Raw genomic sequence first — 44,653 nt, forward strand, 5'->3', positions numbered from 1 at the left:
TTCGACGGCGTCGAGGTGTTGAAGCTCGAATCCGTTCACGAAGCGGAGTTGGAGCTCGACACGGAGAAGCTGCCGCTCAAACAATTCATTCAGCTCATGAACGAACGGTATACGATCCACGATATGTCTATTAACGCGCTTCCGATTGAAAGAGTTATTAAAGAGTTATATGCGAAGTCGTACGCTTGATTAAAAATAAGACGATGAAGTCTCCTCATCCCGGAGACTTTTTTCTTTTCGTTCATTTCGTTTGAATAACGATGAAGCTCACCGGGAAGAGTATTTCCATTACTGGAAACAAATTGAATGGAGCGCAGTCAAATGAAGGCTGTTACATTTCAAGGCATCAAGGATGTAAAGGTAAAGGAGGTGAACGATCCGAAAATCGAGAAAGGGGACGATATCATTGTCCGTATTACCAGCACCGCCATTTGCGGATCGGATTTGCATCTCATTCACGGAATGGTTCCCAATTTGCCGGAAGATTACATTATCGGCCATGAACCGATGGGTATTGTGGAAGAAGTCGGCCCGGAAGTAACCAAGGTGAAGAAAGGAGATCGTGTCATTATTCCTTTCACGGTGGCTTGCGGACAATGCTTCTACTGTCAAAATCAACTGGAAAGCCAATGCGACCAATCCAACCCGCATGGGGAATCCGGCGGTTTTTTCGGCTATTCCGATACTTACGGCGGTTATGCCGGAGGCCAAGCGGAGATGCTGAGGGTTCCGTTCGCCAATTTTACCCCCTTCCGAATTCCCGACGATTGTGAATTAGAGGACGAAAAATTGCTGTTCCTTTCCGATATTCTCCCTACGGCTTACTGGGGTGTCGATGATGCCGGCGTCAAAAAGGGCGACACGGTTATTGTTCTGGGCTGCGGCCCGGTCGGTTTATTGGCGCAAAAGTTTGCTTGGATGAAGGGGGCGGAAAGAGTCATAGCCGTCGATTATATCGACTACCGGTTGGAGCATGCGAAACGAACGAATCGTGTAGAAGTTATTAATTTTGAGGCCGAAAAGAATATCGGGAACCATTTGAAAGAGATTACTCGCGGCGGGGCGGACGTCGTAATCGATTGTGTCGGCATGGATGGAAAGATGACGTTCGTCGAGCTTGTGGAGACTGCATTGAAGCTGCAAGGAGGGGCGATGGGAGCGATCCAAATTGCGAGCCAAGCCGTAAGGAAAGGCGGGACCATCCAATTGGTCGGCGTTTACGGCATGCGGTACAATGCTTTTCCTCTTGGAGATTTGTTCAGCCGGAATATCACATTAAAGATGGGGCAAGCGCCGGTTATTCATTATATGCCCGAACTGTATCGGATGATTGCGGACGGCCGGATCGATCCCGCAGATATGATTACCCATCGTTTGAGCTTGGAGGAAGCTGAGCGCGGTTACGAGATTTTCGACACAAAAACGGATAACTGCATCAAAGTAGTGCTGAAACCATAATGCCGGTTCCGCATGGGCGTATAAAATATAATTGATGTTGATTTATTTTCCCAATCTTTATATTATATAATTGACAATTTCATAAACACGGGAGCTTGGTTTAGCCAGGCTGAGAGGATGGCCGATATGCCGTCGACCGTATAACCTGATCTGGGTAATGCCAGCGGAGGAAACGTGCTGACCTTTGTATATACACAAAGACCACTACTTTCGTTGTGGTCTTTTTTTTGCGAATATATAAGGTCGTCTCCGCTTGATCACATTCAATCTGAGGAGGAATTGAAATGGCAAGCGTGTACAAGGCAGAAGTTGTTCCAAATGTATCATCCTTTCCGGGGAGCAAGAAGGTTTATATTCAAGGTTCCCGCGAGGACTTAAAAGTTCCTATGCGTGAAATCACACTAACACCGACTATTAGAAATGATCATGAGCAAGAAAATCCGCCAGTTCGCGTCTACGACAGCAGCGGACCATATACGGACTCCACAATACATACGGATATCCGCAAAGGTCTTCCTCTCAATCGACGAAATTGGATACTGGAACGCAACGATGTCGAAGAGTATGAAGGCAGGACCGTCAAGCCGGAAGATAACGGATACAAAAATCAGGATCAAATAAGTAACGAAGAATTGTTTCCGGGGTTACGCCGACGGCCGCTGCGGGCAAAAGCGGGAGCCACTGTAACACAAATGCACTATGCAAGGAAAGGCATCATTACCCCTGAGATGGAATACATAGCTATTCGGGAGAATGTAGATCCGGATTTTGTTCGGAGTGAGGTTGCACACGGCCGCGCGATCATTCCTTCAAACATCAATCATCCTGAAAGCGAACCTATGATCATTGGCCGCAACTTTTTGGTAAAAATCAACGCAAACATCGGAAACTCCGCAGTTGCTTCATCCATCGACGAAGAAGTGGAAAAGATGAGATGGGCGACCCGTTGGGGCGCGGATACGATCATGGATCTGTCCACGGGCAAAAATATTCATACGACCCGGGAATGGATTATTCGCAACTCTCCTGTGCCCATCGGCACGGTGCCTCTTTATCAGGCATTGGAAAAGGTCGGCGGAAAAGCGGAAGAATTAAGCTGGGAGATTTATCGGGATACTCTCATTGAGCAAGCCGAACAGGGCGTCGATTACTTTACCATTCATGCCGGTGTTCTGTTGCGTTATATTCCGCTTACCGCTAAACGTGTAACCGGCATTGTGTCTCGCGGCGGTTCCATCATGGCTGCGTGGTGTCTTGCCCACCACCAAGAAAATTTTCTTTATACCCATTTCGAAGAGATTTGTGAAATTATGAAAACTTATGATGTGGCTTTTTCACTTGGAGACGGATTACGTCCCGGATCCATAGCGGATGCTAATGATGAAGCTCAGTTTGCGGAATTGGAGACACTCGGCGAACTAACCCAAATAGCCTGGAAACACGATGTGCAGGTTATGGTTGAAGGACCCGGACATGTTCCCATGCACATGATTAAAGAGAATGTAGATCGTCAGATGGAAGTTTGCCAAGAAGCTCCGTTTTACACATTAGGTCCTTTAACGACGGATATCGCTCCCGGTTATGATCATATTACCTCGGCAATCGGTGCGGCGATGATCGGATGGTTCGGTACGGCTATGCTTTGTTACGTCACGCCCAAGGAACATCTCGGTTTGCCGAATAAAGATGATGTCCGTGAAGGAGTTATAGCATACAAAATCGCCGCTCATGCGGCTGATTTGGCCAAAGGACATCCCGGGGCTAAAGAAAGAGACAATGCTTTGTCGAAAGCCCGTTTTGAATTCCGTTGGCGAGATCAATTTAATCTGTCTTTAGATCCTGAAAGAGCAATGGAATATCATGACGAGACCCTTCCGGCGGAAGGTGCCAAATCTGCACATTTTTGCTCCATGTGCGGGCCTAAATTTTGCAGTATGAAAATTACGCAGGACATTCGGGATTATGCGAAACAGCATGGACTCGAAGATCATCAAGCAATAGAGCAGGGACTAAAGGAAAAATCCAAAGAATTCAATAAAGCCGGCAACGCAATTTATAGATAGTAGTAGACCGTTCGTAATGACGGTCGTTTAAACCGTAAATCGAACTCAGCTCACATCATGTCGATGTGCTGCATACAATGAAGCGACAGCCTATAACAAATCGCCGCACTAGCGAACCAGAAGCCGATACCGATCGATGGTATTGGCTTTTCTTTTTCCCGGAGGAGATGGTGGGAGTGGAAAAAGAAGAAATCGTCATTGACGGATCGCCGCTCACGATAGAAGACGTCATTTTGGCGGCGCGCTATCGCTCACCGGTCAGGATCGGGAAAGCGAGCGAAATGAAAATGAAGCGAAGCAGAGAGTACGTGGATCGATTGCTGCGGGACAAAAAGGCCGTGTACGGCTTGACGACCGGCTTCGGCAAGTTCAGCGACACCTACATCTCCGTCGAAGACGCCAAATCGCTCCAGTTGAACTTGATTCGCAGCCATGCATGCGGTGTCGGCAACCCGTTCCCGGAAGAAGTGGCGAGAGCCGTAATGCTGCTTCGCATCAACGCGCTGGCGCTAGGATATTCCGGCATCCGGTTCGAAGCGGTACAGACGATGGCCGAAATGCTGAACAAAGGCGTTATTCCAGTTATTCCGGAGAAAGGATCTCTTGGAGCAAGCGGCGATCTCGCCCCGTTGTCCCACCTGGCGCTCGTACTCATCGGCGAAGGGGAAGCGATGTTCCGGGGACAACGGATGCCGGGCGGCAAAGCGATGTCTCTCGCCGGCATTCCCCCCGTCGTGTTGGAAGCGAAAGAAGGCTTGGCGTTAATTAACGGAACCCAAGTGATGACGGCGATAGGCGCCATTGCTTGTTGGGACGCCATCCATGCGGCGCGTTGGGCCGATTGCGCCGCGGCGTTAAGCTGTGAAGCGTTATTAGGCGTACGGGACGCGTTTGATCCGGCCACCCATGAAATCAGGCCGCACGGCGGCCAACGTCAGTCTGCTTCCAATATCAGGAGGCTGACGGAAAGAAGCCGGCTGATGACGAATCAGGGGGAACTGAGGGTGCAGGACGCTTATTCTCTCCGCTGCGCGCCGCAGGTGCATGGAGCAAGCAGAGACGCGCTCGCTTACATCGCGGAAAAGATCGCCCTCGAAATGAATTCCGCAACTGACAATCCGTTGATCTTCGCGGATGAAGACCGTGTAATTTCCGGCGGCAATTTCCACGGTCAGCCGGTTGCGCTATCCATGGATTTTCTTTCGATTTGCGCGGCGGAGCTAGCCAATATTTCCGAGCGCCGCATCGAACGGTTGGTGAACCCTCAACTGAACGAGCAGCTCCCTCCGTTTCTGACGAGGCAGGGCGGGCTGCATTCCGGTTTTATGGTCGCCCAATATACTGCGGCTGCGCTCGTTTCGGAAAACAAAGCGTTGTCGCATCCGGCGAGCGTAGATTCCATACCGTCTTCGGGCAACCAGGAAGACCATGTCAGCATGGGGACGATCGCCGCCCGCAAGGCGATGCAAATCATTGAGAATGTGTGCAGCGTGCTGGCCATAGAGCTGCTGTGCGCCGCTCAAGCGGTCGATTTCAGAGACCCGCAACGGTTGGGGAAAGGAACGGGTTGGTTATATGCGAAGCTCCGTGAGCGGGTTTCTTTTGCCGATGAAGACCGCGCGCTATCGTCCGAGATTGTGAAGATCGCAGGCTGGATGAAGGAGCAAGGAGTTTTGGAAGAGCTGAAAACGATTGCGCCCATCGAGTAACCTTGTTGGAGGTCGATGCTCATGAGCAACAAACAGCGCTGTTCGTTTAAACTGTCGGTTAAAAAATAACTGGACACTCGAAAACGGCGGTAATATAATTAGTGAAAACGATAACATACGCTTCCTAGACAAACTCCCCACAATATCCAACGCCCGTAGTTTTAATTTGCTTTGTTGTGTAAACGTTAACCTATGTCATTATGTGTAATCGTTAACCTAAGTAAATTACGATTGCGAGAGGATTGATGTCAATGATTAAGGAATACGTAAGAGAATCGTTGAGAAACGAAGCGCAAGCGTTAATGAGCATCAGCGAAGAAGTCGGGAGCGAGTACGAGAAAGCGGTTGAATTGTTGTCAACTTGCAAAGGCAAAGTGGTTGTCACGGGCATTGGCAAGTCCGGACACATAGGAAAGAAAATCGCGGCTTCGCTGTCGAGCACGGGCACTCCTTCGTTCTTCGTCCATTCGGCGGAGGCGGTGCACGGGGACAGCGGCACGATCGAGAAGCGGGACGTCGTGATCTTGTTGTCCAACAGCGGCGAGACTCAGGAAGTGTTGAATATATTGGCGATTGTCGAGAAGATCGGCGCGCCCAGAATCGCGATTACTAAAAATCCGCAATCCACGCTCGCTGTCAAAAGCGATGTCGCCCTAACTTACAGCTATGAGAAGGAAGCCGACCACTTAGGATTGGCGCCTACGACAAGCGCGCTGCTGCAATTGGCGATCGGCGACGCTTTGGCGGTTGCTTTGTGCCGCTTGAAGGGCTTTACGGAAGACGACTTTCATCTGTACCATCCCGGCGGAAGCTTGGGGCGGCAATTATCGGAAAAAGCGTAATCATTCGTCATTATATAAGATACATTGGGGAGGAACTCATAATGAGCATATTAGTGATCGGCAGCTTTATGATGGATTTGGTCGTGCGAACGGAACGGGCGCCGGAAGCGGGCGAAACGATCATCGGTACGAGCTTCGGAAGATTTCCGGGAGGAAAGGGCGCCAACCAAGCGGTTGCGGCGGCGCGTCTCGGCGGAAGCGTATGTATGGCGGGCATGCTCGGAAAAGACATGTTCGGGGAAGAAATGCGGGCGGTAATGGAAAAAGAATCGATCGATACGCGGCACATTTTGAACGATGAACATTCCTCAACCGGGGTAGGCTCCATCGTGCTGGACAAGAACGGTCAGAACCGGATCATCGTCGTTCCTGGCGCAAACTTGAAATATACCGCTGGGGATGTGGATAACATAGAGTCTGTGATTCAACAAGCCGACATGTTGATCATGCAGCTGGAGATGGATATTTCCGTAATGGAAAGAGCGGCGGAAATTGCGGCGGGACACGGTGTCCCGGTCATTCTTAACCCCGCTCCCGCGCAGCGGCTGAGCGACGAATTGCTGAGAAACGTCACGTATTTGACTCCGAACGAAACGGAGCTGGAGCTGTTGACGGGCATCAAGCCCGCGAGCATGGACGAAGTCAAATATGCCGCTCAACTGCTTCTCGACAAAGGCGTGAAGCATATTGTCGTAACGTTGGCCGAGAAGGGAGCGCTCGTTTCGGCCGACGGAGGCTTTCAACATGTCGAAGGTTTCCCGGTGGAGCCTGTCGATACGGTGGCGGCGGGAGATTCGTTCAACGGTGCTTTGGCGGTACGGCTTGTTCAAGGAAAATCGCTGGTCGAAGCGGCGCGCTACGCGAATGCGGTCGGCGCTCTGACGGTGACGAAGCTGGGCGCCATTCCATCTTTGCCTTACGCTTCGGAAGTGGAACGATTTATCGAAGGCAGAATAAAGGTAGGTGGCTGATCCGATGTTGAAAACAGTCTGTATACATCCGGAGTTAATGAAATTGTTGGCGGCTTGCGGGCATGGTGACAAAATATTGATCGCCGACGGGAATTACCCGATCGATTCGAACACCGGCGGCGGGTGTGCCAAAATATATTTGAATTTGACGCACGGGATTCCGCTTGTAACGGATGTTTTGAGCGTTCTTGAGAAGACGATACCGGTGGAGAAGGCGGAGACGATGATTCCGGATTCCGGCGAAGAACCGGCTATTTTTTCCGAGTTCCGGTCGATATTGAACGGGCTTCAACCGGATTATTTAGGCCGGTTCGAATTTTATGAAGCGTGCAAGAAGGAAAATGTAAAAGTGGCCATAGCTACCGGGGAGCAGAGAATTTATGCGAATATTTTGCTGACGGTAGGCGTAGTGTAGATTCCGCCTTTCTAGATTTCTTCATTGGAAACACATATAATGATGAGAAATATGAAGCTTTCCTATCAGAGAGGTCAGGTCGAATTGAAGAAGTTGACGGTGAAGGATGTAGCGAAAGAAGCCGGAGTATCGACCGCAACCATATCCCGTGTGCTTAACAATACCGGTTATGTCAGCGAGCACGCCCGGGAGCAAGTCCTGCGTACGATCAAGATGCTCAATTATCAGCCGAACTCTATCGCCCGAAGTCTGAAACAAAAGAAATCGAGCAGTATCGGTATCGTGTTGCCGGATATGACCAATCCTTATTTCATGTCCATCTCGAGGCAAATACAGCGAAAATGCATGAGCGAGGGTTATCATTTGCTGTATATGGATACGGAGGAAGATCCGGAAAAAGAAAGACAAGCGTTGGATTTCCTGTTGGAGAAACGGGTCGAAGCTCTCATCATTGCAGGAACGGGTCAAAACAAGGACAAAATCGAATCCGCCGGCCAGTTGGGTGTTCATGTTATTCTTATCGACCGGAAAATAGAAAATCTAAGATTGGACGTCATCGCCGAAGATAACCGGTCCGTGTCGGAGGAAGCCGTGTCCTATCTCCTGAATAAAGGGCATCGGCATATCGGCATAATTAACGGACCGATGGCGGTAATCACGGCAAAAGAACGTTATGAGGGCGCCGAAGCCGCATTCGCCAAGTTCGGCGCGCGGCCGGATGCCCGTTATGTATATGAAGGGGATTTTACAAGGCAATCCGGCGCCGAAGGGGTTAAGCATCTCATGCGGTTGCCGGCTCCGCCGACGGCCATATTTTCCGCCAACAACGAAATGTCGTACGGGTTGTATCTAGGTCTTCATGAGCTTGGGATCCGTACGAATGAAATCGAAGTCGTCTCTTTCGGTGATTTGGAATTTTCCCCCTTATTTTCTCAAAAACTGTCCGTCATTATGCAAAATCCGCAGGAAATAGGCGACGCCGCGGCGGATCTTGTGCTCAAGCGGCTGGAGCTCGGGGGGAAAGGTTTTGAGAACCGGTTGTTTTATCCGCGGATGATCCAAAAACATTAAATTTATATTTGAAACGGGGCCTTGCGGATTTGGGGGCTCCGTTTGCGTTTCATCGCGCCGGAAACGGCGAGCGCCATGCAGTATACAAGCAAAGCCGCGCTTATAGACGCTATAACAGCCCACAACAAGTCAAATCCGGAGCGCTGCGAGAACGAAAATGCAAATTGCCCGCAAATTGCCATCAACAGCGCGCTGAATATCACTTTCATCGTTTGCCGGGCGTCCAAATAAAATCCGATGATGCGCGCGGTGGAGAAGAAATTGAGCAAGGCGAGCAGACAAATGCCCAAGCCGATTCCCAAGGCAACTCCGTTGATGCCGAACTCGGTGCCGAAAATCATAATCGCCATCGCTTTGAAGGCGGTGGCAACGATAAAGTTCCACATGGTCGCGTTCGCCCTGCCCATCCCTAATAACACGGCGTGCAGCGGAGCTTCGAAGTAATGCAAGAAGAAAAAGGGAGCCAGAATCTTCAACAGTACTCCGGCTTCGGGAGCATGGTACACAAGGGTCGTCAACGGAGTCGCCCATATGTATAAAATAACGGTGGCCGGCGCTCCGACGATGAGTCCGATGCGCAGCGCCTGATCCATTCTGCGGTGCATCAATATTTCGTTGCGGCTGGCGTTCGCTTCGCTGACGGCGGGTATGAGCGCGGTCGACAACGAATGCGTAATGAAGCTCGGCAGAAACAGCAACGGGAACGCATAACCGGCCATCAACCCGAATTGTTTGGTGGCCAGCGCCGTGCCGATTCCGGCGACGGCTAAGCTTTTCGTAATGAGCATCGGCTGAAACGCGCTGTATACGGAGCTGATCAATCCGTGGCCTGTCGTCGGCAAGCCAATGTGCAGCAGTTCCGACAATGTTTGTTTGCCTTGTTGGAGATGGCGGGACAGCTTTTCCCTGACGCCGCTGTTTTGTCTGTACATTCTAAATCTTGTGATCAAGAACAACAGTCCGGCAGCCTCACCGAGCACGGCGGCGGTCATCGCGCCCGCGGCGGCATATTGGATTCCGTATGGAATGAGAAACTGCACCAAAGCGACAATGCAGACGATCTGTATCGTATTTTCGATCACGTCGGAGAAGGCGATCGATTTCATATTTTGCTTTCCTCGAAAATAACCCTTCAGCACCGCCGATACCGCGACGACAGGAGCGATCGGAATGAGCGCAAGCATGGCGTAATATGCCCGTTGGTCGGTCAATAGGAAGGACGCGATGGGCTTTGCGCCCAGAAGGGCGGTTGCGGTCAACGCAATGCTTAACGTGCAGGTAACGGCGAGCGAAACGGCGAGTATTTTCTTCACTTTCGCTTGATTGCCCTGAGCGTCCGCTTCGGCGACAAGCTTCGAGATGGCCACGGGCAAACCAAGTTCCGTTAAAGTGATAATCAGCGGGATCAGCGGGTACGCCATCATGAGCAAACCGATGCCCTCCGCGCCTAACAGCCTGGCCAAGACGATTCCGTTGATAAACCCTATAATTCTTGTTACCAAGGCGGCAGCCGTCAAAATGAAGGCTCCCCGAGCGAACGATTGTTTCTGCATACATATCCATCTCCGGCGATAAAGATTCCAATTGTTACAAATATGATAGAATAAAGAAATTAGAACTGATTTTCATAGAATTGAATTCATACTTTTGAAGGCGGTGTTCCATGGAACTGCAACAGATTGTCAAATGGATTGACGGAATACGGGGCACGATCGGCCAGGTTGTCGTCGGCAAAGACGATACCGTCGATCTGCTGCTCACCTCGTTATTGGCCAACGGCCACGCGCTGCTGGAGGATGTGCCGGGCACAGGAAAAACGCTGCTCGCCAAATCGTTGGCCCGCTCGCTCGACTGCTCCTTCAAGCGAATCCAGTTTACGCCGGATCTGCTGCCTTCGGATGTAAGCGGCATCAATTACTTCAACCAGAAGTCCGGTGATTTCGAATTTCGTCCGGGCCCGGTGTTCGCCAACGTTTTGCTGGCCGATGAGATCAACCGGGCGACGCCGCGCACGCAGTCGAGCCTGCTCGAGTGCATGGAGGAACGTCAAATTACGATAGACGGCGTCACCCATCGGCTGGAGTCGCCTTTCCTCGTTATCGCAACGCAAAACCCGGTAGACAATCAAGGCACGTTTCCGCTGCCCGAAGCGCAGCTCGACCGGTTTTTGCTAAGGATCACAATGGGTTACCCTTCGTTTGAAGAGTCGAAGGACATTCTTCTCCGGTTTCGCGAATCGAATCCGCTTGACACGATTCGGCCGGCAGCGACCGCTGAGGAGGTCGTTGCCGCGCAGAAGTTTGCGGCGGCCGTCCGTATAAGCGATGATTTGTTAAACTATATTATTCGGATCGCCGAAGCTTCCAGAAGCCACCCGGACGTTACTCTCGGCGTAAGTCCGCGCGGCAGCCAGGCGCTGCTGAAGGCTTCGCAGGCTTATGCGCTCGTTCGGGGACGGGACTATGTGACGCCGGACGACATTAAATCGGTGGCGGTGTCCGCGCTTTCACACCGTCTGCTTATCCGCAACGCCGTTCGGGGCCGGGAGCAACGGGCGGAAGAGGTCGTTCGGAAGCTGCTTAACGAAGTCGAGGTTCCGGCGGAACCGGCCGTTCTCTCGGAACGAAGGTAGGCCCGGCGATATGCAGCTGCCTTGGTTCATCGTCAACTTGGTCGTAATGCTCGGAGTTCTTTCGTGGGTGTATAAAAGGAGCGCTTTGAAGCAGATGAGTTACTCGCGGCATTTTTCGAAAGAGACCGTATTTGAAGGCGAAGATGTCGAGATGGTGGAGCTCATCGTAAACCGGAAGCCGCTTCCGCTGCCGTGGGTTCGTCTCGAATCGCTTATTGAACGCGGGCTGTCGTTTAGCAAACAGACGAATCTGGATATCCGCAGCGGGGAGCTTTACCAGAACCATATCAGTCTGTTCAGCTTGCGGCCATACCGCCAAATCGTACGGAGGCATAAAGTTCAGTGCTTCAAACGGGGATATTACAGGTTGGATTCCGCGACGATGACCGCGGGCGATCCGTTCGGATTCGTGACGACTTCAAAGCGGTTCCCGCTTTCGCTCGAGCTTCTCGTATATCCGGGAACGGTGCCGCTTGCGGATCTGCCGCTCCCGAATCACAGCTGGCTCGGCGATATCGCCGTGCGGCGTTGGATTGTGGAAGATCCGTTTTTGACGGCGGGGGTGCGCGAATACCGTCCCGGCGATCCGCTTCAAGCCGTCAATTGGAAGGCGACGGCTCGCGCGGGCGCGCTTCAAGTGCACAAGAAGGATTTCACCGCCGATCACCGGCTCATGATTTGCCTCAATCTCGAAGTAAGCGAGACGATGTGGAAAGCGGTCATCGATCCCGAGCGGATCGAACAAGGGATACGTTATGCCGCATCGGTCGCCGTTTACGCGTTGAATAACGGCATCGAAACCGGATTCCTCTGCAACGGGTGGATGAAGGGTAAACCGAAACAGGCGGTCCGCATCGATCCGGCAGGCGGTACGGAACAGATTAGAGAATTGCTCGAAACGATGGCGAAGCTGGAGCTGGAGACGGCCGAGTCGATGTCATGGATGCTGGAGCGGGAAATATCGATGGCGGCAACCGACATGGACTTTCTGGTCATTACGTGCCATCAAGGGGACAAGCTGCGGGAAAACGCAGATGAATTAAAGAGATTGGGGAACGGCTTGGAATGGATGATCATACCCGGGTAAGGAAGGGGGGATACGTGTTGCGTGCGGCGGGTGGTGTCAGGAAAACTGCTTTGCTTTGGGTCGCGTGTTTCGTCGAACAGCTGGTGCTGCTGCCGGTTTGGCTGCTCCTTGATACTTTCTTGGTTCCCGAAGGGACGAAAGGGGTATGGCTTGCCGGATTGCCGCTTCTCGCGCTGGTCGGAACTGCCGCCGGTATCCAGTTGAACGCTTTATGGGCACAGTGGGCGGCGGGAGCGGCCGTTGGGGCCGTGTTCGCCGTCATTGCCGCAGGAACCGGGTTGTATGCCGTCCCGCTGTTTGCCGCCGGTTTCTTTACCATGCTCCTAAGCATGTCGATATCGAACCGCGCGTGGGAACCCCGTTGGTATTGGATCGGAGTTGCGGTCAATTTCATAGGCTGTTTAGTGTTCGGTATTATTCCCGGTGGGACGGGCAAGCTTCTTCTATTGACCGTGACAGGAGGACTCTGCACGGTGATCGCTCTTTACGCATCGAACGTTACTTTTTTGCGCGGTGCATCGCTGTCGGAACGGAGGGATCGGTCCGTCCCGGCGCCTCTGAGAAACCATAACCGTGTATATGTAGGCGCAATTTTGGTTATTTCAGTGGTATTGACGGCAATGTTCGGAAATGTTGTGGGGACATTGCTGTGGAGCGCCTTCAAGTCCGTACTCAGGTGGCTGCTGCAGCGGCCGCAGCAAGAAGAACAGCCTGCGGAGCCGCCGGCGCAAACCGCTCCCCCGCAGCCGATCCTGCCGGACGTGCAGCAGGAGCCCGGATTGTTTGCGAAATTGCTCGATATATTGTTTTATACGATTACCGTCCTCATTTTGGCGGCTGTTGCGGGTTATGTTGCGTACTGGTTGTATAAGAACGGCGGAGGAATTTGGCGAAACTGGGTAAACCGGCTCATTGCGCTGTTGCGCCGGTCGAAACGCGTAGAGGAAGGCGCGGGGTACACGGATGAAGAAACCGTAGTGTTCGATTGGACGGCGGTGAAAGCGGACATTCGAAACCGTTGGCTGGGACGCTTCGGTTTCGGAAGGCGGGGAGAACGGTGGGAGCAGATGCGCAGCAACGGCGAGCGCGTCCGCTATTTGTTCCGGCGTTGGATGCGGTCGAACATCGATAACGGTTATGAAGCGAAGCCGCATTTGACCCCTTTGGAGACGGGACAGGACATAGCAAGGTGGGCGGCGGAAAGCGGAAAAGGCGGCGGTTCGAAGCGGCATTCCGTTGAGTACGTTCCGGATGCGGCCGATTCTTTGATCGCGCTTTACTATAAAGCCCGTTATTCCGGGAAAGACGTGACCGACGATGAAGTGGAAAACGTTCGCGCCCGCGTCCTGAAATGACGGCACCTCGCCGAATCGTGTCCGGAGATGATAGTACTCGCCGATTTGGGTCAGGAAATGATAGCCCCCCGTCGAATCGTTCGAGTGTAACGGCAAAATTTTCCGCTGCAATGGATTTTCGGCGAATTGCTATACTGCAGCGGAAGTTTTTTCCTCTGCAGCTTTGAAATAGGCCATTTTTGAGTATGATGAATGCTAGAGCGGCAATTTTTACCGCTGTAATGGCCCAATAGGCCGTGTCATGAACGCAGCGGAAATATTTTGCCGCTGTATGCATCTCTTTGGGGGTGGAGACGATGAAGAAAATTAACAAAACCGAGGTTCACAAGGAATTACAGGCCTTCGTTGGGCAAGATGCATATATCCACAGTGAAGCCACGTCCTTCGTCTTCGTCCGCAATTTCCGTATTTCTATTACGGAATGCCATATTGCCGGCGAAGGGCCGTATCGGGTCGCAATCCGGTTCGAAAGAAACGGCTGGCTTCGCACGGAGGGGCTTACTCATTATGAAATAGATGAACAAGGCAGGCTGCTGTTGGCTGGTTATGACGACAGAGGCCGAATGAATGTGGCATTGGAGCTGGGAAAGGAGGCGTTCCCCGAATGAAACGGAAACTGATGGCGGTATTTGCGCACCCCGACGACGAATCGTTTATTTGCGGGGGAACGTTGGCGAAGTATGCGGGTTCGGGAGTCGAGATCACGCTCGTGAGCGCCACCAAGGGCGAAATGGGACGCCGCATGGGCAATCCGCCTTATGTGAACCGGGAGTCCATGCCGCACATCCGGGAACAGGAGCTGCGGCAGGCATGCGCAGCATTGGGCATCCGTGATCTGATCTTCTTGGGTATACGCGACAAGACGGTTGAATTTATCGATCAGGAACAACTGACCGGCAGGATCGCGGCACTGATGGAGGAAGCGGATCCCGACGTTGTTCTTACCTTTCATGAGAGGCTCGGCGGCCACCCCGATCACTGCGCGATCGGCAAAGCGGCGACGGCGGCTTTTCACCGAACACGCCGGAAGGGCTCGCTATATTTCATCACCTATGGCGATGCGATGGAGCATCCCGAACGGTACGGGTACACGAAGAATGACGTGGTTAAAATCGATATCAGCGATCAATTGGATGCGAAGCTCGCCGCCTACCGCGCTCACCGGTGCCAAACGGAAATCGACGAATGGGTATGGGGGCCGGATCACAAAGCGTTGGCGAAGTTTGGCCGGTACGAGTATTTTTTGAACGGCACTGTCTCGCTTCCTCTGCGTGTGTTCGATGATTTGTTCCAATGAGGGGTGAATGATATTTGGATACCGGACTTGAACAGGTGCAACAATTGCTTATCAAGTATAAGCAGGAGCATGTTTTAGATTTTCTTAAGAGGCTGGATCCTATCGAGAAAGATAAATTGATTCAACAAATACTCAGTATTGATTTTGTGCAGCTGTCTTCGGCCTTGAATAAGGTAAAGCACCAGAAAGTTGTGGATATAGAATCAATTGAACCGATGGAGTATCAGCGACTGGATCAATTCACAAAGGAACAACGGGACATGTATGCCGAAGAGGGGTGGAGATTACTCCGAAACGGCGAGGTCGGCGTAATTGTAGTCGCAGGCGGGCAAGGCAGCAGATTGGGACATGAAGGACCGAAAGGTACATTGGATATCGATTTACCCTCTGGCAAATCATTGTTCCAATTGCAAGCGGAGCGCCTGTTAAATCTTTCAAACAGGGCCGCACAAAGCATTCCTTGGTACATTATGACAAGCCCTGAAAATCATGACGCCACGATTCAGTTCTTTCAATCGCACAATTACTTCGGGTACCCGAAAACAGACTGCATATTCTTTCAACAAAAGACGATGCCGGCAATAGACCAACAAGGGAAGCTGCTCTTCTCTTCGCCTTCTCAAATCAATTTTGTCCCTAGCGGTAACGGGGAATGCTTTTCATCCCTGTATCACTCAGGCGCCCTTGAAGATATGAAACGAAGAGGCATTACTTGGCTGTTTTATTACAATGTCGATAATGCGATTATTAAAGCGGCAGATCCATTGTTCGTAGGCTTTTCCGCTTCCTTCGACAATACAATATCTACTAAAGCGATTAAAAAGGTCGACCCGGAAGAAAAGGTTGGCGTTCTGTGCTTGAAGAATGGGCGTCCTTTTGTATTGGAATATAATGAGATACCGGATGCATTATTGCAACAACGCAACAGTCAAGGCGAATTGCTGCTGGGCCTCGCCAACATTTCCATCCATATGTTCCGGTATGATTTCATTGAAAAATACGCGCGCCACAAAGTCCCTTACCATGTCGCACTAAAGAAAATAAAGTATTCCGATACTAACGGCACTATTATAACTCCCGATGAACCAAACGCGTATAAACTGGAAAGTTTTATTTTCGACTACTTCCCGTTTGCGGAAAAAACGACAGTTTTATTAGCCGAACGTGAAGAAGAATTTGCCCCGGTCAAAAATAAAGAAGGAGCGGACAGTCCTTTAACTGCAAGAAACCAAATTCTTAATCTCCATAAAAAATGGCTCGCGGATAGCGGTGTCGACTTGGCAAAACTCGGGTTGCAAGATCGATTCATAGAAATATCTCCACTACTATCGTACGGCGGCGAAGGAATAAACGAAGGTATTGATAAAATCATTAAACAACAAGGGATGAAATGAAGAAAAAATTTGTATGGATCGGCTTGTTGCTTCTGGGCGTCTTGGCGTTCTGAGCTAAGTAAACGAGTGCAGAGAAGCATGCCGCGGCAGCCGCTCTGCACTTTTCATTGCTGGGGGTGGATCGTATAAAAAAGTTTGCAGCCATTTTATTAGCGGTTATATGTTTACTGACACTTCACTTCCTAATGCAACCACAGTCGCCAACAAAATCCGATGTTTTCCGCAATACCGAAAACTGGTCGCCTCCGGTTAAGGAAATTTATTTGGTTGAAAAGGTTGGCGACGAGTGGATTACAATTTTCAGGAGCGAGAACATGTTATTTTTAGGTGAACTGCACCGAAATTGGTTTGGTTCATGGGTGCTAGGAGACAAACTAGGTAATTCAGGCCCGTTAAGTTCCGCTCACTATCCCCCGGGCGGAGAAGAGGACGTGTTATGGAGCGCCTCAGGAATAGGAGATATTTCGATATATTTCGGAATGATTAACAGTCCGGAAATAGATAAAATAGTTATCCATGTAGAAAATAAAACATTTGACGTACCTTTATTAGAATCTTCAGACGGCAACAGATTTTATTATTTTGAAAGGAATGGCAGTACGGTTCCTTTCACGATAATCGGACTGTCTAAAGAAGGGGAAATCGTATATACGAATTAATCCGCATTAATTCTCGCTTAAAGCGTCCGCGGCGAGCGCTTGGAGCACCATGTTGTCCATCGGCGGATTGTGTAGACCGGCACGGACGTCGCGGTAGTATCTTTCTAGAGGAAAGGTTCTGGACAAGCTGGCGCCACCCGCGATGCGCATCGCCATATCCACAACTTTAATCGCATTGTTCGTTGCCACATATTTGGCCAAACCGAGCTCCGGCTTTAAGTGCGGCCGGCGTTCCATCGGTTCCCGGTCCCAGCGGTCCGCCGCCGCATACAACAGGCTGCGGGCCGTCCGAAGCTCGACCTCTATCTGCCCGATCGATTGTTCAACCCAAGGGAGCTCGGCAATCGGTCCCGTTAAATAGTTCGGCCGGTATGTTTGCGCGTATTTTAAGACGAAATCTCGCGCCGCCAACGCTATTCCGATGTAGCACGCCGGGATGTGCAGCAGCCAGCCGCCTCCGTCGTCGGTTCCCTTACCGGTGATACGGGCGTCCTCAGCGGCGAATGCGCCGTCCAACACCACATCATGGCTTCCGGTTGCGCGCATCCCGATCGTGTCCCACGTCTCCGCTACGGTGACCCGGTCGGATGCAAAGACCAGAAATTCAGCCGTGCGGTCTTCCTCGGGAATATAGGCGGACACGACGAATCGGTCGAGAATCGGTGACAGAGTGCTGAACGTTTTGCGTCCGGTAATGAGCCATCCGCCGTCGGTCCGTACCGCCGTGGTTTCGGGTCTGCCGCCCCGCGTGGGGCTGCCTGTGGCCGCTTCCGTGGCGAAGGTGTTGATCATCGCGCCATCGGAGACAACATCCCGGCACAACTGTGCGAACAGGCTGTCCGGCCATTTGCGGCTCGTTCTAAGATGGAGCACCTGACCGACATGCCAACCGACCGCCAAAGCGGTGGAACCGTCGCCGTACGCCAGACGCTCCTGCAGTAGCACCATTTCGTAGAGCGACAGCTCGTCCCCGCCGAACGCTTTCGGCACCGTTATTTTTAAATAACCGGCATTACGCAGATCTTCGAAATTTTCGAACGGAAACGACCCTTCCAAATCGTGCGCACCCGCTCTATCCGCGAAACGGCCAGCAAGGGCTTCGACTTTCTCCGCACGTTCCCTCTCCTCTTCGCTGCGGATATATTGATCGATCAACCGTCCCATTCGCGCACACTCCTTTTCAAAAATCCCATGAGCAACCTATCGTATACATATTAAGCATTTTACCATAATAATGGCGGCTCCCGGGAACGCTGCACCATGCAGCGGCAGAAGTTACCGCTGGAGAGCGGGTTTGAAAATTCGTCGAATTGCAAAGGCAAAATGTACCGCTGCATTAAGCGGATCGTGTGCAATGAGCGGTTGGACAGCTGTGGAGAGGCAAAAATTGCCGCTGCGGAGTGGAGAAATATATTGTATCTGTTGCAGGGGAAAATATTACCTCTGCATACGGCAAATATGCAATCGCGTTCGAATTGGTTTTTGTTTTTCTTTGAAAAACTCATATTCAAACACAAACAAAGATGCTAGAATGGAAACAAACAAAAACAAAATAAAGCATGCGGAGGAAAAACGATGGTACAAAGCTTATGGGACACAACGAAAGCGTCGGCGCTCAAAGGAGGACTCGACGAGCTCGTCTACAGGTCCAATATTATTGGAGCGGACCGGCGGGTGTGCAATTGGGGCGGAGGCAACACGTCGATGAAGACGACGGTAACCGATTTCCGCGGCCGCGAAGTCGAAGTGATGTGGGTGAAAGGCAGCGGCTCGGACCTGGCCACGATGAAAGCCGGCAACTTTACAGGTTTGCGCATGGAAGACATCCGCCCGTTGTTCGAAAGAGGCGAAATGTCGGATGAAGAGATGGTCGCGTATTTGGCGCATTGCATGATCGACGCCAAGCATCCGCGCGCATCGATCGAGACGCTGCTTCATGCATTCTTACCGTTCAATCATGTCGATCATACGCACCCGGATGCGATTATCAGCCTGTGCTGCGCGGACAACGGGAAGGAAATCGCGCGCGAAATTTTCGGCGACCGTTTCGTATGGGTTCCTTACGTCCGTCCGGGATTCACGCTTTCCAAGATGATTGCGCAAGGCGTGCTTGCCAATCCGAACGCGGAGCTTGTGCTCATGGAGAAGCACGGCCTCGTCACTTGGGGCGATACTTCCGAAGCTTGCTACGCCAAGACGATCGCAATCATTAACGAGGCTGAAGCTTACATTGAAGCGAGAGTCAACGAAGCAAAGCTGTTCGGCGGCGCAAAACACGAACCGCTGCCCGCGGACGTACGCCGCAGCATTGCATCGCAAGTGATGCCCGCCATTCGCGGAGCCGTGAGCGATGCGAAGAAAATGATCCTCACGTTCGACGACGAAGCGGATGTTCTGCAATTCGCGGGCGGCAAGGATTCGGCGCAATTGTCCCAGGTCGGCGCGGCTTGCCCGGACCATCTCGTGCATACGAAGGTCGTCCCGCTCTTTATCGACTGGACGCCGGACGCGCAAGACGTTGAAGGTTTGAAAACGAAGCTCAAGGACGGCATTGCGGCTTACAAAGAGCAGTACAAAGCGTACTTCGAGCGGAACAAGAACGAAGGGGACGTCATGTTTGAAGCGGCTCCGCGCGTCATTCTCATACCGGGCGTCGGCATGATCAATACCGGCAAAAGCTGGGCGATGTCCAAAGTGAGCGGAGCGCTGTACCATCGCGCGATCGCGGTCATGAGAGGCTCCACCGCGCTCGGAAAGTTCGTCTCCCTCAGTGAGAACGAATCTTACAACGTCGAATATTGGCCGCTTGAGCTGTATAAGCTGACTCTGGCTCCGCCGGAAGCGGAATTTTCCCGCAAAGTCGCGTTCATTACGGGCGGCGCCGGAGGCATAGGCAGCGAAACGGCGCGACGTCTCGTATCCGAAGGCGCACATGTCGTGCTCGCCGATCTGAACCTCGAAGGAGCGCAGAAGGTCGCGGCTGAAATTAACGAAAAGTTCGGCGAAAACCGGGCGGTTGCGGTTAAGATGGACGTAACGAAAGAAGAGGAAGTCGAGGCTGCATATGCCGAGACGGCGCTCGCTTACGGCGGCGTGGACATTATCGTCAATAACGCAGGCTTGGCGACATCCAGTCCGTTCGACGAAACTTCGCTCAAAGAATGGAACCTAAACATCAACGTGCTCGGCACAGGTTATTTCCTTGTGGCGCGCGAAGCGTTCAAGCTGATGAAAGCTCAAGGCGTCGGCGGCAACATGGTGTTCATCGGCTCGAAAAACTCGATTTACGCGGGCAAGAACGCCTCCGCATACAGCTCGGCCAAGGCGCTCGAAGCCCATCTCGCACGCTGCATCGCCGCGGAAGGCGGGGAATTCGGCATTCGCGTGAATACGATATTGCCGGATGCGATATTGCAAGGCTCCGCGATTTGGAATTCGAATTGGCGCAACGAGCGGGCTGCCGCTTACGGAATCGAGCCGGATCAACTGGAGGAATATTACCGCAAGCGGACGACGCTGCTCGTCAACATATTCCCGAAAGACATAGCTGAAGGCGTCGCGTTCTTCGCTTCCTCCAAATCGGACAAAACGACAGGCTGCATGCTGACGATCGACGGCGGAGTGCCGGCTGCATTTACCCGATAAAGCGGAGGAGGGGAAAACAATGACGCAGCAAATCGAAAAGAACTACGAAGAAGCGAAAAAGCTTTATGAACAGCATGGTATCGATGTCGAACAAGCGCTCAAGAGGCTCGAACAAATAAAAATCTCCATGCATTGCTGGCAGGGAGACGATGTGCGCGGGTTCCTCAACCGCGATCAGGAGCTGACCGGAGGAATCTCGGTCACCGGCAGCTATCCTGGGGCGGCGCGGACTGCAGCGGAGCTGCGCGCGGATTTAGAAAAAGCGTTCTCCTTGATTCCCGGCAAACATAAAGTGAATCTTCACGCGATATACGCCGATACGGACGAGCGAGTGGAGTTGGACCGGCTTGAACCGCGCCATTTTCAAAGTTGGGTGGATTGGGCAAAGGCGCAAGGATTGGGATTGGACTTCAATCCGACCTGCTTCTCGCATGAAAAGTCGAAGGACGGCTTCACGTTAAGCCACCCGGACCCGGAAATTCGCCGGTTCTGGATCGATCACTGCAAGGCTTCGCGAAAAATCGGGGCGTACTTCGGCGAACAATTGGGGCAGACGTGCGTTACGAACGTGTGGATTCCCGACGGCTTCAAAGATATTCCTGTGGACCGCATGTCGCCAAGGCAGCGGCTTAAAGATTCTCTCGATGAAATTTTTGCGGAAGAGCTCGACCCGAAAGTTCATTTGGACGCCGTGGAAAGCAAGCTGTTCGGTCTCGGTTCGGAAGCGTATGTCGTCGGCTCACACGAATTTTATATGGGATACGGGATCCGAAACAACAAATTGATTTGCTTGGATGCGGGCCATTTCCATCCGACGGAGACGATCTCGGGCAAGCTGTCGTCATTGGCTTTGTTCGCCAGCGGAATTTTGCTGCATGTAAGCCGTCCGATGCGGTGGGACAGCGACCATGTGGTCATTTTGGACGATGAGCTGATGGATATCGGCAGGGAATTGGTGCGCAACGACTTGCTCGGAAAGACTCATATCGGTTTGGATTTCTTCGACGCGAGCATCAACCGGGTGGCTGCATGGGTCATCGGCACGCGCAACACGATAAAGTCGCTGCTGCGTGCGATGCTTGAGCCTGTTGAAACGTTGAAAAAGGCCGAGCTCGAAGGAGACTATACGACGCGTCTCGCATTGATGGAAGAATTCAAATCGTATCCTTTCGGGGCGGTGTGGGATTACTATTGTGCAAAGATGGGCGTTCCCGTTCGTGAACAGTGGCTTGAAGAAGTGAAGGCGTACGAGAAAGCAGTATTGTTGAAACGCGGATGAGCGATATAGCAAAAATCAAGGGTGGTGCCGGACGGTGAGTATTCTCGCGTACGATCTGGGGGCGAGCAGCGGAAGGGCGCTGCTCGGCCGACTTGACGACAGAAAGATGACGGTCGAAGAGCTTCACCGCTTTCCGAATGACCCGGTGCAGGTTGGCGGCCGCTTGCATTGGGACATTCTTCGGCTGTTCCATGAAATCAAACAAGGGCTGTTGAAAGCGAAACGCGACGGGATTTCCCCAAAGAGTATCGCCATTGATTCGTGGGCCGTCGATTTCGGTCTGATCGGCAAAAACGGGGAACTGCTTGGAAATCCTTATCATTACCGGGATCATCATACGGACGGAGCTATGGAGCGGCTGTTTTCGGTAATCCCAAAGGATGAAGTATTTAAACGGACCGGCATTCAGTTTCTTCCCTTTAACACGATCTATCAATTGTTTGCATTGAGAGAAGCCGGCTCGCCGCCGCTTCAGTCAGCCGAACGTTTCCTCATGATACCCGACCTGCTGCGATATTTCCTGACCGGTGAAATGCACAACGAGTTCACCAATGCGACGACGACGCAGCTGTACAATCCGCTGGCGGGACGGTGGGATACCGAATTGCTGGTGCGGCTGGGCATCCCGGAATCGTTGTTCGGAGCCGTCGTCGAACCGGGCACGGCCGTGGGGACATTGCGCTCAACCGTTCGTGACGAACTGGGTGTCGGTGAAATACCGGTATTTGCGGTTGCCGAGCACGACACCGGATCGGCGGTGGCCGCGGTTCCGGCATTGGAGCGAACGTTCGCCTACCTGAGCTGCGGCACTTGGTCTTTGATGGGCACGGAGGTCGACCGGCCGGTTATCAACGATTTGGCTTTGGATCTCAATTTCACGAACGAAGGCGGCGTCGGCGGGACGTATCGGCTGTTGAAAAACATTATGGGTCTTTGGATTTTGCAGGAGAGCAAACGGGAGTGGGAGAGAGCAGGAATCTCTTATACGTTCCCGGAATTAATAAAGATGGCCGAACGAGCGCCTTCTTTCTCCGCTTTCATCGACCCGGACGACAATATGTTTCTCCATCCGGGCGATATGACTTCCCGGATCCGGCAGTATTGCCTGCAAACCGGACAGCAGCCGCCGGGGGAGCCGGGCGCGGTCGTCCGGTGCATATTGGAAAGTCTCGCTCTCAAATACCGTTATGTGCTCGGGCTGACGGAACGCGTTTCCGGACAATCGTTCAACGGCCTCCACATGGTGGGCGGCGGCATCAACAATACGCTGCTTTGCCAATGGTCCGCCAACGCGATCGGCAAACCGGTATGGGCGGGGCCGGTGGAAGGAAGCGCCATCGGCAACTTGGCCGTTCAGTGGCTGGCGCAGGGCGAGTTTTCGGACATATGGGAAGCGCGGCGGGTCATCCGGGATTCGTTCCCGGTATCGGTATTCGAGCCGCGGCAGCGGGAACAATGGGAGTATGCTTACGGACGCTTCCTGAAAGTTACGGGACTTATTGCATAACGTTTGAAAAGAGGTAGGCTATGCTTGTTGCCGAACGCTACGAGAAAATTGTCCGGCTGGTGAATGAAAGAGGAAGCATCCGGGTTTCGGAATTGAGCGAATTGTGCCAAGTGACGGAAGAGACCATCAGGCGCGATCTCGATCGCTTGGAGCAGGCCGGCCGGCTGCGCCGTTCACACGGCGGAGCGGTCAGCGTCAGGGACCAGCAGCCGGAAATTCCATACTATGAACGGGAAATTGTTCATGCGGAAGAGAAGAAGCGGATCGCGGAGGAGGCTGTTACGCGTATTCAGCCGAGGGACCGGATATTGTTGGACGCCAGCTCGACCGCATGGTACATGGCGAAAATCGTACCCGACATACCGCTCACCGTGCTGACGAACTCCATGAAGGTCGCAACGGAGCTAAGCGGCAAGGAGAAGATCGAGGTCGTCTCCACTGGAGGCATACTCGCCGCCAGGTCGTTGTCGTTCGTCGGTCCTTTGGCGGAACGTTCCCTGGAAAGCTACCACGTGGATAAAGCGTTCCTCTCCTGCAAAGGAGTGCATGCGGAGCGCGGCATCAGCGAGTCGAACGAGCTGCAGGCGCGCGTGAAGCAAAAGATGATCGATATCGCGGATCAAGTGATACTCTTGGCGGATTCGAGCAAGTTCGGCGTTCAAGCTTTCACTCATGTAGCCGATCTGAGCGAAGCGGATTCGATCATTACCGACCGCCGCGTTTCGAAGGAAACGTTGAACCGGTTGGCGGAGCTGGCGATTCCTGTGTCCGTCGTATAGCATTAATTGCTGCCTCCAGGGGATTGACCTGGAGGCTAACTTCTGATAAGTTGTCTGATAACCTGATAAATTTGGTGAGGGGTGCGCAATGAAAGTTTCTTTGTTTGTCACGTGTCTAAGCGATGCGGTATACCCGCGCGTCGCGGAAGCGATCGTGCGTCTGTTGGCGCGATACGGCGTGGCGGTCGATTTTCCGCCTGTCCAGACGTGCTGCGGCCAACCTGCATTCAACAGCGGATATTGGGCGGAAGCGCGCGAATCGGCGAAGACGATTCTGGACGCTTTCGAGGACAGCGACTTCGTTATTTCTCCTTCCGGCTCGTGTACCGGCATGATTCATCATTACTCCAAGCTGTTTGAGAGCGACACGAAGCTGCTGAAGAAAGCGGAAGAGCTTCAGCGCAAATCGTACGAATTTACTCAATTTCTCGTGCAGGTGCTCGGAGTGACGGATGTGGGCGCCGTTTTTCCCCATAAAGTGACTTATCATCCGTCCTGCCACGGAAGCCGGCTGCTGGGCGTCAAGGAAGAACCTATGGAGCTGCTGCGCAACGTCAAAGGCTTGGAGCTCGTCCCGCTGCCTTTCGCGGAAGACTGCTGCGGTTTCGGCGGAACGTTCGCGGTAAAGATGTCGGAAATTTCGGGAGCGATGGTCACGGAGAAGGTCGATCATGTGCTGGAAACCGAGGCCGAAGCTCTAGTCGGGCTCGATATGGCTTGCTTGATGAACATAGCCGGCAATTTGCATTTCCGGAATGAGCCGGTGCGCGTAATGCACTTGGCGGAACTGTTGTATGAAGGGGTGAAACGGGCATGAGTGCGAGTCACACGGCAACGAACGGATCAACGGTGAAGGAACGGGCGCAGCTGGCGTTGAACGACGAATTTCTGCGCAAGGCGGTCAGGTTCACGACCGAGAGGCTGCGCAACGGAAAACAGAAAGCTTCCGAGGAGCATGGGAATTGGGAAGAGTGGCGCGAGCGCGGCAGACAAATCCGTCTCCACACGATCGCGCACCTTGATTTTTACTTGAATCAATTCGCGGATAATGCGCGGGCTAACGGCGTTCATGTGCATTTTGCGGAGACGGCGGAAGAAGCGGTGAAGCTGACGCTGGCGATCGCGGAACGGAAACAAGCGAAGTCGGTCGTCAAATCGAAATCGATGGTGACGGAAGAATTGCACTTGAACCGGGCGCTTGCGGACATCGGTGTCGAAGCGGTGGAAACCGATTTGGGCGAATACATTATTCAGCTCGCGGACGAAACGCCTTCGCATATCATTATTCCGGCAATTCACAAAAACAGGTATCAAATTGCGGAGCTGCTGTCCGCGGAAGCGGGAGAGACGCTGCCGCCGGATACGACCGCTCTGGCTGGATTTGCGCGGAAGAAGCTGCGCGAGAAGTTTCTGGAAGCCGACATCGGCATGACCGGCTGCAATTTCGCCATTGCGGAAACCGGTTCCATGGTGTTGTTCGAGAACGAAGGCAACGCCCGGATGGTGACCACCGTTCCGAAGACGCAAATCACGCTTATGGGGATGGAGCGTATTATTCCGACGTGGGCGGATTTGGAAGTGATGGCGACGCTGCTGCCTCGCTCGGCCACCGGTCAGAAGCTGACCGTATACATGTCCGGCATTACCGGACCCCGGCGTTCGAAAGATGCGGACGGTCCGGAGGAGATGCATATCATTATCGTCGACAACGGCCGATCGCTGCAGTTGGGAGATCCGGAATTTCAAGAATTGCTCAACTGCATCCGCTGCGGTGCTTGTCTGAACGCCTGCCCGGTGTACAGGCACATCGGCGGCCATGCGTATGGCGGCACATACAGCGGCCCGATCGGAGCGGTGCTGACGCCGGCGCTGAACGCGAACGTCGCGGAATGGGACGACATCGCCAACGCTTCGAGCTTGTGCGGCGCGTGCTACGAAGCTTGTCCGGTAAAAATTCCTCTTCACGACATGCTCGTTTATCTTCGTAAGCGGAAGGTGGATAAAGGTTTCTCCCCCGTTACGGAAAAACTCGGAATGAAAGGCTTCGCCGCCGTCATGTCCGATTCGAAGCGGTTCCGTGCGGCGCTCAAGCTCGGGAGAATCGGGCAAAGATTCGTTGCCCGCGACGGATACATCAAGGCCAAGTTGGGGCCGTTAAAGGGCTGGAACAGCTATCGTTACGCGCCAAGCTTGCCGAAGGAATCGTTCCGGGACCGGTGGAGCACGTTGGAGCAAGAACTGCGTCAAGGGCTGAAAGAAATCGATCCGGGAGTGCGCACTCGTATGGAGACGATCTTGAAGCAACGGGAAAAAGGAGGCGGACATCACCATGGCTGAATCGTCGTCGCACCAAACGTGGCTGCAGGAGCTGGAAGCGCAGTCCCGCGCGAAGCAGGAAGCATTCATGAACAATATCGCGAAGCGGCTGAACCGGCCGCGGATCGCGGAGAAGCCGGCGCACCCGTTCCGGGGGGCTCCCGATTTCTGGAACGCGTTCGAGTGGTCCGTCGAGGAGAGGGTCGAGCGGTTTTCGGAAAATATCAAGAATGCAGGCGGGCATCCGGTGCGCCTGGACGACATGGAGCAAGCCAAACGTTTCATATTGGAGAAAGCCGGAGAGCTTGGAGCAAAGTTTATTATTCGGCAGAACGAGAAGGATCATGAGGAGCTCGGTTTGGAGTCGGGATTGCCGGACGTGCGTGTATCGGTGTGGAACAGCGATCCGCAGGAGAATTGGAAAGCCCGCGCGGCGGAAGCGGACATGGGCATCGTGACGGCGGATTTTGCGGCGGCGTATACGGGAACCATTATGGTGAAATCAGCGGCGTCTAAAGGAAGGTCTGTCAGCCTCCTTCCCACTGTGCTCATTGCGATCATTCCTGTGGAACGGTTAAAAACAAGGCTGGGTGAAGTTTTGCCTTCCTTCGACGAGGCGGGACGGGCGAACCTGCCGGCGGGCATTCATTTCATTTCGGGACCGAGCCGCTCGGCGGATATCGAGAACGATCTAACGATCGGAGTTCACGGACCGGGTGTCGTATACGCGCTGCTTGTCGGTTGACGGACGGGAGGATGGACATGGAGATTACCAGACTGTCAAAAAAGAACCACTATGAGGAAATAACCGAGCAGCTTAAGCGCATGATAATGGAAGGCAAGATAAAGGTTGGAGACAAGCTTCCTTCCACCAAAGATATGTCCGAGCAATTCGGGGTCGGCCGCTCCACGACCCGCGAGGCCCTCAGCGCGTTGAAAGCGATGGGGTTGATTGAAATTCGTCAAGGCGGGGGATGCCGGGTTATCGCCAGCGCCCCTTCCGACATCGAACTTCCGGAGCTGCGGTCGCTTCGGATGAACCGGTCGACAATACTGGAATTGCTTGAAGCGCGGCAGTCGTTTGAAGTTTCGAATGCGGCAATAGCGGCGGAAAAAAGAACGGACGACGACTTGGCGGCGTTAGGCGGCATCATTCAGGAAATGGAGCGCCACATCGGCGACGATTTGGAAGGTGAGCGCACCGATCTGCTGTTTCATCTCACCCTTGCCAAGGCTACGCATAACTCGGTCATGGTGAAGCTGTTCGAGTCGGTTGTAAATCAAATGGAGGCCGCGATCCGTGAAATCCGGAGGGTGGAGCTGTATGCAAGCCGTTCGGTCGCCAAGCGGCTTTATAAAGAGCATTTGGAAATATACGAAGCGGTTCGCGGGCGCAACGCAAATGCCGCCGCACAAAAGATGAAGCGGCATTTGCTGCACGTTGAACAGATCGTAATGCGGTACGTGTAACACCCTCATGATAGAATAGAGGTTATGAATGTTTAGATTAGGGCATGTACATGATTCCGTCTCCCCTGCTACGATAATTGTGCAGTAACAACGAGAGGGGAAAACTATGAAAAATAAGAAATGGGTTTCACTAATGCTTGCTCTTGTTCTTGCAAGCGCTGCCGGCTGTTCTGCCGGTGGGGAAGGCAAATCAAATACCGGGAGTCAACCGAATACGACTGAGGAGATAACAAAATCGGCGCAAAATGCCGACGGCAAATTCGATCCTCCGGTTACGATTACGACCGCTCGTCCGGTGGGTGGGGACTACACCTTTATCAATGGGGAAAATATCAACAACAACGTGCACAACAAATGGGCGAAAGAAAAGCTGGGCATCGAGATAAAAGATCTTTGGAATACGACGGATAATGCCGCCTACCATACCAAGCTCAGACTTTCGTTAACCACACAAGATCAGTTGCCCGACCTATTTATCGTACAGGATGTCAACCTGATCTCCGACCTTATTCAATCGGGCAAAGTGATGGACATTAGCCAGGCTTTCGACCAATACGCATCCGACCGTATTAAAAAGCTCTATGAGGACAACAGCGCAGCGTTAAATCAAGTGAAACAGGGAGATCAACTGTTGGGACTTCCTATCTTTGCCGGCGGCGACGGAACCAATCCCGTTCTGTGGATCCGCCAGGATTGGCTGGACAAGCTGAAGCTGAAAGCGCCGACAACGATCGAAGAATTCGAAGCCGTCATGGATGCTTTCACCAATCAGGATCCGGACGGCAACGGGAAGAAGGATACGTTCGGCTTCAGCTTATCGGCCCGCAACGGTTTCTCGAACTGGATGTCCGATGTGAGCTTCGTCTTCGGCGCGTATACCGGAAAGTTTATTCCGGGACATTGGCAAACAGCGAGCGACGGAACGTTGAAATACGGATCCGTTCAGCCTGAGATCAAGTTGGGACTCGGGAAATTGCAGGAATGGTATAAAAAGGGGTATCTGGATCCCGAATTGGCCGCGCTCGATGAAGTAAAAGCGACGGAAAGCTTTATTCAAGGGAAGTCCGGCATGATCGCGGCGCCTTTCTGGGCATTGGGCTGGCCGTTGGGGGATGTAAAGACTACAGATCCGAATGCCAAGCTTGCGGCCTATAAGCTTCCGACCGGACCGGACGGCAAATCCGCGCGGTATACCGGAACTGTGAATGAAAATAAGGTCATGATGTTCAACAAAGATTTCAAGCATATGGACGCCTTCTTTCTCTATTTCGACAAAATCTACGACCATCCGTTTGAAACGGGCGAATTCAAAGACGGATTTTTCGAAGGCTATGACTATGCGATCGTAGACAGCAAGCCGGTATACGATTCGAAGAAGTTTCCGACCCCGCATGACGGCGCGTCGTCTGGCAAGTATAACTTGTTCTGGAATACCCCTGGAATCCCTTTCGAAGGCTCCAAGAACTATGATTATATGTTTAATGGCGGTGAAGTGAAAACCAGAGGTCATTTGGAAATCTCGATCCAGGACAAGGAACTGGTACGGGCGGGAGCTTTGAACTACCAGATGAAAGAAATCAATGCTCCGAATGAGTTCCTGGGCGCTCCTACCGAAACGATGAGAAGCAAAAGCGATAACTTGAAAACGATGGAGCTCGAGACCTTTGCCAAAATCATCTACGGCAACGAGCCGCTCGATAAGTTCGACACATTCGTGGCGGATTGGAAAAGCAAAGGCGGCGACCAGATCGAAAAAGAAGTGAACGAATGGTATAAAAGCGTAAACCCGTAATGGATTGAAAGGGCTGTCCTGAGAGTGAATTCCTCAGGAACAGCCCTTTTTGTCAACGATTGCGGAAATTTTGAGGCGTGCAGTCATAATGTTCCTTGAAGACATGAATAAAATATTGCGTCTTCTGATAGCCGACCTCTCTGGAAATATCGGCTACCTTCATATTCGTCGAAGTCAGAAGTTGGGCTGCTTTCTCCATTCTGGCCCGCGTGATATAGGAGGACAGGCTCTCTCCGGTTTCTTTCTTATACAGACGGGACAGATAGACGGGGTGCAGATACACATGCTCCCCTACGCGGGTGAGAGATACATCTTCATGCAGGTGGCGTTCGATATACTCGTGAATTTGCCGGATGATATGATTCCGGTTAGGCGAAACGTCATACAGCGACCTCTTGAACTGCTCGATCAACGGAAGCGCCCATTCCCGGATCGCATCCGTTGATTGAAGATAGAAGGACTCGCGCTGCAGAGAAGGGATATTGACCATTTCGGCCAAAGAATCCCCCTGCTTATGGGCGATATAAGAGAAACTGCTTAATAAGTAATAAACTACCTCCATAAGATGCTGCTGTGTCCGGTAATCCGGCATATTCAACTCCTCGAGAATATGGTCCAGTTTGCTTGCGACTTCCTCCCAGCGGCCGGAATCCATTAATTGCTGCATGGTCGGCGATTGATGCAATCGTGTCAGCGGCTTCGACGTCTGCTCCCCCGCCAATTCGTTCTCCGCCTCCTTCATCGAAAGCACAACGTCTGTCCGTGTGCCGATCGACCGCCAGAATAGATTTAAAGCTTGCATATATTGACGTTGAAGCTCATGCTGGAAGACGAAAGGTTCTGTAATAACGATGGAAACGGTTCGTTTCAGGTACGTACGGACAGCCTCTTGCAGCTTGGCGATCCGTTGAACGAGTCCCTGAACTCCATGGGTCGAATCGACCGGGATCAAGGCCACGATAAACCGGTGATCGTGGTCTTTACAAGACCAGAGGGAAGAGATTTCTTGGATCTGTTCGAAAATAATCTCCTCCGACATATTCAGAAGGGCATAGCATAGAAGCTCGTGGTCTTCGCGCGTAATTTTTTCCGTTCCGGTTTCGATGCGGATGAGCGCAAGGATACAAGCGGAATCCGGCGTAAGCGGCAAGTGAAGAGCTTTCAGGTGTCTCTTCAATTCTTCGGGGCTGTATTTCTTGCCGAGCAAGAGATCGAGCAGCAGGTGCTCCCGCATGCGGGTGATCCCAAGCTTCAACACATCGCTTGCCGTCGCCAGATTTTCTTTCAGCCGCGTTTCGTCTTCGATTTTGACGAACACTTTCTTCAAGCAGAGCAGTACCTCATCCACGGTTACGGGTTTCAGCAAATAGTCGGCGGCGCCGAGCTTCAATGCATTGACGGCATATGAGAAATCGGAATACCCGGAGAGCAGGACGACTTTCGTAGCAGGGTACTCCCGTTGAAACGTCGAAAGCAACTCGAGTCCGTCCGTCTCCGGCATTCGGATATCCGTAATCATAATCGCAAATGGAACTTTCCCGGCAATATCGAGCGCCTCTTTCGCGGAGCTTGCACGATATACATTCCTGATCCCAAGGCTTGCCCATGGAAGTTCCGTTTCCAAATAATCGAGAACATACTCTTCGTCATCCACTAGTAAGACGTTCATGCTGAATCCTCCTGCTGCAATTGTGATAATCGAAGGGTCACCCGGAAGCCGCCCCATTCGTTGCTTGAGAAAGACAACCCGGAGCTGCCGCCATACCGGTTGATCAGCCGATGATGGACATTCCTTAATCCGCAGCCCATCTCCTCCGTAGTCCGATAGCTGCCATGAACGCGATCCATGATTGATTCAATGCCCTCCTCGGAAAGACCGGCACCGTCATCGTCAACGTAAATAATGCATTGCCCGTCATGGATTTCTCCCCGGATATGAATTTTTCCGGCATCGCGCTTTTGCTCGATTCCATGAACAATCGCATTCTCTACAAGCGGCTGCAGCAGTAAGGTAGGCACGGACAGCCCGAGCATGGAGGCAGGGATGTCGATCTTGTACGTCAGCCGCTTGTTTCGAAGAGACTGCACTTCCAGATAGCTCTCAACCAGTCGAATTTCATCCATCATGGTCGTATATTCGCCGGCTTTGCGGGTAATATATCGGTAGAAATGGGACAAATTCTTCGCCATGGAGATGACTGCCTCAGGCGATTTGTGCGCCATGCTGACAATGTAGAACAAGCAGTTATACAAGAAATGAGGGTTGATTTGCGACTGCAGATGCTTATATTCGGCCTCCCGCGTCCTGACCTTCTCTTCATATACGTTCTCGATCAACGATTGCGTACGGGCGGCCATATCGTTGAACCGGTCAAATAGAAAATCAAATTCAGTGTTCGTTCTAAGGGTTGCTCTGCTGGCATAATCGCCCGCGCCAAGGCTTTCGATTTTGCGTACCAGATATCCGAACGGCATGCGGAAATGTCTGTAAAACAGATAGGAGATCGCAATTCCCGTTATAAATAGCAACAACAGACTGCCGTTAACGAACATATTCATCTTCTGCAGCGGATGGAGAAATTTGTCCGATTCGATATAGCTGACCAACGTTCCTCCAAGGGAAGGGCTTCTCATAGATTGAACCAAATACTCCACCCCCTCAACCTCTATTACATTCAATTTGGGATGGGCCGAATCGTTGGCTTCAAACAAATTATCTTGCAACAAACGGGTAAGCAGGTTCTTGTCCACAGGGGTATTTTCAATCAACTCGTCCTCGGAAAAATAAAAAAAAGATTTCCCGTTGCCGGCTTCGTCAAGTCCGGCAAGTACGGATTTTAAATAAGCGCTTGACAGAGTCGTTTCTACGGTGGCGACAACATTGCGCATATCCGGCGCTATCACCGAAGAATTGGCGAACAACAAGTGAAAGGTGTGGTTGCCTTCGGATTTCCGGGCAAACCATTGATTTTTCGGTTTATTTAAGAGCTCCACATGATTGAAACGAAAGTTTTCCGATGTGGAAATTCCTTCTTGAATTGAAGGCCAATATACCGTCATTTCATGAATAAGCGGTTCAGCCTGGCTTTGTAAAATCATTTTCTCTTCTATCGTCTTTCGTATCAATAGATGGTTCAAGTATTCGGAGAATTCCCACGAACTGGCATATGATAGGATGGTCGAATCGTTGGCGAGCAGAAGCGTTTGTTTCTCAAGCTGACGCAGCGATTGCTCCATCCGTTGAATGGAAAATTCCAATTGCTTCGCGGCGGACTCTTCCAGTGTATTCTTAACGACATTCTTACTCGTATAGTTGGCATATGCGAATAATAACGTTGTCGGGATAAGCAAAGCAGCCAACATGATGAGAAGTTTATGGAACACTCTATATTTTATCATGCCGATCACCGCCTGTTGCGAATTTAGCGAAAGAGGTTATGAGAGGGGCTATAGATGTTAAGACCTTATCATAGGTAGGGGCCGAAGCTGTTGGTATAATCATAGCAGAAGCCGATCAAAGCGCAATTACTTGTAGGAGTGGGGGATTTTGTATGAGTAAAGTGCTTCATTCGCCTATCACGGCGCAGTCCTCTGCGATCAAAGCGGAGTCGAAATGGAGCAAGGGGTTCAAGAAGACGTGGCCGCTTCACCTGCTGATTTTACCGGCAACGGTTATCGCCGTTGTGTTTCACTATTTGCCGATCTTCGGGCTGGTGATGGCCTTTCAGGACTATAAGCCTTGGCTCGGGTTTATGAATTCGGAGTGGGTCGGGTTGAAGCACTTCGAGTCTTTGTTTATGTTTGACGAGTCGGTACAAGTGATATGGAATACTCTGGTGATTTCAGTGCTTAAGATCGTGTGCGGACTGTTTGTACCGATCGTGATTGCTTTACTGTTGAACGAGATTCGTAAAGAAGGGTTCAAACGGAGCATCCAGACGCTCGTCTATCTTCCGCATTTCCTGTCGTGGGTCATTCTGGGCGGCATTCTTATTGATTTATTGTCGGTCAAAGGCGGAATCGTCAATCGGATGTTAGCGGACTGGTTCGGGCAGCAGCCGATCTTCTTCCTTGGAGACGGCGATTGGTTTCGGTTCGTCCTCATTGTCAGCGATATCTGGAAGGAATTCGGCTTCGCGATGATTATTTATCTTGCGGCGATTGCAGGCGTGAATCCTTCACTATACGAGGCAGCCGAAGTGGATGGCGCAACGCGGCTGCAGCAGACGGTCAACGTGACGCTGCCGGCCATGCTGCCGATTATCGCCGTCGTCGCTACATTGCAGCTCGGCAACGTTCTAAATGCAGGCTTCGATCAGATTTTCAACCTGTACAATCCTCTTGTTTACGATAAAGGCGATGTAATCGATACGTTCGTCTATCGTTCGGCTATGTTGAAAGGGGATTTCAGCTTTGCTACGGCCGTCGGAATGTTCAAATCGATCATTAGCTTTGCTCTGATTATCATCTCGTACAGAATGGCGTACAAGTTTGCGAACTACCGGATTTTTTAAAGTAGGAGGGGAGACGTTTGTATTATAAAACAACAGGATATAGAGTCTTCAGCATCTTCAATAATCTCTTTCTGATTTTCTTGTCCTTGCTTTGCATCTTACCGTTAATACATGTACTGGCGGTGTCGTTCAGCGGCAAATCGGCGGCAACGGCTAACATCGTTAACCTCCTGCCGGTGAATTTCACGCTGGAGTCGTACGGGAAAACCATCAATAATCCTGCATTTATTAGCGCGCTGTTGTATTCGGTATACCGGACCGTTCTTGGCACCGCGATCGGTATGGCCGTCATCGTATTTGCGGGCTATGCGTTATCGAAGCGTTATGCCGAATTCAAATCCAGGAACGCATACATGTGGTTTTTTGTATTTATCATGTTATTCTCCGGCGGTCTGGTCCCCGGTTACATTTTGATTACGAACTTGCATCTCATTAACACCATCTGGGCGCTGGTTCTGCCTTCGGCATTAAGCGTATACAACATGATACTTCTGATGAACTTCTTCCGTACGATACCGGAAGAGCTTGAAGAGGCGGCGCTGATTGACGGCGCGGGGCTGTTCCGAATCTTGTTCAGCATCCATTTGCCGGTATCCATGCCCGCATTGGCGACGATTACGCTCTTCACATTGGTAGGCCATTGGAACTCCTGGTTCGACGGACTTATCTATATGATGGACACTGCGAAGTACCCGCTTGCCACCTACTTGCAAACTGTCGTCGTACAGCAGGATTTCAGCAAGATGAGCATTAATCCTGAGGATTTGGAAAACTTGTCGCAAAGAACGGTTAAGGCCGCTCAAATCTTCATCGGTGCGCTCCCGATTTTGCTTGTATATCCATTCCTGCAAAAATTCTTCGTGAAGGGAATTGTGCTTGGAGCGGTGAAAGAGTAGAAAGGAGGCAACCGAAGGTTGTCCGCGATAACGAATATTTGCAGAAAGGAGCTGATGCATGATGGAAGTGTTCGAATTACCGTCCGGAGCGTTCCTCTGCAGCGGGGATACTAGGATGGAGGTAGTCGGCGCCGACGGGCTTCGATTGGAAACCGCGCCGCAAGGCGGAGGGGTACATATGGATGCACGAACAAGTCCCGTCAGCGTCTGGACGGAGTTCGATTATTTGACGGCGGATGTGTACCATGAGTCGCATGACGTCCTCGTTGTGCTGTTCACATTTGCGGATGAAGCGAACCGTTCGATAACCGTTCATTACGGTGTATTGCCGCGCGTAACCACCCGGATCTGCCTGCCATTGACCGCTCTTAACGGAGAGAAGCTGTTCCTTGAACGGTTTCCGGGAGTCATGCAATCCGTCCTGCGGGGAGACGCATACGTGGACAGAAACCGTATCACCCGGTTTACCGTCTCAACGATCGCTTCGGTTACATCGAGAAGGCTGGTAATATCCGGCCTTTCTTTACGTCAATCCGTGCCGCAGTTTCAATATGAATCGAAGGCATATGTAGATGCGCTTGGTCAGTTGGCATGGAAGGATTGGATCGGCAAGACAAGCGGTTCCGAGGAACTTATACGTTCTTTGAGAGATGAGTGGCGGCTTTCGCGAGAAGAAGATACGGCTCACCCCGATCGCGGCCGTTATGGCGGTTGGAAGCGGCTTCGCTTCGAATCGACCGGTTTTTTCCGGACGGAACATGACGGACAGCGGTGGTGGTTCGTCGATCCCGAAGGGTATGCCCTGTTCAGTACGGGGCTCGATTGCGTTAATCCGCCCGAAGCGATGCGGGTATCCGGGATGGAGCATCTTCTTCCGGAACATCCTGACGAAGACGAAGAGTTCCGCGACGCATGGGTGCAAAGAGGCTACAGCTTTGGGATTGCCAACCTGATCCGCGCGTTCGGAGACGAATGGCGGGATAAGTGGGCACAATTAACGGAGCATCGCATGAAGTCGTGGGGGATGAACACGATCGGGAATTGGTCGGGCCACGAATTTATCAGGCAATCGGATCTGCCGTACGTTTATCCGATGGAAGGTTTCCCGACTACGGAACAGACCATATTCAGAGATTTCCCGGATGTGTTCAGTCCGGATTACGAGAAGAAGGCCGAAGCCTTCGCGGAACAGCTGCTTGCGATGAGGGATGACCGTCGACTGATCGGGTACTTTATGCGAAACGAGCCTCATTGGGCATTTGTTGACGGTTTGAACCTGACGGAGCAGATGCTGCGCTCACCCGTGCGATTCGCGAGCAAGGTGCGCTTTGTGGAATGGCTGATCGAAAAATATAAAACCGTCGATGGCTTGAACGCAGCTTGGGGAACCACCTTTGCACGGTTTGAGGATTTGTACGATGAAAGGGTATTTACCGTATGGTCCGGCAATTCGGCAAGTCAAGACGATTTCAACGCATTTAACCGGCTCATGATCCGGCGTTACGTCGAAGTGCCGGCTGCATTTTGCAAGCAAGCGGACCCAAATCATCTCAACTTGGGAATGCGCTACGCATGGGTTGGCAGCGATGACGTGTTGGAAGGATGCGAAGCTTTCGACGTATTCTCCATTAATTGTTACCAAATTAAGCCGGATCGGGAGATGATTAGGCGTATCAGCCAACGGTTAAATCAGCCGCTCATGATCGGCGAGTTCCATTTCGGAGCCGCAGATGCAGGGATGTTGGCCTACGGGATTCGAGCTGTTTCAAGCCAGTCCGATCGCGGAATGGCCTACCGATACTTCGTCGAGCAGGCGGCTTCCATACCGGAGCTCATTGGCGTTCATTATTTTCAGCTGAACGATCAACCGGTATTGGGACGGTTCGACGGAGAGAATTATCAGATCGGGATCGTAGACGTATGTCAACAGCCATACCGTCCGTTCGTCCAAGCCATGAAGCTTGCGCATGAACGGATATATGATATTCGCGTCGGAAAGATGGCTCCAACTGCCGATCGTCCGAACGAAATACCGAAAACAGGATTTTGACCCCGCTAAAGAACGTGAGGCAAAAGAACGCGGAGAGGAGTATTACACCCCTGACCGCGTTCGTAAGATGCAATATGCTAAGTGTTTAGCTGCTGCCAGTAGGGACGTACGGTTCGATAAGGGGGAAGCCATGCGAGTGGTTTCCCTGCTTTATCTCTGCTCGATATGTTTTAACCGGTCAACAATCCATCCTTACGCGCCTTTTCTACCGCCTCGTCGCGATTGCTGACGCCGAGCTTGCCGTAGATGGTAGAAATGTAATTGCGCACCGTTCCTTCGGACAAGAACAGCTTTGCCGCCAACGTCTTATAACGCATCCCCGAATCGAGATACTTCAATATCTCCATCTCGCGCTTGGTTAACCCGTACAGACCCCGATCCGCGGCAGCCAATTCGACGGCCTCGGAAACGCGATTGAACCTCTCGAGCATTTTGTCCGTTATTTCTCGAGTAATAGCGGTTCCCCCCGAATGAACGAGGCGCACCGTCTCGATTAATTCCTGCAATTGCGCCGACTTCAGGCAATACCCGTCAGCGTCGCTCTTTAAAGCGGTAAGCGCCTGATCCAGCTCCTCGAAGGTGGACATCATCAACACTTTAATTCCCGGGTAAGCTTGTTTGATTTTCTGCAAAGCGGAAATTCCGTCCATGACGGGCATACGCATGTCCATCAAAATCATATCCGGATTCGTTCGTTCGCAGACCGCAATAGCCTCAAGCCCGTTCCCTGCAGTTCCCGCTACATGGATTCCTTCCTCATTCTCCAACAAAGTCTTTAACCCCTCAAGTACGATCGGCTGGTCGTCTACAATGACGACATGGATGACCTGCTTGGTCTCAAGCGAATGATACGGTAGAGAGCAGGTCACGATCGTTCCGTTCCGTGGATCGGACTGAAGCTGTATGCTTCCGTTCAAGGCCTCAAGCCTCTCGCGCATACCCGCTATGCCGAAACCGGGCTGCAAAGCTTCTTGTCCCGTTCCGTTATCCCGGATCTGCAGCGTAATGCGATCCTTCTCGAAGCGAAGCGTCAATGCGATATCATCCGCCTGACCGTGCCGAACCGAGTTGGTCAGCGTCTCTTGCAAGCAGCGCATGAACGTTAACCGGCTGTGCCGCGGTACTTGAACAGGATCCCCCGATTGTTCCAGCGCAACCTTAACGCCGGTTTGCTGCGCGAATGTCCGGGCGATTTCGTCTAACAGCACCGGCAGCGGCAAGTCCGTTTGTTCCGTTCTCATATCGTGAATATGCCTGCGAATATCCTCGAACCCCTCCCTCGTCAGGGACAGGAGCGTTTCCAGCTTGTTCTTTTCCAGGCCGGGTGCCATCGACGCGCGAAGCGACTCCATTCCCATGATCAGGGATGTCAGCATATGTCCGATCGTATCATGCAATTCGCGCGAAAGCCGGTTTCGCTCCTCCAGAAGCGTTATTTTCTCAATCTGCTTTATATTTTGCTCCAGCATTTTGTTTTGCTCTTCGATGATTTTGCTTTGCTTGTTTGAAGTAATAAGCAAACGAAAGGCATAGCCTAATCCGTAAGAAATGCAATAATTGAAAATAACTCCGAATACGATGACATCCCAGAACTTGTTCATATGCCAACCGAGCCATGCGGGAAAGGCGAAGGCGGCCAGAGGAGCCAGCCATATATACGCATAGCCGGGGCTGTTGTAACCGATCATGAAAGAAATCGGAAGGAGATACAAATGTGTGTCCGGGTGCGATTTGTTCAGAAGGAACAGGATCACTCCGGGAAGCAGCAGCTCGCATGCAGCATACAGATGATGATTGATCTGCATAACCAGGTACGGAACGGATAAGACAATAAAAGTAATACCCAGCTTGATCCAGAACGGAAAGCTCCACTGCCCCTCCACTTCCCATAAAAGCGCAATGATAGAAATGCACCAGCAAATCCTGAATGCAATCATGAACCAATCGTACCATTCCCATCTTTTCACCAGACCGCGCATGACCATTCCCCCATGATGCCTTATCCAGTCATTATACTCCTAGTCACATCAGCAGTAAAAACTATTATTACAATCTGTCATAGGGAAAATGTGACGTTTTATAACTGGACGGTATGACCGGTTTTTATGTCAAATGTATGGTGATGAATCTTCCAATTTAAACTTATACGACTGAAAGGATGAGAAAGACAATGAACAAAAACACTGTAATTCGCGGAATGACGGCAGTTGTGCTTATTCTGCCGCTGGCAGCGTGCGCTTCCCAGGATATCGCGACACTGAGCGCCACTGCCAGTACCGGTGCGGCGACGACCGCTGAATGGTCCTACTCGGGTGATACGGGGCCAGACAAATGGGGAACTCTGGATCCGCAATATGCAGCTTGCGCGAATGGAACCGAACAGTCTCCGATCGATATCGAACTTTCACAATTAAAAGTGGACAAAGAGTTAGGGGAATTCGAGACCAATTATAAACCGACCGCCTTCACTCTAATGAACAATGGGCATACCATTCAAGCCAATGACGCATCCGGCAGCAATACCATTACCGTTGAAGGCAAAGTATACACGCTCGTTCAACTGCATTTCCATAAACCTAGCGAAAACCAGATCAACGGTAAAACCTTCGATATGGAGATGCATCTTGTGCACAAGAATAATGAAGGCAAGCTTGCAGTACTAGGCGTTCTGATCAAGTCCGGCAGTGAAAACAAACAACTGGCGGAAATGTTCTCGAAGCTTCCGAAGGAAGAGACCGAGGAAGATCTCAAGCTGGATCAAGTCATTGATTTGAACGCGCTGCTGCCTAAAGATAAGAAAGCATTCCACTATAAAGGTTCATTGACTACGCCGCCCTGCACGGAAGGCGTGGACTGGACAGTAATGGAGGAACCGATCGAACTATCCGAAAAGCAGATTCAGGCGTTCGGCGCCATTTTCTCCGATAATCATCGCCCTGTCCAGCCGCTCAACGGCAGAACGATTGAAACCCAATTAAGGCGCTAACTCGCAGATTCAGCGGCCGGTGGAAGAACACCGGCCGTTGTTTTAATTATTGTAAAGCCTAAAAGTTTATAAATACGATTGACAGATCAAATATCGCATGAGAAAATGTACACGCGTACATAAGCAAGCGTTTTCACTCAGATAGGATGACTTCATGATGGCAACCCGTAAAGAAGTAGCGCAAAAAGCAGGCGTTTCGGAAGCGACGGTGTCGCGGGTGCTGAACGGCGTCGGCCCGATCAAGGAGTCGACGCGCAGGCGCGTGCTGGAAGCGGCGAAGGAACTAAATTACCACCTGAACGTGGTGGCGGCGAGCTTTGCCCGCGGACGAAGCGGCAATATCGGCGTCGTGCTGCCTCACGTCCCCAAAGTGCATCTGTTTTCAACATACTACTTTTCCGAATTGTTGAGCGGCATTGGGGAAGCCGTTGGCACAAGCGGGTACGGCTTGCTGCTTCTGTTCCGCGATCCGGCGTCGGAGTACGATTATGTGTCGTTGTTTCGATCGCAACGGATCGACGCCTGCATCATCCTTGGCGCCAGCTCGCTGCCGGCGGAAACCGAAAGTGTGCGGCGGCTTGCGGAGGCGGGTTTGCCTTTTTGCGTCATTGACCAGTATTTTGAACACCCCGGAGTGAGCATCGTTGCGGCGGATCACGAGTCGGGCAGTTATGAAGCGGTAAAGCATCTGCTGTCCGGAGGGTACGGACGAATCGGATTTATTAACGGTTCGCCCCATTACTCGAACAGCCGGGAGCGCCTCAACGGTTACCGGCGCGCCCTGTCCGAGGCGGGGATCGGGTACGACGAGACGATCGTGTATGAAGGCAACTACAGCCGAACGAGCGGTCATCAGCTGACGGAGGCCGTGATCGCGAATCGCGGCAGGCATGACGCCATGTTCGTGTCGAATGACCGGATGGCCATCGGCTTGATGCAAGGGCTGCGCGAACGCGGCTATACGCTGCCTGCCGACCTGCCGATCGTAGGCAGCGACGATTCGGATGCCGCGCGAATTTCGGATATTCCGCTTACGACGGTGCACGTACCTTTTTACCGCATGGGGTGTTCGGCGACTGAACGGCTGTTGGACCGTCTGACGGACCGGAATAATGAGCATATGGCTTTCACTGAGAAGCTTCCTACTCATTTGACTGTCCGTAAGTCTTGCGGTCTCAAACGCATAGAGCAAGGCTAATGATCAGTACATTTATGAATCCTGGGAGGGAGCATTCATGAAGCAAGTGAATGTCGGAATGGTTGGTTACAAATTTATGGGCAAAGCTCACAGCCAGGCGTATCGGGATGTGCCGATGTTTTTCCCGGACGCGCCGAAGCCGGTGATGAAAGCGATTTGCGGACGCGACAAGTCCGGCGTGGAACAAGCTGCCGCACAGTTCGGTTGGGAATCCAGCATTACGGATTGGACCGAGCTTGTGAACCGGGATGACATTGATGTCATCGACATCAATGCGCCTTCCAACGTTCATAAAGAAATCGCAATTGCGGCGGCAAAAGCGGGAAAACATATCTTTTGCGAAAAGCCGCTTGCTCTGACCCTCTTGGATTCGCGAGAGATGCTTGCGGCCGCCGAACAAGCCGGGGTAAAGCATATGGTCGGTTTCAACTACCGCTTCGCTCCGGCCGTACAGCTGGCGAAAAAGCTGATCGATGAAGGGCGGCTCGGAACGATTTATCATTTCCGCGCGTGGTTTCTGCAGGACTGGATCGTCGATCCCGATTTTCCGCTCGTTTGGCGTCTGGACAAGAATATTGCAGGCTCCGGCTCGCACGGCGATCTCGGCGCGCACTTGATCGATTTGTCTCATTTCTTGTTAGGCGATATGTCCGAAGTGATCGGCATGAGCGAAACGTTCATCAAAGAACGCCCGATGCCGAGCTCGATGACGGGCCTCAGCGCTAAAGGCAGCAAGGATGCGCCGCGCGGGCCGGTCACGGTAGACGATGCAACATTGTTCCTAACCAGATTTGAAGGCGGAGCGCTAGGCAGCTTCGAGGCGACCCGCTTCGCGTCCGGCCACCGCTGCACGAATTCGTTTGAAATTAACGGCAGCAAGGGGAGCGTGAAATTCGATTTCGAGCGGATGAACGAACTGCAGGTGTATTTTACGGACGATGCAGCCGATGTGCAGGGCTTCCGCCGCGTGCTTGCGACCGATCCGGCTCACGCTTACATGGACGCTTGGTGGCCTCCCGGACACACGATCGGTTACGGGCAGACGTTCACACACGAAGTCGTCGAGCTTCTTAGAGCGCTCTCCGAAGACAGGCAGCCGGTTCCGAATTTCCATGACGGCGTGAAATGTCAAGCGGTGTTGGGAGCGGTGGACCGGTCCATTGAAGAGCGCCGCTGGGTAAGCATCAACGAGATGTAGCACCGGTACTGAAAGAGAAACGAAAGGAGAGGAAGCGTAAATGAGAAAGGCGTTGATCGTTTGGGGAGGGTGGCTTGGCCACCAGCCGAAAGAAGTGGCGGAAATTTTTCGCGAAGTGTTGGAGAATGAAGATTTTGAGGTGGAGGTATCCGATACGCTTCAGGCATTCTCCGATGCCGAGAAGCTTAAATCGCTCGATTTGATCATCCCCGCATGGACGATGGACCGCATCGACCAGCAGCTGGTAAACAACGTGTCGGCTGCGGTGCAAAGCGGCGTCGGCTTAGCGGGCTGCCACGGCGGCATGTGCGACGCGTTCCGGGAAAATGTGGACTGGCAATTTATGACCGGCGGCAACTGGGTTGCCCATCCGGGCAACGACGCCGTCGAATACACGGTGAATATCGCGAACAGCTCGAGTCCGCTCGTAGACGGATTGGAGGATTTCAGGGTCAAGTCCGAGCAGTATTATCTGCATGTCGATCCCGCTGTCGAAGTGCTGGCTACGACACGCTTTCCGACAGTACCAGGTCCTCATTCGCTCAACAAGATTGTCGACATGCCAATTGCGTGGACGAAGCGTTGGGGCGTCGGCCGGGTGTACTATAATTCGCTTGGACATCAAGCGAACATTATCGAGATGCCGGTCGTGAAGGAAATGATGCGCCGCGGATTTCTGTGGTGCGCCGAAGGCAAAGCTTTGGCGCAGGCGCAAGGAACGAAAGCGGCGGCATATACGGGCATGGCGGACAGCCAACTTTAACAGGAGCGATAAGGACAATGGATAAAATAAAGGTTGGCATCATCGGCACCGGAAATATTAGCGGCATTTACTTGAAGAACGGAAAGCTGTTTGATTCGATGGAAGTGGTCGCTTGCGCGGATTTGGACGTCGAACGCTCGAAGGCGAAGGCGGCCGAATTCGGAATCCGGGGTTGTTCGGTTGAGCAGATGCTCGCCGATCCGGACATCCAAATGATTATCAACCTCACTATTCCCCAGGCGCATGCGGACGTTTGTCTGCAAGCGTTGGAAGCGGGCAAGCATGTCTATGTCGAGAAGCCGTTGGCGGTTACCCGCGAAGACGGCCGCAAGGTGCTTGATATGGCGGCGAAGAAAGGGCTTCTCGTCGGAAGCGCTCCGGACACGTTCTTGGGCGGGGGAATTCAAACGTGCGTCAAGCTCATTGAGGACGGCGCGATCGGAACTCCGATCGGCGCAACCGCGTTTATGATGAGCGGCGGGCACGAAAGCTGGCACCCGGCGCCAGAGTTCTACTACCAGCCAGGCGGCGGCCCGATGTTCGACATGGGACCGTATTACTTGACGGCGCTCATCGCAATGCTCGGTCCGATTCGCAGAGTGACCGGCTCCGCCCGGATTTCTTTCCCGGAACGGACCATAACAAGCAAGCCGAAATTCGGGCAAAAGGTGACGGTGGAAGTTCCTACGCACGTTGCTGGTATTATGGATTTCGAATCTGGCGTCGTCGGCACGATCTTGACCAGCTTCGACGTTCGCGGAGGATCGCGGCTGCCTTGCATCGAATTGTACGGCAGCGAAGGCACGATCGTCGTTCCGGATCCGAACACTTTCGGCGGTCCGGTCATCGTACGGCGCGCAGGCTCGCAGGAATGGGCTGAAGCTCCGCTTACTCACGACAATGTCGGGAATGCGCGAGGCGTGGGAGCGGCCGATATGGCGAGAGCGATCCAAACCGGACGCAACCACCGCGCGAACGGCGAGATGGCGTACCACGTGCTTGAGGCGATGCACGGCTTCCACGACGCGTCCGAGCAAGGCGCGCATTACGCGATGAAGAGCACTTGCTCGAAGCCGGCGCCGCTGCCGCCCGGACTGGCTGATTATTCGCTGGACTAATATTTTTTTACAACATAAAGTACCGTTCCGACGTTGTTTTCGGAGCGGTTCTTTATGTTATGGCAATGGTTTGCTCGCAGATTACGGCCTGATTTCCAATTTTTTCGCTAATTCCCCTATAAGTTTAGCGTTATGGCAACGTGCTGTCCATAAACTCTAAAGCCCCTTAATCGTATTGGAGTCATCGTA

Annotated in this window: 37 protein-coding genes (1 of these 37 running past the window's edge); 32 read left to right on the forward strand and 5 right to left on the reverse strand. The window is 52.3% G+C overall.

The window, feature by feature from the left end; all coding sequences use genetic code 11:
- The 8 genes from JET16_RS22815 to JET16_RS22850 all read left to right on the forward strand — a co-directional run.
- A protein-coding gene (locus JET16_RS22815; RefSeq protein ID WP_199620804.1) for an ABC transporter ATP-binding protein crosses the window boundary here: on the forward strand, positions 1–189 show its 3' portion. Its footprint begins 789 nt before the window's first position; 189 of the gene's 978 nt are visible here — the last part of the coding sequence; its start codon lies off the left edge, out of view; its stop codon occupies positions 187–189.
- A 132-nt stretch (positions 190–321) separates the two neighbouring features.
- Positions 322–1,458, forward strand: a complete 1,137-nt coding sequence (locus JET16_RS22820; RefSeq protein WP_199620807.1) for a zinc-dependent alcohol dehydrogenase — start codon at positions 322–324, stop codon at positions 1,456–1,458.
- A gap of 284 nt (positions 1,459–1,742) precedes the next feature.
- On the forward strand, positions 1,743–3,521 hold the full coding sequence (gene thiC / locus JET16_RS22825; protein WP_199620810.1) for a phosphomethylpyrimidine synthase ThiC: 1,779 nt from the start codon (positions 1,743–1,745) through the stop codon (positions 3,519–3,521).
- A gap of 176 nt (positions 3,522–3,697) precedes the next feature.
- Complete coding sequence (gene hutH / locus JET16_RS22830; protein ID WP_407673180.1) at positions 3,698–5,230, forward strand: histidine ammonia-lyase; 1,533 nt, start codon at positions 3,698–3,700, stop codon at positions 5,228–5,230.
- A 251-nt stretch (positions 5,231–5,481) separates the two neighbouring features.
- A complete protein-coding gene (locus JET16_RS22835) occupies positions 5,482–6,072 on the forward strand; it encodes a KpsF/GutQ family sugar-phosphate isomerase (protein ID WP_233532086.1) in 591 nt (196 codons plus the stop codon).
- 41 nt (positions 6,073–6,113) lie between these two features.
- Positions 6,114–7,043: a ribokinase gene (gene rbsK, locus JET16_RS22840; RefSeq protein ID WP_199620819.1), complete on the forward strand. Its 930-nt coding sequence runs from the start codon at positions 6,114–6,116 to the stop codon at positions 7,041–7,043.
- Between the two features lie 4 nt (positions 7,044–7,047).
- The gene (locus JET16_RS22845; protein ID WP_199620822.1) at positions 7,048–7,458 is read left to right on the forward strand and encodes an RbsD/FucU family protein; all 411 of its coding nucleotides are present in this window, start codon (positions 7,048–7,050) and stop codon (positions 7,456–7,458) included.
- 39 nt (positions 7,459–7,497) lie between these two features.
- Positions 7,498–8,529: a LacI family DNA-binding transcriptional regulator gene (locus JET16_RS22850; protein WP_199620825.1), complete on the forward strand. Its 1,032-nt coding sequence runs from the start codon at positions 7,498–7,500 to the stop codon at positions 8,527–8,529.
- A 2-nt stretch (positions 8,530–8,531) separates the two neighbouring features.
- Here the strand turns inward: JET16_RS22850 and spoVB are convergent, their stop codons facing one another.
- Entirely contained in the window at positions 8,532–10,082 is a 1,551-nt protein-coding gene (spoVB, locus tag JET16_RS22855) for a stage V sporulation protein B (protein WP_199620828.1), read from the reverse strand.
- 110 nt (positions 10,083–10,192) lie between these two features.
- Here spoVB and JET16_RS22860 point away from each other — a divergent pair, with 110 nt between their 5' ends.
- The 7 genes from JET16_RS22860 to JET16_RS22890 all read left to right on the forward strand — a co-directional run bounded on the left by JET16_RS22860 (position 10,193) and on the right by JET16_RS22890 (position 16,953).
- Entirely contained in the window at positions 10,193–11,161 is a 969-nt protein-coding gene (locus JET16_RS22860; RefSeq protein WP_199620830.1) for an AAA family ATPase, read from the forward strand.
- A 10-nt stretch (positions 11,162–11,171) separates the two neighbouring features.
- The gene (locus JET16_RS22865) at positions 11,172–12,248 is read left to right on the forward strand and encodes a DUF58 domain-containing protein (RefSeq protein WP_199620832.1); all 1,077 of its coding nucleotides are present in this window, start codon (positions 11,172–11,174) and stop codon (positions 12,246–12,248) included.
- Positions 12,227–13,603 (forward strand): DUF4129 domain-containing protein, encoded by a 1,377-nt coding sequence (locus JET16_RS22870; protein ID WP_199620834.1) that lies wholly within the window; start codon positions 12,227–12,229, stop codon positions 13,601–13,603. The genes JET16_RS22865 and JET16_RS22870 overlap by 22 nt, the downstream gene beginning before the upstream one ends.
- 296 nt (positions 13,604–13,899) lie before the next feature.
- Positions 13,900–14,211, forward strand: coding sequence for a DUF1806 family protein (locus tag JET16_RS22875; protein WP_199620836.1), 312 nt, complete (start codon positions 13,900–13,902; stop codon positions 14,209–14,211).
- Positions 14,208–14,900 (forward strand): PIG-L family deacetylase, encoded by a 693-nt coding sequence (locus JET16_RS22880; RefSeq protein WP_199620838.1) that lies wholly within the window; start codon positions 14,208–14,210, stop codon positions 14,898–14,900. The genes JET16_RS22875 and JET16_RS22880 overlap by 4 nt, the downstream gene beginning before the upstream one ends.
- Positions 14,901–14,914: 14 nt before the next feature.
- Positions 14,915–16,294, forward strand: a complete 1,380-nt coding sequence (locus JET16_RS22885; protein ID WP_199620840.1) for a UTP--glucose-1-phosphate uridylyltransferase — start codon at positions 14,915–14,917, stop codon at positions 16,292–16,294.
- Between the two features lie 314 nt (positions 16,295–16,608).
- Complete coding sequence (locus tag JET16_RS22890) at positions 16,609–16,953, forward strand: hypothetical protein (RefSeq protein ID WP_199620842.1); 345 nt, start codon at positions 16,609–16,611, stop codon at positions 16,951–16,953.
- Positions 16,954–16,959: 6 nt separating this feature from the next.
- On the opposite strand, the gene JET16_RS22895 is transcribed toward JET16_RS22890, so the two are convergent.
- Positions 16,960–18,117 carry an acyl-CoA dehydrogenase family protein gene (locus JET16_RS22895; protein ID WP_199620844.1) on the reverse strand — a complete coding sequence of 386 codons (1,158 nt, stop codon included), beginning with the start codon at positions 18,115–18,117 and terminating at the stop codon, positions 16,960–16,962.
- A 411-nt stretch (positions 18,118–18,528) separates the two neighbouring features.
- Here JET16_RS22895 and JET16_RS22900 point away from each other — a divergent pair, with 411 nt between their 5' ends.
- From JET16_RS22900 to JET16_RS22940, 9 genes are all read left to right on the forward strand, one after another.
- Positions 18,529–20,598 carry a bifunctional aldolase/short-chain dehydrogenase gene (locus tag JET16_RS22900; protein ID WP_199620847.1) on the forward strand — a complete coding sequence of 690 codons (2,070 nt, stop codon included), beginning with the start codon at positions 18,529–18,531 and terminating at the stop codon, positions 20,596–20,598.
- Between the two features lie 19 nt (positions 20,599–20,617).
- A complete protein-coding gene (gene rhaA / locus JET16_RS22905) occupies positions 20,618–21,877 on the forward strand; it encodes an L-rhamnose isomerase (protein ID WP_199620850.1) in 1,260 nt (419 codons plus the stop codon).
- 34 nt (positions 21,878–21,911) lie between these two features.
- Positions 21,912–23,384, forward strand: a complete 1,473-nt coding sequence (locus JET16_RS22910) for a rhamnulokinase (protein WP_199620853.1) — start codon at positions 21,912–21,914, stop codon at positions 23,382–23,384.
- 20 nt (positions 23,385–23,404) lie between these two features.
- Positions 23,405–24,163: a DeoR/GlpR family DNA-binding transcription regulator gene (locus JET16_RS22915; RefSeq protein WP_199620856.1), complete on the forward strand. Its 759-nt coding sequence runs from the start codon at positions 23,405–23,407 to the stop codon at positions 24,161–24,163.
- Between the two features lie 88 nt (positions 24,164–24,251).
- On the forward strand, positions 24,252–24,980 hold the full coding sequence (locus JET16_RS22920; RefSeq protein WP_199620858.1) for a (Fe-S)-binding protein: 729 nt from the start codon (positions 24,252–24,254) through the stop codon (positions 24,978–24,980).
- Complete coding sequence (locus JET16_RS22925; protein WP_199620860.1) at positions 24,977–26,500, forward strand: LutB/LldF family L-lactate oxidation iron-sulfur protein; 1,524 nt, start codon at positions 24,977–24,979, stop codon at positions 26,498–26,500. The genes JET16_RS22920 and JET16_RS22925 overlap by 4 nt, the downstream gene beginning before the upstream one ends.
- Entirely contained in the window at positions 26,493–27,224 is a 732-nt protein-coding gene (locus tag JET16_RS22930; RefSeq protein ID WP_199620862.1) for a LutC/YkgG family protein, read from the forward strand. The genes JET16_RS22925 and JET16_RS22930 overlap by 8 nt, the downstream gene beginning before the upstream one ends.
- A gap of 17 nt (positions 27,225–27,241) precedes the next feature.
- Positions 27,242–27,949 carry a FadR/GntR family transcriptional regulator gene (locus JET16_RS22935; RefSeq protein WP_199620864.1) on the forward strand — a complete coding sequence of 236 codons (708 nt, stop codon included), beginning with the start codon at positions 27,242–27,244 and terminating at the stop codon, positions 27,947–27,949.
- Positions 27,950–28,055: 106 nt separating this feature from the next.
- On the forward strand, positions 28,056–29,741 hold the full coding sequence (locus tag JET16_RS22940) for an extracellular solute-binding protein (RefSeq protein WP_199620866.1): 1,686 nt from the start codon (positions 28,056–28,058) through the stop codon (positions 29,739–29,741).
- A gap of 52 nt (positions 29,742–29,793) precedes the next feature.
- On the opposite strand, the gene JET16_RS22945 is transcribed toward JET16_RS22940, so the two are convergent.
- Positions 29,794–31,410, reverse strand: a complete 1,617-nt coding sequence (locus JET16_RS22945) for a response regulator (RefSeq protein WP_199620869.1) — start codon at positions 31,408–31,410, stop codon at positions 29,794–29,796.
- On the reverse strand, positions 31,407–33,140 hold the full coding sequence (locus JET16_RS22950; RefSeq protein WP_199620872.1) for a sensor histidine kinase: 1,734 nt from the start codon (positions 33,138–33,140) through the stop codon (positions 31,407–31,409). Before JET16_RS22950 ends, JET16_RS22945 begins: the two co-directional genes overlap by 4 nt.
- Positions 33,141–33,292: 152 nt before the next feature.
- On the opposite strand from JET16_RS22950, the gene JET16_RS22955 reads away from it, so the two are divergent.
- From JET16_RS22955 to JET16_RS22965, 3 genes are read left to right on the forward strand one after another with little or no spacing between them, the layout of a single operon-like run.
- Positions 33,293–34,255 carry an ABC transporter permease gene (locus JET16_RS22955; RefSeq protein WP_199620875.1) on the forward strand — a complete coding sequence of 321 codons (963 nt, stop codon included), beginning with the start codon at positions 33,293–33,295 and terminating at the stop codon, positions 34,253–34,255.
- Between the two features lie 17 nt (positions 34,256–34,272).
- Positions 34,273–35,151, forward strand: coding sequence for a carbohydrate ABC transporter permease (locus tag JET16_RS22960; protein ID WP_199620878.1), 879 nt, complete (start codon positions 34,273–34,275; stop codon positions 35,149–35,151).
- Positions 35,152–35,209: 58 nt separating this feature from the next.
- Positions 35,210–37,201 carry a beta-galactosidase gene (locus JET16_RS22965; protein WP_199620880.1) on the forward strand — a complete coding sequence of 664 codons (1,992 nt, stop codon included), beginning with the start codon at positions 35,210–35,212 and terminating at the stop codon, positions 37,199–37,201.
- A 170-nt stretch (positions 37,202–37,371) separates the two neighbouring features.
- On the opposite strand, the gene JET16_RS22970 is transcribed toward JET16_RS22965, so the two are convergent.
- Complete coding sequence (locus JET16_RS22970; protein WP_199620882.1) at positions 37,372–39,180, reverse strand: helix-turn-helix transcriptional regulator; 1,809 nt, start codon at positions 39,178–39,180, stop codon at positions 37,372–37,374.
- A 191-nt stretch (positions 39,181–39,371) separates the two neighbouring features.
- Here JET16_RS22970 and JET16_RS22975 point away from each other — a divergent pair, with 191 nt between their 5' ends.
- The 5 genes from JET16_RS22975 (at position 39,372) to JET16_RS22995 (ending at position 44,464) form a co-directional block, all read left to right on the forward strand.
- Positions 39,372–40,187 carry a carbonic anhydrase gene (locus JET16_RS22975; protein ID WP_199620884.1) on the forward strand — a complete coding sequence of 272 codons (816 nt, stop codon included), beginning with the start codon at positions 39,372–39,374 and terminating at the stop codon, positions 40,185–40,187.
- A gap of 157 nt (positions 40,188–40,344) precedes the next feature.
- The gene (locus JET16_RS22980) at positions 40,345–41,385 is read left to right on the forward strand and encodes a LacI family DNA-binding transcriptional regulator (RefSeq protein WP_199620899.1); all 1,041 of its coding nucleotides are present in this window, start codon (positions 40,345–40,347) and stop codon (positions 41,383–41,385) included.
- Between the two features lie 37 nt (positions 41,386–41,422).
- Positions 41,423–42,583 (forward strand): Gfo/Idh/MocA family protein, encoded by a 1,161-nt coding sequence (locus tag JET16_RS22985; protein ID WP_199620886.1) that lies wholly within the window; start codon positions 41,423–41,425, stop codon positions 42,581–42,583.
- Positions 42,584–42,623: 40 nt separating this feature from the next.
- Positions 42,624–43,346 carry a ThuA domain-containing protein gene (locus tag JET16_RS22990; RefSeq protein WP_199620888.1) on the forward strand — a complete coding sequence of 241 codons (723 nt, stop codon included), beginning with the start codon at positions 42,624–42,626 and terminating at the stop codon, positions 43,344–43,346.
- Positions 43,347–43,363: 17 nt separating this feature from the next.
- Positions 43,364–44,464 carry a Gfo/Idh/MocA family protein gene (locus JET16_RS22995; protein WP_199620890.1) on the forward strand — a complete coding sequence of 367 codons (1,101 nt, stop codon included), beginning with the start codon at positions 43,364–43,366 and terminating at the stop codon, positions 44,462–44,464.
- Positions 44,465–44,653: the final 189 nt, after the last annotated feature.

Source organism: Paenibacillus alkalitolerans (genome assembly GCF_016482785.1).
Lineage (GTDB): Bacteria > Bacillota > Bacilli > Paenibacillales > YIM-B00363 > Paenibacillus_AE > Paenibacillus_AE alkalitolerans.

Coding starts and splice junctions, on each gene's coding strand:
- JET16_RS22920 (WP_199620858.1), top strand. CDS start 24,252: ATGAAAGTTTCTTTGTTTGTCACGTGTCTAAGCGATGCGGTATACCCG.
- spoVB (WP_199620828.1), bottom strand. CDS start 10,082: ATGCAGAAACAATCGTTCGCTCGGGGAGCCTTCATTTTGACGGCTGCC.
- JET16_RS22890 (WP_199620842.1), top strand. CDS start 16,609: ATGTTATTTTTAGGTGAACTGCACCGAAATTGGTTTGGTTCATGGGTG.
- JET16_RS22975 (WP_199620884.1), top strand. CDS start 39,372: ATGAACAAAAACACTGTAATTCGCGGAATGACGGCAGTTGTGCTTATT.
- JET16_RS22990 (WP_199620888.1), top strand. CDS start 42,624: ATGAGAAAGGCGTTGATCGTTTGGGGAGGGTGGCTTGGCCACCAGCCG.
- JET16_RS22980 (WP_199620899.1), top strand. CDS start 40,345: ATGGCAACCCGTAAAGAAGTAGCGCAAAAAGCAGGCGTTTCGGAAGCG.
- JET16_RS22875 (WP_199620836.1), top strand. CDS start 13,900: ATGAAGAAAATTAACAAAACCGAGGTTCACAAGGAATTACAGGCCTTC.
- rhaA (WP_199620850.1), top strand. CDS start 20,618: ATGACGCAGCAAATCGAAAAGAACTACGAAGAAGCGAAAAAGCTTTAT.
- JET16_RS22995 (WP_199620890.1), top strand. CDS start 43,364: ATGGATAAAATAAAGGTTGGCATCATCGGCACCGGAAATATTAGCGGC.
- JET16_RS22820 (WP_199620807.1), top strand. CDS start 322: ATGAAGGCTGTTACATTTCAAGGCATCAAGGATGTAAAGGTAAAGGAG.
- JET16_RS22970 (WP_199620882.1), bottom strand. CDS start 39,180: ATGCGCGGTCTGGTGAAAAGATGGGAATGGTACGATTGGTTCATGATT.
- JET16_RS22950 (WP_199620872.1), bottom strand. CDS start 33,140: ATGATAAAATATAGAGTGTTCCATAAACTTCTCATCATGTTGGCTGCT.
- JET16_RS22845 (WP_199620822.1), top strand. CDS start 7,048: ATGTTGAAAACAGTCTGTATACATCCGGAGTTAATGAAATTGTTGGCG.
- rbsK (WP_199620819.1), top strand. CDS start 6,114: ATGAGCATATTAGTGATCGGCAGCTTTATGATGGATTTGGTCGTGCGA.
- JET16_RS22865 (WP_199620832.1), top strand. CDS start 11,172: ATGCAGCTGCCTTGGTTCATCGTCAACTTGGTCGTAATGCTCGGAGTT.
- thiC (WP_199620810.1), top strand. CDS start 1,743: ATGGCAAGCGTGTACAAGGCAGAAGTTGTTCCAAATGTATCATCCTTT.
- JET16_RS22925 (WP_199620860.1), top strand. CDS start 24,977: ATGAGTGCGAGTCACACGGCAACGAACGGATCAACGGTGAAGGAACGG.
- JET16_RS22945 (WP_199620869.1), bottom strand. CDS start 31,410: ATGAACGTCTTACTAGTGGATGACGAAGAGTATGTTCTCGATTATTTG.
- JET16_RS22880 (WP_199620838.1), top strand. CDS start 14,208: ATGAAACGGAAACTGATGGCGGTATTTGCGCACCCCGACGACGAATCG.
- JET16_RS22940 (WP_199620866.1), top strand. CDS start 28,056: ATGAAAAATAAGAAATGGGTTTCACTAATGCTTGCTCTTGTTCTTGCA.
- JET16_RS22985 (WP_199620886.1), top strand. CDS start 41,423: ATGAAGCAAGTGAATGTCGGAATGGTTGGTTACAAATTTATGGGCAAA.
- JET16_RS22900 (WP_199620847.1), top strand. CDS start 18,529: ATGGTACAAAGCTTATGGGACACAACGAAAGCGTCGGCGCTCAAAGGA.
- JET16_RS22850 (WP_199620825.1), top strand. CDS start 7,498: ATGATGAGAAATATGAAGCTTTCCTATCAGAGAGGTCAGGTCGAATTG.
- JET16_RS22915 (WP_199620856.1), top strand. CDS start 23,405: ATGCTTGTTGCCGAACGCTACGAGAAAATTGTCCGGCTGGTGAATGAA.
- JET16_RS22895 (WP_199620844.1), bottom strand. CDS start 18,117: ATGGGACGGTTGATCGATCAATATATCCGCAGCGAAGAGGAGAGGGAA.
- JET16_RS22930 (WP_199620862.1), top strand. CDS start 26,493: ATGGCTGAATCGTCGTCGCACCAAACGTGGCTGCAGGAGCTGGAAGCG.
- JET16_RS22870 (WP_199620834.1), top strand. CDS start 12,227: ATGGATGATCATACCCGGGTAAGGAAGGGGGGATACGTGTTGCGTGCG.
- JET16_RS22935 (WP_199620864.1), top strand. CDS start 27,242: ATGGAGATTACCAGACTGTCAAAAAAGAACCACTATGAGGAAATAACC.
- JET16_RS22965 (WP_199620880.1), top strand. CDS start 35,210: ATGATGGAAGTGTTCGAATTACCGTCCGGAGCGTTCCTCTGCAGCGGG.
- JET16_RS22955 (WP_199620875.1), top strand. CDS start 33,293: ATGAGTAAAGTGCTTCATTCGCCTATCACGGCGCAGTCCTCTGCGATC.
- JET16_RS22835 (WP_233532086.1), top strand. CDS start 5,482: ATGATTAAGGAATACGTAAGAGAATCGTTGAGAAACGAAGCGCAAGCG.
- JET16_RS22860 (WP_199620830.1), top strand. CDS start 10,193: ATGGAACTGCAACAGATTGTCAAATGGATTGACGGAATACGGGGCACG.